The 54,294-nt window shown below is 62.5% G+C and carries 62 protein-coding genes and 1 pseudogene (2 of these 63 only partly in view); 47 read left to right on the plus strand and 16 right to left on the minus strand.

Annotation, left to right across the window (positions count from 1 at the left end):
- The 3 genes and pseudogenes from CR156_RS03460 to CR156_RS03470 all read right to left on the minus strand — a co-directional run.
- Positions 1 to 1,434: pseudogene (locus CR156_RS03460) on the minus strand (UvrD-helicase domain-containing protein); its annotated part reaches 1,317 nt to the left of the window's first position; the annotation flags it as partial.
- 56 nt (positions 1,435 to 1,490) lie between these two features.
- Positions 1,491 to 1,856 (minus strand): HNH endonuclease, encoded by a 366-nt coding sequence (locus CR156_RS03465; RefSeq protein ID WP_100551914.1) that lies wholly within the window; start codon positions 1,854 to 1,856, stop codon positions 1,491 to 1,493.
- Between the two features lie 154 nt (positions 1,857 to 2,010).
- Positions 2,011 to 3,213, minus strand: coding sequence for a COG3904 family protein (locus CR156_RS03470; RefSeq protein WP_133120049.1), 1,203 nt, complete (start codon positions 3,211 to 3,213; stop codon positions 2,011 to 2,013).
- An 85-nt stretch (positions 3,214 to 3,298) separates the two neighbouring features.
- Here CR156_RS03470 and CR156_RS22650 point away from each other — a divergent pair, with 85 nt between their 5' ends.
- The 4 genes from CR156_RS22650 to CR156_RS03485 all read left to right on the plus strand — a co-directional run bounded on the left by CR156_RS22650 (position 3,299) and on the right by CR156_RS03485 (position 5,023).
- Positions 3,299 to 3,535, plus strand: a complete 237-nt coding sequence (locus tag CR156_RS22650; protein ID WP_133120050.1) for a hypothetical protein — start codon at positions 3,299 to 3,301, stop codon at positions 3,533 to 3,535.
- A 373-nt stretch (positions 3,536 to 3,908) separates the two neighbouring features.
- The gene (locus CR156_RS03475; RefSeq protein WP_099596959.1) at positions 3,909 to 4,118 is read left to right on the plus strand and encodes a hypothetical protein; all 210 of its coding nucleotides are present in this window, start codon (positions 3,909 to 3,911) and stop codon (positions 4,116 to 4,118) included.
- 50 nt (positions 4,119 to 4,168) lie between these two features.
- Positions 4,169 to 4,363 (plus strand): hypothetical protein, encoded by a 195-nt coding sequence (locus CR156_RS03480; RefSeq protein WP_099596960.1) that lies wholly within the window; start codon positions 4,169 to 4,171, stop codon positions 4,361 to 4,363.
- A 126-nt stretch (positions 4,364 to 4,489) separates the two neighbouring features.
- The gene (locus CR156_RS03485) at positions 4,490 to 5,023 is read left to right on the plus strand and encodes a hypothetical protein (RefSeq protein ID WP_099596961.1); all 534 of its coding nucleotides are present in this window, start codon (positions 4,490 to 4,492) and stop codon (positions 5,021 to 5,023) included.
- Positions 5,024 to 5,107: 84 nt separating this feature from the next.
- Here the strand turns inward: CR156_RS03485 and CR156_RS03490 are convergent, their stop codons facing one another.
- Positions 5,108 to 5,407, minus strand: a complete 300-nt coding sequence (locus tag CR156_RS03490) for a hypothetical protein (RefSeq protein ID WP_100551916.1) — start codon at positions 5,405 to 5,407, stop codon at positions 5,108 to 5,110.
- Positions 5,408 to 5,469: 62 nt separating this feature from the next.
- Between CR156_RS03490 and CR156_RS03495 the strand changes: the two genes are divergently transcribed.
- The 8 genes from CR156_RS03495 (at position 5,470) to CR156_RS03525 (ending at position 10,322) form a co-directional block, all read left to right on the plus strand.
- Complete coding sequence (locus tag CR156_RS03495) at positions 5,470 to 6,084, plus strand: apurinic/apyrimidinic endonuclease family protein (protein WP_100551917.1); 615 nt, start codon at positions 5,470 to 5,472, stop codon at positions 6,082 to 6,084.
- Positions 6,085 to 6,307: 223 nt separating this feature from the next.
- On the plus strand, positions 6,308 to 6,676 hold the full coding sequence (locus tag CR156_RS03500; protein WP_100551918.1) for a hypothetical protein: 369 nt from the start codon (positions 6,308 to 6,310) through the stop codon (positions 6,674 to 6,676).
- Complete coding sequence (locus tag CR156_RS03505) at positions 6,657 to 6,845, plus strand: hypothetical protein (RefSeq protein ID WP_100551919.1); 189 nt, start codon at positions 6,657 to 6,659, stop codon at positions 6,843 to 6,845. Before CR156_RS03500 ends, CR156_RS03505 begins: the two co-directional genes overlap by 20 nt.
- Entirely contained in the window at positions 6,842 to 7,039 is a 198-nt protein-coding gene (locus tag CR156_RS03510) for a hypothetical protein (protein ID WP_049419577.1), read from the plus strand. The genes CR156_RS03505 and CR156_RS03510 overlap by 4 nt, the downstream gene beginning before the upstream one ends.
- A 20-nt stretch (positions 7,040 to 7,059) precedes the next feature.
- Positions 7,060 to 7,203 carry a ribbon-helix-helix domain-containing protein gene (locus CR156_RS23370; RefSeq protein WP_108724046.1) on the plus strand — a complete coding sequence of 48 codons (144 nt, stop codon included), beginning with the start codon at positions 7,060 to 7,062 and terminating at the stop codon, positions 7,201 to 7,203.
- A gap of 47 nt (positions 7,204 to 7,250) precedes the next feature.
- Positions 7,251 to 7,958 (plus strand): HNH endonuclease, encoded by a 708-nt coding sequence (locus CR156_RS03515; protein WP_100551920.1) that lies wholly within the window; start codon positions 7,251 to 7,253, stop codon positions 7,956 to 7,958.
- 100 nt (positions 7,959 to 8,058) lie between these two features.
- On the plus strand, positions 8,059 to 9,537 hold the full coding sequence (locus tag CR156_RS03520; RefSeq protein WP_100551921.1) for a competence protein CoiA family protein: 1,479 nt from the start codon (positions 8,059 to 8,061) through the stop codon (positions 9,535 to 9,537).
- Positions 9,534 to 10,322 (plus strand): DUF6988 family protein, encoded by a 789-nt coding sequence (locus tag CR156_RS03525; protein ID WP_100551922.1) that lies wholly within the window; start codon positions 9,534 to 9,536, stop codon positions 10,320 to 10,322. Before CR156_RS03520 ends, CR156_RS03525 begins: the two co-directional genes overlap by 4 nt.
- On the opposite strand, the gene CR156_RS22655 is transcribed toward CR156_RS03525, so the two are convergent.
- Complete coding sequence (locus CR156_RS22655; RefSeq protein WP_133120052.1) at positions 10,319 to 10,615, minus strand: hypothetical protein; 297 nt, start codon at positions 10,613 to 10,615, stop codon at positions 10,319 to 10,321. The genes CR156_RS03525 and CR156_RS22655 overlap by 4 nt on opposite strands.
- 96 nt (positions 10,616 to 10,711) lie before the next feature.
- Positions 10,712 to 11,065, minus strand: a complete 354-nt coding sequence (locus tag CR156_RS03530) for a helix-turn-helix domain-containing protein (protein ID WP_409349564.1) — start codon at positions 11,063 to 11,065, stop codon at positions 10,712 to 10,714.
- Positions 11,066 to 11,220: 155 nt separating this feature from the next.
- Here CR156_RS03530 and CR156_RS03535 point away from each other — a divergent pair, with 155 nt between their 5' ends.
- From CR156_RS03535 to CR156_RS03590, 13 genes are all read left to right on the plus strand, one after another.
- Positions 11,221 to 12,093, plus strand: a complete 873-nt coding sequence (locus CR156_RS03535; RefSeq protein WP_099490547.1) for a hypothetical protein — start codon at positions 11,221 to 11,223, stop codon at positions 12,091 to 12,093.
- Positions 12,090 to 12,452, plus strand: a complete 363-nt coding sequence (locus CR156_RS03540; protein ID WP_046272117.1) for a hypothetical protein — start codon at positions 12,090 to 12,092, stop codon at positions 12,450 to 12,452. The genes CR156_RS03535 and CR156_RS03540 overlap by 4 nt, the downstream gene beginning before the upstream one ends.
- A 59-nt stretch (positions 12,453 to 12,511) precedes the next feature.
- The gene (locus CR156_RS03545; protein WP_024956693.1) at positions 12,512 to 12,994 is read left to right on the plus strand and encodes a hypothetical protein; all 483 of its coding nucleotides are present in this window, start codon (positions 12,512 to 12,514) and stop codon (positions 12,992 to 12,994) included.
- Positions 12,995 to 13,284: 290 nt separating this feature from the next.
- Positions 13,285 to 13,683, plus strand: a complete 399-nt coding sequence (locus CR156_RS03550; protein WP_100551923.1) for a hypothetical protein — start codon at positions 13,285 to 13,287, stop codon at positions 13,681 to 13,683.
- 309 nt (positions 13,684 to 13,992) lie between these two features.
- The gene (locus tag CR156_RS03555) at positions 13,993 to 14,496 is read left to right on the plus strand and encodes a hypothetical protein (protein WP_100551924.1); all 504 of its coding nucleotides are present in this window, start codon (positions 13,993 to 13,995) and stop codon (positions 14,494 to 14,496) included.
- Between the two features lie 38 nt (positions 14,497 to 14,534).
- Positions 14,535 to 14,756 carry a hypothetical protein gene (locus CR156_RS03560; protein WP_100551925.1) on the plus strand — a complete coding sequence of 74 codons (222 nt, stop codon included), beginning with the start codon at positions 14,535 to 14,537 and terminating at the stop codon, positions 14,754 to 14,756.
- A gap of 13 nt (positions 14,757 to 14,769) precedes the next feature.
- Entirely contained in the window at positions 14,770 to 15,129 is a 360-nt protein-coding gene (locus CR156_RS03565) for a hypothetical protein (RefSeq protein ID WP_133120053.1), read from the plus strand.
- Positions 15,122 to 15,610, plus strand: coding sequence for a hypothetical protein (locus CR156_RS22660; RefSeq protein ID WP_133120054.1), 489 nt, complete (start codon positions 15,122 to 15,124; stop codon positions 15,608 to 15,610). Before CR156_RS03565 ends, CR156_RS22660 begins: the two co-directional genes overlap by 8 nt.
- 178 nt (positions 15,611 to 15,788) lie before the next feature.
- On the plus strand, positions 15,789 to 15,959 hold the full coding sequence (locus CR156_RS22865) for a hypothetical protein (RefSeq protein WP_158229708.1): 171 nt from the start codon (positions 15,789 to 15,791) through the stop codon (positions 15,957 to 15,959).
- 10 nt (positions 15,960 to 15,969) lie between these two features.
- The gene (locus CR156_RS23115; RefSeq protein ID WP_243381689.1) at positions 15,970 to 16,755 is read left to right on the plus strand and encodes a hypothetical protein; all 786 of its coding nucleotides are present in this window, start codon (positions 15,970 to 15,972) and stop codon (positions 16,753 to 16,755) included.
- Between the two features lie 260 nt (positions 16,756 to 17,015).
- On the plus strand, positions 17,016 to 17,456 hold the full coding sequence (locus CR156_RS03580; RefSeq protein ID WP_100551927.1) for a DUF6573 family protein: 441 nt from the start codon (positions 17,016 to 17,018) through the stop codon (positions 17,454 to 17,456).
- Between the two features lie 87 nt (positions 17,457 to 17,543).
- On the plus strand, positions 17,544 to 18,458 hold the full coding sequence (locus tag CR156_RS03585; protein ID WP_100551928.1) for a hypothetical protein: 915 nt from the start codon (positions 17,544 to 17,546) through the stop codon (positions 18,456 to 18,458).
- Positions 18,455 to 19,216, plus strand: a complete 762-nt coding sequence (locus CR156_RS03590; protein WP_100551929.1) for an AbiU2 domain-containing protein — start codon at positions 18,455 to 18,457, stop codon at positions 19,214 to 19,216. Before CR156_RS03585 ends, CR156_RS03590 begins: the two co-directional genes overlap by 4 nt.
- Positions 19,217 to 19,378: 162 nt before the next feature.
- On the opposite strand, the gene CR156_RS23050 is transcribed toward CR156_RS03590, so the two are convergent.
- The gene (locus CR156_RS23050; protein ID WP_100551930.1) at positions 19,379 to 21,166 is read right to left on the minus strand and encodes a type 4 pilus major pilin; all 1,788 of its coding nucleotides are present in this window, start codon (positions 21,164 to 21,166) and stop codon (positions 19,379 to 19,381) included.
- 165 nt (positions 21,167 to 21,331) lie between these two features.
- Between CR156_RS23050 and CR156_RS22875 the strand changes: the two genes are divergently transcribed.
- The 4 genes from CR156_RS22875 (at position 21,332) to CR156_RS03610 (ending at position 23,276) form a co-directional block, all read left to right on the plus strand.
- Positions 21,332 to 21,505 carry a hypothetical protein gene (locus CR156_RS22875; protein ID WP_158229327.1) on the plus strand — a complete coding sequence of 58 codons (174 nt, stop codon included), beginning with the start codon at positions 21,332 to 21,334 and terminating at the stop codon, positions 21,503 to 21,505.
- Entirely contained in the window at positions 21,496 to 21,960 is a 465-nt protein-coding gene (locus tag CR156_RS03600; protein WP_100551931.1) for a hypothetical protein, read from the plus strand. The genes CR156_RS22875 and CR156_RS03600 overlap by 10 nt, the downstream gene beginning before the upstream one ends.
- 114 nt (positions 21,961 to 22,074) lie before the next feature.
- Positions 22,075 to 22,671 carry a ParA family protein gene (locus CR156_RS03605; RefSeq protein ID WP_049402585.1) on the plus strand — a complete coding sequence of 199 codons (597 nt, stop codon included), beginning with the start codon at positions 22,075 to 22,077 and terminating at the stop codon, positions 22,669 to 22,671.
- A 35-nt stretch (positions 22,672 to 22,706) separates the two neighbouring features.
- Entirely contained in the window at positions 22,707 to 23,276 is a 570-nt protein-coding gene (locus CR156_RS03610; RefSeq protein WP_241876473.1) for a hypothetical protein, read from the plus strand.
- A gap of 224 nt (positions 23,277 to 23,500) precedes the next feature.
- Here the strand turns inward: CR156_RS03610 and CR156_RS03615 are convergent, their stop codons facing one another.
- Complete coding sequence (locus tag CR156_RS03615) at positions 23,501 to 24,382, minus strand: HNH endonuclease (protein ID WP_100551933.1); 882 nt, start codon at positions 24,380 to 24,382, stop codon at positions 23,501 to 23,503.
- A 44-nt stretch (positions 24,383 to 24,426) separates the two neighbouring features.
- Entirely contained in the window at positions 24,427 to 25,482 is a 1,056-nt protein-coding gene (locus tag CR156_RS03620; RefSeq protein ID WP_243381692.1) for an HNH endonuclease, read from the minus strand.
- Between the two features lie 766 nt (positions 25,483 to 26,248).
- On the opposite strand from CR156_RS03620, the gene CR156_RS03625 reads away from it, so the two are divergent.
- The 7 genes from CR156_RS03625 to CR156_RS22670 all read left to right on the plus strand — a co-directional run bounded on the left by CR156_RS03625 (position 26,249) and on the right by CR156_RS22670 (position 32,954).
- Positions 26,249 to 26,650, plus strand: coding sequence for a hypothetical protein (locus tag CR156_RS03625; RefSeq protein WP_049419591.1), 402 nt, complete (start codon positions 26,249 to 26,251; stop codon positions 26,648 to 26,650).
- A 28-nt stretch (positions 26,651 to 26,678) separates the two neighbouring features.
- Positions 26,679 to 27,314: a hypothetical protein gene (locus CR156_RS03630; RefSeq protein ID WP_100551934.1), complete on the plus strand. Its 636-nt coding sequence runs from the start codon at positions 26,679 to 26,681 to the stop codon at positions 27,312 to 27,314.
- Positions 27,315 to 27,375: 61 nt separating this feature from the next.
- A complete protein-coding gene (locus tag CR156_RS03635; RefSeq protein WP_100551935.1) occupies positions 27,376 to 28,563 on the plus strand; it encodes a hypothetical protein in 1,188 nt (395 codons plus the stop codon).
- Positions 28,564 to 28,628: 65 nt separating this feature from the next.
- Positions 28,629 to 28,961: a hypothetical protein gene (locus CR156_RS03640; RefSeq protein ID WP_006375352.1), complete on the plus strand. Its 333-nt coding sequence runs from the start codon at positions 28,629 to 28,631 to the stop codon at positions 28,959 to 28,961.
- Between the two features lie 23 nt (positions 28,962 to 28,984).
- Entirely contained in the window at positions 28,985 to 31,966 is a 2,982-nt protein-coding gene (locus CR156_RS03645; RefSeq protein WP_100551936.1) for a TraM recognition domain-containing protein, read from the plus strand.
- 262 nt (positions 31,967 to 32,228) lie between these two features.
- Positions 32,229 to 32,438, plus strand: coding sequence for a hypothetical protein (locus CR156_RS22665; RefSeq protein WP_049421744.1), 210 nt, complete (start codon positions 32,229 to 32,231; stop codon positions 32,436 to 32,438).
- 3 nt (positions 32,439 to 32,441) lie between these two features.
- Positions 32,442 to 32,954 carry a hypothetical protein gene (locus CR156_RS22670; protein ID WP_133120055.1) on the plus strand — a complete coding sequence of 171 codons (513 nt, stop codon included), beginning with the start codon at positions 32,442 to 32,444 and terminating at the stop codon, positions 32,952 to 32,954.
- On the opposite strand, the gene CR156_RS03650 is transcribed toward CR156_RS22670, so the two are convergent.
- A complete protein-coding gene (locus CR156_RS03650) occupies positions 32,890 to 33,486 on the minus strand; it encodes a hypothetical protein (protein WP_100551937.1) in 597 nt (198 codons plus the stop codon). The two genes, CR156_RS22670 and CR156_RS03650, sit on opposite strands and share 65 nt — an antisense overlap.
- Positions 33,487 to 33,927: 441 nt before the next feature.
- Between CR156_RS03650 and CR156_RS03655 the strand changes: the two genes are divergently transcribed.
- The 5 genes from CR156_RS03655 to mobF all read left to right on the plus strand — a co-directional run bounded on the left by CR156_RS03655 (position 33,928) and on the right by mobF (position 40,657).
- A complete protein-coding gene (locus tag CR156_RS03655; protein ID WP_100551938.1) occupies positions 33,928 to 34,452 on the plus strand; it encodes a hypothetical protein in 525 nt (174 codons plus the stop codon).
- Positions 34,453 to 34,589: 137 nt separating this feature from the next.
- A complete protein-coding gene (locus CR156_RS03660) occupies positions 34,590 to 34,793 on the plus strand; it encodes a hypothetical protein (protein WP_100551939.1) in 204 nt (67 codons plus the stop codon).
- Positions 34,794 to 35,144: 351 nt separating this feature from the next.
- Positions 35,145 to 35,903 (plus strand): ankyrin repeat domain-containing protein, encoded by a 759-nt coding sequence (locus tag CR156_RS03670; protein ID WP_243381694.1) that lies wholly within the window; start codon positions 35,145 to 35,147, stop codon positions 35,901 to 35,903.
- Positions 35,881 to 37,758: a helicase HerA-like domain-containing protein gene (locus CR156_RS03675; protein ID WP_100551941.1), complete on the plus strand. Its 1,878-nt coding sequence runs from the start codon at positions 35,881 to 35,883 to the stop codon at positions 37,756 to 37,758. The genes CR156_RS03670 and CR156_RS03675 overlap by 23 nt, the downstream gene beginning before the upstream one ends.
- Before the next feature lie 64 nt (positions 37,759 to 37,822).
- On the plus strand, positions 37,823 to 40,657 hold the full coding sequence (mobF, locus tag CR156_RS03680) for a MobF family relaxase (RefSeq protein WP_038645720.1): 2,835 nt from the start codon (positions 37,823 to 37,825) through the stop codon (positions 40,655 to 40,657).
- Here mobF and CR156_RS03685 read toward each other — a convergent pair.
- Positions 40,647 to 41,102, minus strand: coding sequence for a GIY-YIG nuclease family protein (locus CR156_RS03685; protein WP_100551942.1), 456 nt, complete (start codon positions 41,100 to 41,102; stop codon positions 40,647 to 40,649). The genes mobF and CR156_RS03685 overlap by 11 nt on opposite strands.
- A gap of 259 nt (positions 41,103 to 41,361) precedes the next feature.
- On the opposite strand from CR156_RS03685, the gene CR156_RS03690 reads away from it, so the two are divergent.
- Positions 41,362 to 42,024 carry a hypothetical protein gene (locus CR156_RS03690; RefSeq protein ID WP_133120056.1) on the plus strand — a complete coding sequence of 221 codons (663 nt, stop codon included), beginning with the start codon at positions 41,362 to 41,364 and terminating at the stop codon, positions 42,022 to 42,024.
- A 589-nt stretch (positions 42,025 to 42,613) separates the two neighbouring features.
- Here CR156_RS03690 and CR156_RS03695 read toward each other — a convergent pair.
- The gene (locus CR156_RS03695) at positions 42,614 to 44,071 is read right to left on the minus strand and encodes an adhesin (RefSeq protein WP_100551944.1); all 1,458 of its coding nucleotides are present in this window, start codon (positions 44,069 to 44,071) and stop codon (positions 42,614 to 42,616) included.
- A gap of 257 nt (positions 44,072 to 44,328) precedes the next feature.
- On the opposite strand from CR156_RS03695, the gene CR156_RS03700 reads away from it, so the two are divergent.
- Both CR156_RS03700 and CR156_RS03705 read left to right on the plus strand, forming a co-directional pair.
- Positions 44,329 to 45,111 (plus strand): M15 family metallopeptidase, encoded by a 783-nt coding sequence (locus CR156_RS03700; RefSeq protein WP_024958507.1) that lies wholly within the window; start codon positions 44,329 to 44,331, stop codon positions 45,109 to 45,111.
- A 559-nt stretch (positions 45,112 to 45,670) separates the two neighbouring features.
- Positions 45,671 to 46,300 carry a hypothetical protein gene (locus tag CR156_RS03705; protein WP_100551945.1) on the plus strand — a complete coding sequence of 210 codons (630 nt, stop codon included), beginning with the start codon at positions 45,671 to 45,673 and terminating at the stop codon, positions 46,298 to 46,300.
- Between the two features lie 27 nt (positions 46,301 to 46,327).
- Here CR156_RS03705 and CR156_RS03710 read toward each other — a convergent pair whose 3' ends face one another.
- On the minus strand, positions 46,328 to 46,720 hold the full coding sequence (locus CR156_RS03710) for a barstar family protein (protein ID WP_100551946.1): 393 nt from the start codon (positions 46,718 to 46,720) through the stop codon (positions 46,328 to 46,330).
- A gap of 213 nt (positions 46,721 to 46,933) precedes the next feature.
- On the opposite strand from CR156_RS03710, the gene CR156_RS03715 reads away from it, so the two are divergent.
- From CR156_RS03715 to CR156_RS03725, 3 genes are all read left to right on the plus strand, one after another.
- Positions 46,934 to 49,156 carry a methyl-accepting chemotaxis protein gene (locus CR156_RS03715; protein ID WP_100551947.1) on the plus strand — a complete coding sequence of 741 codons (2,223 nt, stop codon included), beginning with the start codon at positions 46,934 to 46,936 and terminating at the stop codon, positions 49,154 to 49,156.
- Between the two features lie 154 nt (positions 49,157 to 49,310).
- Positions 49,311 to 49,679: a glycine zipper 2TM domain-containing protein gene (locus CR156_RS03720; RefSeq protein ID WP_025873797.1), complete on the plus strand. Its 369-nt coding sequence runs from the start codon at positions 49,311 to 49,313 to the stop codon at positions 49,677 to 49,679.
- Positions 49,680 to 49,869: 190 nt separating this feature from the next.
- On the plus strand, positions 49,870 to 51,186 hold the full coding sequence (locus tag CR156_RS03725; protein ID WP_191077504.1) for a hypothetical protein: 1,317 nt from the start codon (positions 49,870 to 49,872) through the stop codon (positions 51,184 to 51,186).
- Between the two features lie 45 nt (positions 51,187 to 51,231).
- Here the strand turns inward: CR156_RS03725 and CR156_RS03730 are convergent, their stop codons facing one another.
- The 3 genes in view from CR156_RS03730 to CR156_RS03740 are tightly spaced (each overlapping or abutting the next) and all read right to left on the minus strand, a layout consistent with a single transcriptional unit that may run on beyond the window.
- Positions 51,232 to 52,359, minus strand: a complete 1,128-nt coding sequence (locus CR156_RS03730; RefSeq protein WP_100551948.1) for an ABC transporter permease — start codon at positions 52,357 to 52,359, stop codon at positions 51,232 to 51,234.
- A complete protein-coding gene (locus CR156_RS03735; RefSeq protein WP_100551949.1) occupies positions 52,356 to 53,543 on the minus strand; it encodes an ABC transporter permease in 1,188 nt (395 codons plus the stop codon). Before CR156_RS03735 ends, CR156_RS03730 begins: the two co-directional genes overlap by 4 nt.
- Positions 53,528 to 54,294: the 3' portion of an HlyD family secretion protein gene (locus CR156_RS03740; RefSeq protein ID WP_100551950.1), read on the minus strand. 247 nt of this gene lie beyond the right edge of the window; the window shows 767 of its 1,014 coding nt (coding positions 248–1,014); the start codon falls outside the window, past its right edge; the stop codon is at positions 53,528 to 53,530. Before CR156_RS03740 ends, CR156_RS03735 begins: the two co-directional genes overlap by 16 nt.

Raw genomic sequence — 54,294 nt, forward strand, 5'->3', positions numbered from 1 at the left:
CAACCCGTGGCTGGTGGTTTCAAACAGCTCGGTGCCTTTGTCCGCGTGGAGTTGCCGCTTCCAAATCACTCCTTCCAAGTAACCTTCGAAGTGCGCTGGTGGCACGCCGTTGGCGTCGAGCGCGAAGTGCTCGTGGAACAGGTTCAAGTCGGGGTAGTAGAAATCGGGCTTGTATTGCCGGTGCGTTTCGTCGGCGGTTCGGTGGGGGTAGGGGGCCTCGTAGCGGTAATCGACTCCGTTCAAGAAGAGCAGGTTGGCGATCATCACCTCTTCCACGCTCTTCACCCGCTCGCCGCGGTTGGTGACCAGCGCGCCCTTGCCCTGGGCGTCCCACACGTCCGACGGCTCCGGTGCACCAAACGCCGGAAGGTCCTTGCCAAAGACGAAGCGGAACAGGTCCCACTGGCGGCGGAACGTGGGGGACCGGTCTTTGAGCTGGTCCACGATGTCGGTGAGCTTTCGAACCCCGCCGGCCGCGTCGGTGGCCCAGTCGGGAATGTCGGGCTTTTCCCCGGTGGCCTTGCCGATGAGGCGCAAACCCAGCGCGTGGAAGGTGGACGCCTCTACGGTCACGTCCGCCATGCCCAAACGCTCAAACGCCAAGCCCGCGCGTTCCTTGAGTTCTTCGGCGGCCTGTTTGTTGAACGCCAGCAGGACGATCCGTTTGGGATCCACGAACCCGCGTTGGATGGCGTAGGCCGCCTTGGCCACCATCGTGGAGGTCTTGCCCGAGCCGGCCGAGGCCACCACCTGCACGCGGTTGTCGAAGCACACCACGGCCCTTGCCTGTTCTGGGGTGAGCGGTTTGCTCTCCACCCGATCCAGCAAGTCTTTGCAGGCCACCAGCTCGCGTTCCACGTGGGCAGCGTTGAGCGCGGCCCAAGCAGGGCGGTGGTCGGCTTCCCACGCGGCCAGCGAGCGTTCGATCGCCTGGGCAGCCGGTCCCAACCGAACCGCCACGCCGGGCTTCTTCAGGCGCGATCGGAGGACGGCCGGGTCAACCGTGGGGCGGGCAGCGAGGACATCCTCCTGCTGCTCGTGGGTGAACCAGCGGCGTTGCTCGAAGCAACCCCGCTCTTGTTCTGCCTTGTGGTCCAGCCATGCGTCGATCGTGCCCTGTTGGTCCTTGAGGAACGCCACGTCCTCACGCAGGCGCTTCTCCTTCAACGTCACGTTCAACGCTTGAACCAAATCGGCGCCTTGGGCGTTGGGCAACCCGTCGGCCCTTACTTCCCGGCCCTGTCCAGGATGGAACGTGATGTCGGTCCAGAAGGTGCCGGCGTTAACGCGGTAAGTGGCCTCGTCCTCGACGTTGACCCGATAGGTGCGCCCGTCCAGCGCCAGGGCGAGCTCCAGGCCGTCCAAGCGCAAGCGCCAATCCGATGATCCCGTTACGCGCTGGCCCATCCACGACGGGGTCCATTCCTTCGCCATCCTTTTGCTGTCCATGCCCCGCGATCATCCAACGCTAAAGTGAGAAGCCGATCACGTCATGATAAAGCGTGAATGCCTGTGCGGGCGGCCACCTTGGCTAACCCCGGGTGCCAAGTCCCCTTGGCCATGCGCTGCTGGACGCGGGCGCGATATGCACCGGGTGAGGGAGCTGGGGTGGGGCGCTTGTGGCGCCGCAGGTTGCACAGGTGGCACGCGGCAACGACATTGCCCGCCACGTCCTTCCCGCCGTCCTGACGGGCCAGCAGGTGTTCGGCCGTGCATTGGAAGGGCGCTGCCGAACGGCGGCTCAGGCCCAACTCGTCGGGCGAGCACAGCCACATCGGACCGCTGCAGTAGTAGCAGCGGCCTTGCTGGGCGTGGAAAGAACGGGTGCGCAGGATTTTGAGGGTCTTCGTGCTCAACGGTGGGCTCCGGAATCGAAAAGGATTCCCGCGCCCCCATTGGGTGGACCTCGGGCACCCGGAGCCTATTGGCTATGCGGGCACAACACCGACGCTTTAGCGACCGGCAGGGGTTTTATACGCCGTGCCACGGGCCTGAGCAAGAGGGCGCCACTCACAAGTGGCCGTAGTCTCGGTTAGAACAACCCCGCTGAATCCAGGTGGTGATGTTGGCCCGGCAGAGATCCTCGTCCTGTCCGTCCACGTTGGTCATGCCCGATGGCGGCGCGGACCACATCTTCTGCAGCACGTAACGAGGCTCAACGCCCATGCTGGTCAGGTAGCCAACTATTTGCCGGTAGGGCTGGCTGTCAAAGGGGATGGCATGACCATCGGGTGTGTAGATCTGATGGAATCCGAGCTTGGGATAGGGCGACCAGTTCTGCCGTTCAACCCCAGCCATGAAGACCAATGGGCAGGCGGAGTAGCAGTTGTTGTAGAGGGTGGTGTCCAGCCGCTTGCGTCGAATGTAAGCACCGGCCTTCATGGCTTCATCGACGTAGCCCCCGCCGCTTCCCAGCATCACCACTTCTACCGTGGGGTTGGCCTCGATGGCGTCTTCGATCTTCTGTGCAAAACCGGCCTCAATATCACCCAACACCTTCAGGGCATGGCCCTCGTTCGTCACCACATAGAACGAGGATTGTCCCTCCTGCTTGATGTAGGCCTTGGGCAGGCCAAGCTGGCCGGCACAGTCCAGGTTCCAAGTGATCACACGTTCGTCGTGCGGCATGTCCAGCATGCGCTGAGCAACGCTGGCGAAGTTGCCTAGGGAGTTGCCCATGATTCGGAGGTCTGAAGCATTCTCGGTGGATTGAGTCTCGTAGTCCGGCTCGTATTCGATAGCCAGCGGGGTTACCAAGTCCGCCTTGTCCAGCAGCTGGCCGAGCACAAAGCACGTGTGCTCAGGGATGTGGATTTCGTTGAACGCCGTGCCGGCCGAACTTGCCCCATCGATGGACACGCCAGCCTGGAACACCTTGGTGCCCAATGCGTCCCTTTCTTTGATCAGCTTTCTCAGCCGCGCCACCACTGCCGGATCATCGGCGTGCCCCTTCGGTTCCTCGGCGGCGGGAGCACGCTCTTCCACCGGCACCGGTTTCGTTTCCGGTTCGGGAATCGGCTCGGGTAAGACCGGAGCGGGAGTCGGTGCCGCCACGGGCGGCGAGGGTGGTGTGGGCGCGTTGCATCCCGCGAGCATGGCCACGAGGGCCAGGCCAATGATCCGTTGGCTCATGGTGGTGTCTTCCCCTGTCGGGGGAAAGGATACCGGAAAGAGATCTTCACCACTTTTCAAATGAAAACCCTTGTGCAGCAAGGGTTCTTCGGTTTTTCGGATTGGTGGGCATAAGTATTACGTCAAGCCCGCTCGGCTTCGACGTTAACTGATGAGGATTTCAATTATGAGCAAACAAACTGTAACGCTGTATCGAATGACCGCCGACCACACCGGCGAGCACCTCCATGTCCTGTTCCAGGACGACCATCCAACGCTTCCATCGGTCTTGGGGCCGTTGGAACCGGTTGAGGTGGCAGCCGACCATCCCGTGAGGATGGTTGAAAGAGAACGCTGGCTGCATCGATGCAACCTGATGGACCGAGGATGGACCGTGCTGGGGTCAGAGCATACCTTCGGATGAGAAGGGGCCTTCGGGCCCCTTGTTCGTTCTGGCGCTGGTCTTCGACGGATCGAAGTCCCCGCCGATGGCTGGCAACGATCGAGGTCTAAGGGGGCGGGCCAGCTGCCTGCCCAGTGGCACTTGTCGCCAAGCTCTCCACCAAGCCACGAGGGGAGGGCGTTCTGAAACCGGGCCACTTCTCCATTGGGCGCGGTTGCCGGGTGCGAAACCTTGGGTCCACGCGCCCGAGCGCAAGTGCGTTGCACTCCTCCACGGTGTTTCGGCCTCTCTGGCCTCCTGCGCTGCCGCTCCGTTGCTGCCGAGGTGCTGCACGGCCTTTCGGCTCCCCGGATCGGTTCGCGAGCAATCCGCTCGAGCCCAACGGAGCAACACCATGGCCAAGAAGAATCCCCAGCCCGCCACCGACCGCCTCGACGCCTTTCTGGTAGAGGAATACGAAGTCCAGGGCGAGAAGCGTAGCAACTGGTCGAAGATCGGCGCTGCCTGGCCGCACCAGGATGGCAAAGGTTACCGCCTCGTTCTCAACGCCCTGCCAGTCAACGGGGTGGTCGTGCTCCGCCTCCCGGAGCCCCAAGACGCCTGAACCCCACGGGGCCCTTCGGGGTCCCTTTCATTTCCTAAGGGAGAACGCCCGTGACGACCATCAACGCCCAGTGGTGCACCGCTTTCAACGCCGCTCTGCAAGCGCACTTCGCCCTCACCATCCAGGACGCCGGGCTCACCGACACCGAGCTGCCCCGCTACGCCGACTTGGGGCCCAAAGAGGCCGCCCTCACGTTCGGCGAAGACCACGATCTGGACCGCGTCGATCACGGGTGGTTTGGCTAGCCGCTTTGGCTGCCATGCCATGCCCGACGGATGCCACTGGGACCAACTTGGCTCGGGCAGACTGTGAGGTGTGTCACGCAATCGGTAAACTGTGCCCGCGCCAAGGTAGGCGCTATCAGGGGCACCATGAAAAAGTTCGTTCTTCCTCTCGGCTTCTTGCTGCTGTCAGGCTGCGCCACGTTTGCGCCAGCGCCGCCGCGGCAGGTGGCTTTGACCACCACTTTCGATCCCAGCGAAGTTGCTTGGTTCTCTGAGAAAGGCACTGGCGCCATCACCGGCCAAGCCTTCTTCCAGACCCGGGGTGGTCAGCCCAGAACCTGCGCGGGGTTGGAAGTCTCTTTGCAGCCCAAGTCCGGCTATGGTCGCGAGCGCCTGATCGCGCTTTACGGCAGTGCCGAGAGCGGGTATACCACCGTGGGTTCGGCCAACGTGCAGTTCATCCCTGACAGCGCCGATTACAAGCAGGCGCGCAAGACATCGGTTTGCGACGCCCAAGGCAACTTCAGTTTTACGGGCCTGCCTGCAGGAGAATATTTCCTGACCACCGGCATCATGTGGTCCGTTCCCGGTCAAGAGTTCATGCCTCCGCAGGGTGGACTTCTGATGCAAAGCGTCAAGCTCTCGGATGGGGAATCCACCCGAGTCATCATGACCCGCTGAGGTTGGCCTGCCCAAAAACACCACGCCTTCAGCCGGCGGTTGAGTGAAATGGCCAGAGTGGGGGCCTTGCGTGCCCCCATCCTTTCAACCGAGGAAGTTGGATTCCTGGTCGCGTGTTTGCTCTAGCGCATTGAATTGCTGGGTCAGCGCCTGGAGCCCCTGCTGCAAAGCCGCGTTGTAGGTGAGTGTCTGGTGGCCGGCATGGGCGTCGGCGACTCCCGCAAGAGCCATGCTCCAAGCGACGGGCAGTAGTTGGGGGCTCGGATGGCTGGCAATGATCGTCAGCAGCCCATACTCCAAGGCCTTGATGTATCCGCGATGGGCTTCCAGATCGACTTCGCAGGCGTCCAGTCGTGCCGCCAGCTGTTCTAGGGTTTGGGCCATGGTTGCGCTCGACAGGGGAGAGACGAGGTCCGATAGTGGCAGAAAGCCGCCGGATCATTGCCATGAGCATCCTCAATGTTCTGCTGAGTGCCGATCAACTGGTTGTGACCGTGGACACATGGGCCGAAGACGCGCGCAGCGGACAAACTTCAGCCGGAGCCAAACTGCTCCTCATTCCCCAACACCAGCTGTTGCTGGCGACCCGTGGGTCAGCTCAGTTCTTCCTTAGAATCTACCAACTGTGCCTGGAGGCGAGTTTTCGGGCAGACTTCACGATGGAGCAACTGAGTGCTGAGCTTGGGCTCGTGATGGATCAGTTGTGGCCCAACTACGTGAAGGCCGTGGCCGAGGCTGGGTTGCCGGCGGAACACTGCACCACGGAGTTGGTCTTGGGTGGTTGGTCGCCCAAGAACGGCCGGATGATGGCCACGGCCTATGCCAAACACGACTTGACCGTTCCAGCGGTTGTCCAGCCCATAGGAGGACAGCTGGCGTCGCCCGGCGATCCGCTCAGGGAGTGGCCGCCCAGCATGGCCACCCAGGACCTGCTGGTGGCAGCGCAGCTCCAGGCTCGATACCTCAACGCCAGCATGGGGCGGACCGTCGCCGGCGGACGGTTGCTATTGGGCTTTTTGAAGCCTGGCCAGGCGGTGGTCAAAGACTTGGGCCAGATTTAGCCCTGCCAATTTGGTCACTCGGACCGTTCAAAGCATTGCCCCAGTCGAGCGCCGGCTGACGGGCAAGTGCAGCCGCGCCTGCAGGGTGATCGGGCTTTTCTCCCATTTCTTAGCTTTAGTCAAAATAGCCCCCTTGTGGGTTTCGCGTGTCGGTGTATCCCAGACGTATGACGTTCGTGATGCGTGCGTCTGACACCGACCAACGAAATGCAAAGGGGGAGAGATGTTCATTGGATTCAGACTGACGAAGCGGCTTGTCGTCAACGTCGTGGTTGCCCTGGTGCTGGCGCGATTGCTTTTCATGGGCATGGATGGCTTGGACCGGTTTTCCGATACGTGGAACCGCACCTTTGGGGCGAGCATGCCCAACGCCAGCGGGTTGCGCGGCGCCGTCAACGGCGCACGCCAGGTGTTCCCGTCTGGGCTGGACGAGTATGCGCGCCAAGCCGAACGGGACGCGGCCCAAAGCACCTCGCTCAAGGACGTGTTTGCCAGCGTGTTCGGACGCGTGAAAAACGAGGAGGTCATGTTGCCCTCCGCCATCAATTCCGCTGGAGGGGAGGGCTCGATCTATGATCGCTACGACCATTGACTTTGAGTGGCTGTCCATTCTCTCCGGGTGGTCCTTGCTCAACGACAGTGCGGCGCTGCTGCGCACCCCGGGCCACCGTTGGGCGGGCTTGGAGGGATTGCTTATCGGCTACGGCCTCATCGCTGGACAGTGGTTCGTCCTGGCCGCCATGGCCGGAGCGCTGGCATGACCACCGTCGGCGCGGTGCTGGCCGCCATGCTGGCTGCAGCGTTCCTGGCCGCTGTCCTGGGCTTGGCCGGTATCCATTGGGTCAATGCACGGCACGCAAGCGGGGCGCTTCGTGTGCGTTACCGTTTGCGTGCCCAAATCCTGGCCGGTTTGGCGTTGGCGTGGGTGCTCACCCTGGCGAGGCTGTCCACGTGAGCCGGCCACCTTACGTGCAGATGGCCGTTCGCGTGCCACAGGAGCTGAAAGACCTGTTGGAGCAGGTGGCTGACCGGGAGGGGGTTCACGTCAGCGAGTTGGTGCGGCTGTTGCTGCGAGAAGGTCTGGACCAGCCACGGGCGACCTCTGCTGGCAGCCGGTAGGGAAAGCGAGCACCATTCTCGGGTGTCTGACAAAGGCGGGGTGGGGCATGGTCCGACGTTATCCCTATGAACGCCTGGGAGATCAGGTCTTTTCCGACGGCATGATCGGTTGCCGGTTTCAGCGTGTGGACCTCAACGCACGTTTTGGGATCAGCGACGAGCTGAGGCAGTTTTTTACCCAGCATGGGCGATGCGCACGCTGCAACGGAACGCTGGAGGATTGGAGCATTCACGAGGCGTGCAAAGCAGGTGCTCGCCGTTTCTTCCAGTCCTCCGATCTGGAGGTGCTCTTGCCCTTGGATACCTTTCATGCACATTGGAAAGTCCGCGTCCGAGAGACACGTCGACGAACGTCGTTTCACCGGGCCCTGAAGTCGAAGGCGGCGCCGGGCTCGCGCACCGCTGAGCAGATTAGGACGCTGCTGGCACTCCAGGAGCGTCGCTGCTACTACTGCTACAGATCCCTCGAGGGACCGGGTGGCGCTGTAAACGGCCCAGGCGAGCCCACCAGTTGCCACGAGGATCACTACGTGTCTTTGCATCACGGGGGGAGCCACTTCATCTCCAACATCGTGTTGGCATGTGTGAGTTGCAACTCGCGCAAATCGGATCTGCATGGGGACGATTTCGTTCGGGAGGCGCTCGAGCAAGCAACGCTGGCGAGACGCCGTCAATTGTTGCGTATCCACCAGAACCGAGCAGCGCACGCTTTTCGCTTGGTGGTTGAGGTAGTGGTGGATGCTGGTGACGATTGACCCTTGGTTGCTGTTCCCCTGCCGGCGTTGATGTATTGATGCCAATGCCTTTCGGATCAGCGTCTCATCTGGCGAGACAGGTTCTGACTAAAGTAGTTCCATGGAGAAAACCGTCCTTTACGTGCCAGCTGCGAAGCGATCCCACGATTTGGTCTGGGATCGGGAGGGGGGCGAGTGCTTGACGTTGGAGGCCTTCATGGAAGGCCGGGATTACGGAGAGGTCGTCCGGGATGGGCGGCTGGCGGCCGAACTGGAGGTGCTCGACGGCGCACCTCGGTTCAAGTGCCCCTATTGCAAGGACGCCATGGGCGTGAGGTCCAAAGCCATCCGCGCCCGAACCGAGTTCCGCTTCTACTTCGATCACCTCACGGCTCGCCACCGCGAAACCTGCACAGGGCGCAAGGGACATTCGCCCCAAGCCATCCTGGCGCGTCGGTTTGGGCTGTGTAAGGAGGGCGCGCTCCACAAGGCGTTCAAGGGGTGGGTGAGGGACAGCCTGGACGCTGATCCGTCTTTCCAGGAGACCAAGCTGGAAGAACGGTGGTGGGACATCGAGGGCGTGAAGTGGCGCCAGCCCGACGTGCAGACGCAGCGGAACGGCCAGCGGTGGGCCATCGAGATCCAACTCTCCACTACCTTCGTTCACGTCATCGCCGAACGGATGCGGCATTACCGAAAGAACGGGGGGCGCATGCTGTGGCTCTTCAAGGAGCTGGATCTGGATCAGTTCCGACTGTCCGAAGACGACCTGTTTTTCGCCAACAACCGCAACGCGTTTCGCGTCACCCCCGCCACCGTGGCCCGCTCCCAGCGCGAGGGCCGCTTCTGCTTGGAAGGCGTTTGGCTGGAGCCGCGCCGGGAGGGCGGCACGATCCGCGACGTAGAGGTGCGGCGGGAGGTTTGCTTCGACGATCTCACGTTCGACACGTGTAGCCGGGGCATCCCTCGGGCCTACGCCTTCGACTATGAAGGGCACAAAGCCCAAGCAGAAAAGGACCGAATGGCTTGGCAGGAGGAGCAGGTCTGGAGCCATCGGCGAGAGGCTTTCGAAACCTTCTACGTGGCCCTGCTGCGGGGAGAGATCACCGACTACAAGGAGCGCGATCGCCGTTGGGAAGACTTGCGCCGCTTGTTCTCCCCGGTGGGGATCACGCTGCCGGCCTATGCCAAGGAAGCCCCCGATTTGGACCGACTGCTGGTGATTGGCTATTCGATCAAGCACGGCGAAGGGCGCCCGATGGGCATCGGCTTTGAAACGCTGGCCGAGCTGGGCCACCACGCCCACAAAATCTGGCCCAAGAGCTTGTGGTTCTACCGTTGCATGCTCCGTGCACACCACCAATTGAAGACGGTCGTGTCCCAAGATCGCACCGGAAAGCTCCAGGCAAAGATGAAAGGGGTGCTCACCAGTTTGGCCCGGGGGGAGACCACCTTTGCGCCGCACCGGTCCTGGGATCCCCTCATGCTCCGACTGTTCCCCGAGGTGGCGCCTTTGTGGTTGGCGGATCCCAGGCACGTGGCGACAGATGCCTTGAAGCCGCATCAGCAGGCAAAGAAACCCCAAGAGGTGGTGGCATGAAGGAAGACCGGTTGAGCCACGGGATCCAATCGGCGCTGGACGCTCGTGCTGCAAAGCGCCAGCCCACGGCGTTGGACATCGCACAGGAGGCCAGAGAGGCCAAGGCCAGCCTGGAATCGAACATGTCCTGCATGGCCCGCATCACTGTTCCCGCCAGCAGTGAGCGCCACCGGGTGACCTTCCAGCTGTTGAGGGCATCGATGGACTACGGCCGTGCGTTGCTGTTCCTCCTGGAGACCCATCCCATCGATCTTCCAGCGGTGGCCTTGGCGATGCATCGCTCCCAGATTGAGCAATTCCTGCGGGCGGTGTTTGTCCAGTTCCTTGCCGACGACGAACAGCTGGAGGACTTTCTCCAGGAAGATCGCGGCCCCCGAAAGAAGAACGAGAAAGGAAAGTGGGTGACTATTGCCCTCAAAGACCTGGCCGCGGACGTGGAGCAGGCCATTGCACGCATCGGGCAGGACGATGAGCCTCAGAAGCTGGCTCGGACGGTGACCAATTCGTGGGACCCTCTGTGCGGACTGGTCCATGGCGGGAAGGCCATTCGGGTGATGTATCAAGATCCCAATGGGCAGATCGGGGCGCACGTGCCGGCAGCCATTCTTTTTCAGACCACCGTCAACGCGGTGGCCACCACCAACTTGTGCGTCATTGCAGCACTGACAGCGGTTGGGGTTGGGGCCTTTGAGGAAAACCCCGTTGTTGAGCAGTGCGCCAGCGGGATGCTGCATTACATGCAACGGAGGAGAGCTCGCATGGAAGAGCTGGCCTGGCCGCCTTAAAGGATCGGACGCGCATTGTCGCGCGGCTCTCTATCCCCACCAACGATCGCTGGCGGGGAGAGTTGCAATCGGAGGTCTGCGAATCCTCGGTTTAGGCGGCGTGCCTTCTGACCAAGGGATTCCCAGGTTGAGTCTGCTGCGTCGGACGGAGGCTTTTCGATAAGGACAAGCTGGGCCGATGCCTTGAATCTCTCAAGGAGTGCTGCTTCATGCCCCGGTGGGGCCAGTGCAGCGCGGCTGCTGGCCTCCGCTGCGTTGAGCTCCAGCATGTTCAGTTCGATCAGCGTCGTCATGGCAACAGGGGACCGGGTGGGCTCCGTCCGCTTGCCGCGCCAAAGGTTGGTGATCCATGTCCACATGGGGTCGATTCGTCCTTGTTCGCCGATGTCCTAGTCCTTGGTGGGCGACAACACTTTTTCGATGAGTGCGTTGCGCTTCTTCGCCGACAGCTCACCCAAAGCGCCTAGCAGTTCGGCAAAACGTTCCTGCTGAGCCGCGCTCTGCTCGCCCAAAGCCAAGATCGCATCGGCCATCGCTGGGCTGGTCGCCAAAAGATAGGCTGGGGGCACCTCCAAGGCTTGGGCCAGCTCGAAGAGGGCTTCCAAGCTGATCGACATGCCCTCGGATTCATACCGAGAGATTCGGGCCGACGCCGTGTCCTTGTCCATCCCCATCCGCACTCCGACTTCGCGCTGGCTCAAGCCCCGCAGGACGCGGGCTTGGCGCAGACGCGCGGCCACCACGGCTCGGGGAGCGGGCGGGGCGGCGGTCACGGGCTGAACGGATGCAATGCAGGCATGCGGACAGGATGACCCAGAGGCTACGCCCCGGGTAGACTCTACGTGTCGCGTAAGTTGGCTGCAAGATCCCAAATCCATTGGTGGGAACAGGGGGTTTCATGAAGGGAGTTAGAAGGGCCGTGCTGACCGGGGCGTTTGCCCTGACTGCGGCGGCTGGAGCGCAGGCGCAATCGGGGGCTGGATCGGATCTGCTTCGCCAGATCGGCCGAGCCATCCAAGGCACGCCCAAGGTGGTCAGTGATAGGGCAAGGAGCCCTTACGTCGAGCCGACCGGGACCTACTGGGACCTGGATCAGGACGTCTTGGAAGGGGCTCAGCACCTGCGGGCCGGGGTGACGGCTGTGGGTGGTGGCGGCGTGGACACTTGCGACATGCAGCTGCTCGCCATGGCCCATTCGTCCTATCGCATCGACGCCGACAAGCGCCAATGGTGCCTGAGGCAATGGTGGCTGATGGACACGAAGGCCCAGGGCGCCAACGGCATCTCAGGCGATGATCCGGCTGCCATCGAGCGCCGTTATGGCCCGGCTTTCGACGCGCGCCTGCAGCGCTTCAAGGCCATCCGACGGTTTGCCGTTCGTCCCACGTTCCAAGCCCTGGGCGATGTCGCCTATCGGGCCGACCGTGGCGTGCTGGAAGGATTCATCCCGATGCCTCAGGTGTCCGCGGCGGGACAAAGCGTCACCGGCAAGGGCTTTGTGCCGTGGGTTCACCGCACCTCCACGGGGGTGTCCAGCCCACCCAACGCCGGCCGCTTCCACCTGCTCATCCGAATGGGCGCCCAAGAGGCCGCCAACTTGGCGCGACAAGGTCGCAGCTACCGAGACGATCTGGTGGTGTTCTCCGTCAACCGGGTCTGGGTGGAGGGCACGGTGCCGAAGATGGACGTGACGATAGAGAGGGTTCGGCTCGGATACCGCGACGAAACCATCGACGTTGATTTAACCCATACGCAAGGAGCACCGGCATGAAAGCAACCCACGTTTCCCTCGCCCTGATCACCGCAGGCTTGGCCGCCTGCAGCAGCAAGGCGGATTTGCCCACCATCGAACAAGTCGCCCACGCTTACGAGGCGCATGCCAACGCCAACCTTTCCAGCGAAATGGGCCAACGAATCGAGGTTTGGGGTTGGAAAGACCTCACCGCGGATTGCACCTCCAGTGGTCCCCAGCGGGCCACGTGCGTGACCGGTGGAACGCTGGACGTGGTCGGGTTCCAGGGCGGGCAGCAGTTGAAGCCCGATCCCGTTCCCGTGCCGTCGGCTTACGACTTCATCTTTGAGAAGCAACCCACAGGCTGGGTGCCGGTCGGAGCCCAGAAGAAGGGCTGACCTTGCCAAGGCGCGGAATCGCGCTATGCATTGAGGGAACACCACTTCAAGGAGGTCCCATGTCTTACAACGCTCACCACACCCCCGGCGGTCACATGCAGTGGGGCTTGCTGGCACCGGGCACCGTCATCCTCGGTGGTGCAGGCCTGCTGTTTCTTGCCGGAGCCCAAGAGATCGGCGAGAACATGGGCTACGGCTGGGAGGCCGGCCTGGCGGCCGCTGGTGGGGCAGCCGTGCTGCTCTTGCTGCTCCTGCTCTACGTGTTGAACTGGCGCGCGGCCCGCGTGCGCGCGGCAAGGGCCAGCGGGCTCCCGGTTTCGCCGCGCAAAGGTGGCTTTGGAAAGGGCGCCCTGGTGGGCTTGCTCTTCGTCGTTGCCCTGCAGCTGGTCAGCGTTGCCGTGGGCCTGCTCTACCCGGGCCTGGAAGAGGGCGAGCGAAACTTCTTCACCTCCGTGCCCCCGATGGCTCTGACGGCGCTCATGCCCGTGGCGCTGATCGTGGGTGGCATCGCAGGCAAGCTCTGGCGCTCCACCAGCCTGTAAGATCAGTCCATGTCCTTTGGGGCCCCCGCGAGGGGGCCTTTTTTTGTGCCAGGAAAAGCCCACTGCCACCGCCGTCGCTTCGCGCCGGCTTCTGTAAAAGCGGTGGTGGGAAAAGAGCGGATGACGCCTTCGGCGCGAGAAGTGATGTTAGGAATAACTGCGGCCTTAGTTCCGCAGTTTTTGCTTTTAGTCAAGATTTTGTCCACCGAAACCGTGGACAAATTTTCATGGTGATCTACCTTGGATACATGGGAAGGCAATCGTGCCAACCGACAAACAAGGACCTCGCCATGAACCACACGATGCTCATCACAAACGACACCATCACCGTCAAGGAAGCCCACGAAGCTGCGCATGCCGCTGCCAGCACTTTGTTTGACCAGTTGTCTGGGTATACCTATTCGACCGGCGCGGCGGGCTATCCCGCGTTCCAGTCTTCCGCTGAGGACGCATTGCTGGCTTTCCTGCTGAACCGCAATTCGGCAGAGCTGGGATGCGAAGACGACGAGCTGTTGGCTGACCAAACCGTCTCCGTCAACGTGGAGCGCCAAGAGGACGGGCAGCTCCTTTATGAGGTGGTGTTCGACATGGAAGGGTCGGATTACGGCACCAATTGCAAGGTCAAGGACCTGGCGACGCTGGACGAATGGTTCGATGAAGAATGGATCGGCGTGGAGTGCGCGGAGTAAGGCGTGCTGACAAAAACTGATCGCGTAAGAACAATTCATGTCCTTTGAGGCCCCGCGAGGGGCCTTTTTTGTGCAAAAAACCAACCGCCGGTCGCTTCGCGCAGGTTTCTGGAAAGCGGCGATGGAAGAATGGTATGTGACGCCTTCGGCTCGAGAAGTGATGTTAGGAATAACTGCGGCTTTAGTCCCGCAGTTTTTACTTTTAGCCAAGATTTTGTCCGCTACAGCCGTGGACAAATTTACAGGGCGATCTACCTTGAATTTGTGGATAGGCAATCGCGCCTTCCGAAGACCATCAAGGAAATCGACATGAAAATTCATCACCTCGTCAGCGACGGAAACCAAGCGGTCGCCATCACGCAATCGGCATCGAGTGGCGGTGGCTACGCGCACCCGGTGAAGCTCTCCGCCATTCGCTTCAACGTGAAAGACGCCGAAGCGGTGCTCCAAGAACTCAACAAGTCTGGCCATCGCAGCGAGAAGTCGTTTGAAGTGATCGAGCGCTGGGACGCTGACGCTCGCAACCAGGGACCAAAGTCGAAGTTCGGTCGAACCCTTGCCGCCCTTGTGGACGAAGCGAGGGATCACCTGGAGGGGCAGGTGATCTACGAAGCCAAAGGCATGGAAGAGGGCACCGTGCGTGCGATCAACGCCGCGGCGAAGCAAGCCAGGCTTTCGCAGGTCCTTCCTGCCGCAGGCGGTCCGAGCATGGTCATCGGTGGGCAGGTCTGGAACCCACGGCAAGAGGCGCAGAGCCAAGCTCCAGCTCCGGCGGCTGACCTAGAGGCTCCCCGTCAGCGCGTGCGCCTGTAACCGCCGATCACCCACCAGTCAAAACCAGGAGATTCGACATGAACGTTCAAATTGCGGAAGCCATGAACAATGCCAAAGACGACGCGGACCGCTACGGAATCCTTGCAGGGTTCGCCTCCTGCAACCGGGCCCTGCTTGAGAAGGGGGCCGCGCAAGAACTGGTGGACGCCCTGTATTTCGCTGGCGCTGCGATCAACCGTTGGCGTGCCATCGCGGTGGTCCGAGAGGCGGCCGCCAAGCCGTTGGACGCGGCGTCCTAAGCCGGAGCGCGACGTGCTTCAACCTGTCCCTTCCCCAAAACTTGTCACCCTTCCGTCCTCCCGGGGCTACTCCCGTGATTTGGAGCGCTTGCAGGCGGCCGCCGCGCGCGCGCAGGTCACCCGAAACGAAGCCGTGCGCCAAGTGCTCGCCATGTATGCCGCCCACCCTTACGCACTGAGCAAGCGTCGGCTGGGTGGGGAGAGGGACGTGCGCCTGGCCTACCTTCCGCTGCAGCGCAGCGTCTTGGAGGCGGTGGAGCAGGGCGCGGTGAACGCGGGGATTTCCACCGCAGAAGCGGTGCGCCAGATCATCCGGGACTACGTCCAAGGACATCTGCTTCGGAACCAGGTTCGGGGCAGCCGCCATGGGTGACCGCCGCCCACCACCGCCAGGAAGTCCGAGCGCTGAGCTGATTCACGCGTGCGTCGATGGAAGTCTTTTCCGCGCTCTACAGGCCCTGCGGCAGGGCGCCAACCCCAACGCGTGGCGCCTCAACGAAGGTCCTGCGCTCCATTCCGCACTTGCCTGGCCCCGCATCGTCGAAGCCCTCCTGCAAGCTGGTGCGCACCCTCAAGAGAGGAACCACTGGTGCGAGCGCCCGCTGGAAAAGCTGGCGGCGGACTACCAGTTGAGCGACGACGCCGACGAGCGCAGCCGACTTGAGCAGACGGCGTTGCTGCTGTTGCGGCTGGGCGGCAACCCTCACCGGGGCAGTCCGTTCTGGAACACGCCATCGCTGAAGACGGCGATGCCGCACGTGGTGGCCACGGTGGAAGCCGAACAACGCGCGGTCCACCTGGAGCAGGCATGGGCAGCCCGGGGAAGTGTCAGTGCAAAGCGGGCAAGGCTGTAGAGCCAACCGCTCAACGCCGCCACCGGTCGCTTCGCGCCGGTTTCTGTAGAAGCGGCGGTGGAAAAGAGTAGGTGACGCCTTCGGCGCGATAAGTGATGTTAGGAAAGACTGCGGCCTTGACACCGCAGTTTTTACTTTTAGTCAATATTTTGTCCACTACAACCGTGGACAAATTTCCATGGTGATCTACCTTGGGATCAGGAAGAACGCAACGCTCTTCCCACCGACTGGAACCGCCGACATGACCCTTTCTCTTCTCGCCATCGCTGCCCCCATCGCCCTTCCTTTCAGCCTTTGGTTGGCCCAGCGCCTTGAACGCTGCATCGATCGTGCCCTTTGGGCGCACTGAGGGAAACGCCATGACCACGCGTGCCGCCCGCCACCGCTATTACGCATACGAGCGCCGCGATGGTTCTGTGTGTTACCTGCCAAAACTGTTGCACGAGGGGATTCAGCGCTACCCGCGAACGATCGCGCACTACCACCTGGTGCAGTGGTTGGGGGTGTCCAAGTTGCTCAGCAAAGACGAATACAAGCAAATGGCGTGGCTGGGTTCACAGCGGGGCACGCTCTGGCGTGGCTGGGTTCACAGCGAAGTACGCTCCGAAACACCCATGATTCAACGCGTGCTGGTCTCACCGGCTGACACCCTGGCAGGGCAAAATGGTTTCATGACCCACGCTGCCGCTCCATCCACCCTTCAAGCCCCGGCCTACGGCCTGCTGCTCGGCCACACCGAGTGCCATTTCTGCCACGCGCCGACGCCCACCGCCGCGATCTGGGTGCCTTCGTTCGAGGAGCACGACGACGAAGGTATGGCAGATCAGGGGGAGGGCGCTGTGTTGCGCTACATCGAGCGCTTGAACGAGGAGGCCGCTGCGTTCGTTGCCGGCCACGCCCCTTGGCTTCGCTTCGACGCCACCCGGACGTCAGGGCAAACCTACTTGGCCCACCATTGCACCACCTGCGGGGCCCTTCAAGGGGACCACTTCGTGTTTTCGCCGGATGGCCCGTATTGGCCCCAAGACGATGTCCAACTTGCGTCTCTTCGCTTCATCCGAGGTTTGGGCCCGCTCACCGCTCAAGCATCGGCAGGACAGAGCGCGTGGATGGACCGGGTCCCTGTGACCTGCACCCAGGCGTGACGGCATTCCCAAGTTCAACCCTGAATCGGTGTGCCGAACGCGGCACGCTCTCAAAGCTTTGTGCGCTGCGCGCCGCCCCATCGCCCAGCTTCTCCGGTCAAGGGACATTCCAGGGCCCGTGTCCTCGCTGCGCTGCGGGCCGCGCCAGCCCTTCCATTTCCTCCCTTGACCGCGCCTGTCGGTGGGGCAGTGGGTTCCCCATTCCAGGACATCCCGACCGGATGCCCTGGGCGGGCCATCACTGACAAGAGGAACTGCGCATGTTCGAACCTTCTGATCTCATCCATTCCTACACCCGGGCCCAGGCGATCGACGACGGCGTCCTGGTGGACGTGTCCGACGTGGCCAAAGAAGCCGGTTTCAAGTTGCCCGTGGCCATCACCCGCGCTGCGTGGGCACGCTACGTCGAAGTGCCCAGAGGGTTGGAACTGCGCGGCCAGTCGGTGGACGGCCGGCTTTGGGACGTGCTTTTCATGCTCCATGTGGCCATCAAGCGGCAGCAAGGCAACGGCTCGGAGCTCCAGTTCCAACTCCACGTGGCCTTGCCGGATGCCGGCGACTGGTTGTCGAACGAAGCCCACCCGGAGGTCGGGTCTGGCCTGACGCGGTCGACCCATCGCCTTGTCACCTTGAAAGCACTGTGTGAGCCCGGGGACGCCCTAGAGCCGGTGGTCACCGTCATGCTGCCCAACGAGGATTGAGAAAGGGGGGCCGGGAAACCGGCCCTCATCGTTTTCCCGTGCTGGTCCCGCCGCTACCATGGCGGGACGACAAGGGAGGGGTAGGGGATGGAGAAGTTCAGCTGGAAATTGATTCCGTTGGCGCAGAGCGAGAAGCTGGGGCCGCTTGTGCCTGACGCACTTCCTATCCTGCTGCGATGGGCCAAGGAAGGCGATGACCACACCTACACCGATCTGGCGCGTGAGCTCCACGACCGCAACGGCCATTCCATCAAGCACGTCCTGAACTACGGGCGGGTGGCAGGTGGGGTGGCGCAAGCCATCGAATGGTTGAGCAAGCAATGGGGGGAACCCATTCCTCCCTTGCATGCCATCGTGATCAACAAGAACAAGGGAGTTCCGGGCGATGGGGCGGTGACCATCGTTCCGGCGTATTTCGATGGCAAGCCCATGGCGACCGAAGAAGATCGCAAGGCGCAGTTTGAAGAAGCCAAGCAGGATGTCTTCACTTACCCACACTGGGACAGGGTTGCCCGCGCCTTGGGCGCCCCCGTTGTGGAGCCTGATGCTGGAGAGAAGCCTCAGAACGAGGCGCAGCGCGTCATTCCGCTCCCCAAGGTCCAGCAGGGAGGCGGCCCAGAGAGCGCCGAACATCAAGCCCTCAAGCGCTGGGTGGCCAACCATCCGGAAGAGTTCATGGACTACGGCGACTTCACCGCTGGCACGAACGAGAAGCTCTTGAGCTCCGGCGATCGGTTGGATGCCCACTTCGACAACGGCAAGCACCGTCTAGCCGTTGAGGTGAAGACCAGCCGGTGCAGCGAAGACGAGCTCCAGCGAGGCGTCTATCAAGCGGTGAAATACCGCGCCGTTCTCCGGGCCGAGCAGAAGGCGATCCGCCACGTGCCCAACGGGGAGGCGGTGCTGGTGTGCACGCGCGCTCCGAACGCGGAAACCCGAGCGCTCATCAGGCGGCTGCAGGTGCGGTTCCAGCAGGTGCCGCTGGAGGCGGAGCAAAAATGAAGCCTGAGGAACTGGAACAACGTATTCGCCAAATCGATGGATTCGTTCGGGTGCTCACGCAGGAGTGCCACATCCTCGACGAGCGCCGGCACATTCTGTCCCCACTCATTCAAGACCCCGAGATTCAGGCAGGGCTGAAAGCCAAGCTGGACAAGACGCCGGGGGCCAATGCCTGGAACCACCTGGCGCCGCTTCTTGGACAAGACCTGGTGCGCGATCAGTCACGGCTATTTCTGGACAACGATTCGCGGTCCGGTAGCCTGACCAACCTCTGGCGAAAGCTTCAAGCAGATCCCGCGATCAAGGAGCACTACCGGGAGCGCTACGGTCGCATCTTCGATCACTTCCACGACGAACCGATCAGTGACCTGCCGCCCGAAAGCTCGGCTGTTTTCCAGGAGAAGTTCAGACAGAGCGATCGGGACGAGAACTACTCGCGCTTCGATAGTGGCTGGGAAAAGGTCTCCAATGAAATGGCGATCCTTTCGGTTGATCCCGTGGCAGCGAAAATCAAGACCCTACGGGACAAGCACCATGCCCACCTGGAAATGCGGAAGTTGGACGAGGAGCCCGGCGCCTTTGACATCAACACGCTTGGGTTGACCTTCAATGAGGTCTTGGCTTTTGGTGATCGTTGCCAAGCCACAGTGGCCGAGCTTGGGCTGCTCTTGACCGGAACCAGTTGGGATCCACAGCAATACGCGTCGGTTCACGAAGCCCAAGGCAAGGCGATGTGGAAAACCTTGGCTGGGGTTTGACTTCGAGGCACAGCAGCGAAGAGCCCAGAAGCCGCCGCAGGTGGCCAAGCCACCTGCCTTCTGAAAAGCACGCTTGGTGCGAGGGCATTGCCTCCGGTCGGTTTTGGAAATCCGAAGCTTTGCCACTTCGAACGTGAGGGATGCCCTCCGCCTTCTTTGCCGTCAGGGGCACTTGAATTCAAAGCCCACCCAGTCGCTCGCTCCCAGGTCTTGCCAGTAGAACCGCGCGCCTGGACCCACGACGCTGCACGAGCAAGCCGCAGGCCAAACCGCGGTGCCAGGGTGGTTGACGAAGCCGTAACCTGGCATCGGAGTTAAGTTGGCGCGCAGCGCGTAGACACAGGCTTCCAAAGCCGGTGTTGGGCGGGTCACGCCAGGTGGCTCTGGCGTAAACGTGGGGGTGTCGTTCGTTTCGTATTGCCAAGTGCATGCCAACGAGGTGGCTTGAAGCTCGGCCAGGGTCCGGGGAGCGTTGCAGAAGATCGCCCAGCCGTAGTGCCCTCCGTCTCCCCACGAATGCCAAGATCGCCCGGTGTATTCGGGAAACGTCGGAGGTGGTGCGTTGGGGGTGCATGTATTGGCCTCGTTGCGACGAACCCCAGTCTCCGCCCAATTTGTCCAAGTGGTGAACGTCGGGCTGGGCAGCGACCACGTGGTGGCTGGGCAGCTGTATGTCCCAGTCCTCGTCCGCCGCTGCTCGGCCTGCCACGTGTGCGATCCACTCTGGCCCGCCGGGCAAGCGGCACTCGCGGCGACCCACTGGGTTTCGGCTTGTGGGAAAGGCGCTGGGCAAGCCGTGCAGGTGGTATTGGTCTGCGTCCAGGCGTTCCACGAACCGGTGCCCGTGCAGGTGAAGGTGCGCTGCTGCCCAATCGCGCCAAACTGACCTGCAGGGCATCCCACGTTGCGGGTCTCGGGAGCAGGGCACGGCGTGCAGGTGCTGTTGGTCGTGGTCCAACTGCCGGCCGTCGTGGAGCCAGCCCACGCCTCGTAAACGCTCGGATCGGTTCCGCAGTGGTGACGGCGGTTCTGGAACACCTGGCCCACTTGGCCCAATGGGCAGTTGATGGTTCGGTTCTCGCTCCACTCCTGACACGGCGGCACCGTGTTCGTCGGCGGTGGCGTGGCCGGGGATGAAGTGGGCGGGGCAGGGGGCGTCACGCTCACCGGGGGAGCGGGCGGAGTGACTGGTGGGGGCGTCATGGGAGGAACGCTTGGTGGCGGGGCGGTTGGGGGCGACACCGGCGTGGAAGGCGCGACCGGCCCCACGGGCCCTACTGGGGTTCCCACGGGTGGAGAAACGGGAGGCGTGACCGAGGGGGTGACGGGGGGCAACACCAGCGGCGATCCGGTCCATTCGCCCGCCAACAACCCGCTGTGGTAGACGAAGACCACGCGCGATTTGTCAGCGCAGGTGCGGCCCAGCAATCCGACGTCGAGCTGGCCGCCGGTGTTTCGAATCACCGACACGTCCGACACCTGCGCGTCCCACACCCCGCCCGCGTTGGCCGCGACCAGGTCCACGCACGCTTGGCGAGGAAGGCCGGCGTAGCTGACGGAGAACGAATCCCCGAAGCGTTCGACGGTGTAGGACTGGACGTTCACTGCGCCGCCCCACGCGTTGGTCAAGACGCTTTCCCCGACGCCGAGTTGGGATTCGGGGGCCAGGCCATCGACCACCACGGCGGTGGTGCTCACCCCGCGGAACGTTCCCACCACCCCAAAGCTGCTCTCGATACGACGGGACAGCTCGCGCAGGTTGCGCGTCTCGCTGGCCACCTTGGCCTTTGCATCGACCTGGCCAAAGAACAGGAACATCGCGCCCGTGGCGGCGGTCACGGTCCCTAGTGCAAGCAAGGCCTCGGTGAGGGTGAAGCCCAGCGCGCAGCGCACGCCTTTGGAAAGGCGGGTGAGGGTGGGCGAACAGCGGGGGCGGGTCGTGTGCGTCATGCATTCAGCATGCGATGCACCTTGGATTCCGCAAGCCCCTGTTTTTAGTCAAAAAAAGTTGGATTTTTCATCTTGACATTGCGTGGTGGTCTGGTTGCATGGGGTTAAGGGAGTGGGGCGACCTACTCACGAAGACCGCTTTAAATAACCCAAGAGACCGTCGCCATGATTGAAAGCCCCACCCGCTCGGCCCGCCCCATCGCTGGCCTTCCTTTCGCGCACATCCCTCCCACGGTTCCCGCGTTCCTGCCCGAAGGCAAGCTTCGCCGGCAAGCCCGCCTGGCGCGCGAGCAACGCCACTTCGAGCGCCAGCTGCGCAAGGAGCTGAAATGGAAATGACCACCGACCGGCGCGCTCAACGGCTTCTGGAGGCCATCGAACACCGCAACCCACAGGCTTTGAAAAGAACCATTGCGGCCATCCACGAGGCACGTCTGAAGGCTTGGAGGGGCCTGACGGCTTTCCCGTCCTTGGACCACCCGGTGGGGCCCAACGGAATTACCGCTTTCCACGTCGCTTGCATGGCGTGGCACGTGAACCAGCATGACCCGGCCAAGCGGCAGTGCTACGACAAGATGGCCGGAATGCTGGCCGAAGCAGGGGCGGACGTGTTTGCGGAGTTCGGCCCGGCAAAGCAACGCTGGACGATCATTGAAGCGCTGCATGGCGCTACGCCACCGTCTGTCAAAGCATGGATGGCCTCTCAGCCGTTCGATCTGCATTGCTCTGCGTCAAACACCGCCCACACGATTCGGTGGGACAGCCGTCGTCCAGTCGCCTCGCTGGAAGAATAGAAAAGAATCCAAGGGCTGAACGGCCCGAAAGGGTTGCAAAAACATGCACTTGCGCAATGGCGGCGTCGGGGTAAGTTCGGAGGGAACCCCTATCTACTCACGAAAGGATGCCCTATGCGACTGTGCAACTTCTCACTCAAGGGTGGCGTCGGCCGCACGACGCTGGCCCTGAATCTTGCCGGGTGCTATGCCCGTGACCCCAGCCTGCGTGTGTTGGTCAACGACCGGGACCCCCAAGGCGGAGCCTGTGCGTTTGCCTCACTGTCGGACGAAACACCGTTCAGTGTCGGGCGCTCGCGCTCCCCTGGCTTCGACGTGGAGATCACTGACACTCCACCACGCCTGCCGGACAACGAAGTGATCCCCGAGGCTGATCTCTACCTGGTGCCCACGTTGCTCGATGGGGCCAGCTTTCTCATCTTTCTGCGAACCGTGGATGTGCTTGAAAAGAAGGGGAAGCGTTACCTGCCCATCGCCAACCGGGCCAACGAGAAGCGGGCAGCCCATCGACGCCGCCTGGAGCACCCCAAGATGTCGGGCGCTATCCTGGTGCGGGATCGTGCGTTGTTTGCGGACTGCTACGAGGAGGGAAAGACCGTGTTCGACGCCAACGGCCGCTGGGCCCGGGTGGCCCAGGAGGAGATCCACGCCCTGGCTGTCCGGGTGCGCGATACCTTGGCCGCTGGTGCAGGCCGGAGGGCTGCGGCATGATGGAGCTTCCCTTGGTTTCCCTCCCAGACCTACCCATGGCCACTCGCAAAGCTCCTGCCAAGAAGGCTGCCACGAAGAAGGCCGTCAAGCGCACCTTGGATGACATCAAGGACGTGACCCATGCCAAGGCTCGCCGGACCAGCAAAGCGGCAGGCCTTCCGATCGCCCGCATCCCGGAGCATCTGTTGCTGGGGCCGGGCGACTACCCGGAGCGCAAGTCCTACTTCGACTACGACGACAGCCAAAAGGCTGGCAACGTGGGAGGCAAGCGGGTTCACATGGTCATGCCCCGATCGGTCACGCTGCACGACTACCGCCGTCGGGAGGACGGGCTGCGCCACCACCGGGCCATGGTGACGATCCCGCCAAAGCTCCGCGAGAACATCGCCAAGCTGTTTGGCTTTGACGATTCGGAAGACGCCGGCAGTGAAGTTGCGTTGACCACCGCTATGGTGGCGTTGGCCGACTACGCGGCGGCCTCGCTCATCAAGGACAAGACGCTGTTGATCGTGAGCTCGCCGGTGGACGAGCACGCGGAGGACCGCAAGGCCGCCAGGGTGGCGGTGCGGAATCTGGGGATGAGCAAGAACGGAAAGATCTACTGACCCTCACAAACAGGGGAACGAAGAAAGCGGCCATAGCCGCTTTCTTGTAGCTGTGGATCATCCCGTGGGCAGAGCAAAAGCAGCTAAAAAAGCGTCCCCTGGCGGGAGCAGGCATACGCCTACGGCGCGGAGAACCGTTGATTGCACTTCCGGATCCACGCGGAGGGCGTTTCTATCATGAGCAATGGTTCGATTTGTCCGATCAGCCGGAGCTTTGGGTCGGCTCATTGAGAAAGGCTGGCACCGTCCAGCTCGGACGATTCATTGCCCGCCAGTCGCCGCCGCAGGGCCTCTTTGGACATCTTGGGCGGAGCGTCCAGCGAGAGCTCCTTTCCGTCCAACGAACGGTAGAACGGATCGTCCACCCCCGCGCTGACGTAAACGACCAGGTCCGGTCCGATGGTTAACAGGCCTGTATCGAACAACGCGTGGATGTCCTTCCGTAGCAGTAAGCCATTGCTCAAAGCATTGGTGGCTGCCCCGTTGTAGGGGACGATGTGAGCGGCGTCGATGACGCTTGCCAAGGCGGTCCCGGTGACCATGCACACGGCTCCGTAGTGAGCGACTAGGCGTTTACGAAACTCGGCTTGGCCCTCTCGGATCACCCGAAGGACTTGTTCCACCCGCTTGCCCTCGGCCACGATGGCTTCCGCCGCCGGGGGCAGTGCCTGTTCCACTGCCAACCGCCCGCTCTCTTCCAGCACACCTTGGAGTGCTTGGATGGCGTCGTATCCAAGCAGCTCTGCCGCCGGGCGCAGCTGTGGGTCAATGCCGGATCGGTGTCGGATGTGGGCCAACAGGAGGGCGGCGTCTTCGAGGTAAGTGAGCTTCTCTCGGCGCATGCTCCAAAGCTGGTTCAGTTCGTCCAAGCCCCAGGTGTTCAGCGCCAACTGGACCTCACCGCTGCTCATCCGGCGGGCGAGGTTGCCCTTGGCTAGGTTCTGCCGGACCAAGTATTCCTTAAGCTCGGGCGGATCGGTCAGCTCATCGTCATCGATGGCAAACAGGCTTCTGTAGGTCCGCGTGGCGGCTTGGCTCTTCTCTTCGTGGCGTCGTCGTTGTTTCTCCGCCCGCCACTTGGCGATGCGTTCCTTTTCGCTTTCCATGCCGGATGGTGTTCGAAGTTGGGTGCGAAGCTAATGGTAGTGGATCACGGCCGCTGAGAGCGGCCTTGCACTTTCCGCTGGCGGGCCTCCAACCACGACGACGCTAGATCGTCCACATCGGCCTGCATGGCTGCCCGCTCCCCGGGCAACCATGCCCTCAGCGTCCCACTTGCCACGCCCGCGTCTCGCTTCGCCAAACGCCGCCTTGCTTCCAACCACTGGGCCTTCGTTTCCCCCTCACGTGTGGCTTGACGCTGGGTCCGCATGCGAACGGCGTTGGGCCTGTCGCTGTAAGCCGGGATGTGGTCTTTGGCCTGGCTAGGCCACGGTGCTTCGTGCGTGCCCTGTCGCCGCAGTCGGATCTGGCGCAGGCTTGGATACCGGGCCATCCACCGGTTCTCAAAGGAGCGGTCGGGAGGGAGAGCAGTCCCCAAAGGCAGGGGAATGACCAACGCGTGGAGGGCGATCAGCTGCCACACCGCCGCTTGAAAAACATCCTCGGTCAACCGGAAGGCCGCCACGTCGGGGTGTTCCAGCCATTGGCCTTGGTGCATATTGCGCAAGAGCGCGGCCAAGTCGTTTCGCGTCAGATGGGCACGGTGGGCCAGTGGCCACCCCACTATCCAGCCGTCCGAATGCCTCTGGGCGTGAACGACGAACCGGGGGTGTATCCAGCGCTCTTGGAGCTGGGCAAGGACGGTGGCTGGCTTGGCAAAGCGCCCCACCTCGACCAGGTGGTTGTCGGAGCGCTGGAGGACAAGCAGCCGGTCGGCCAGCAGGGCGTCCAAGGGTTCTGGTGGCAGCCGCTGGCTCAACTCGGGCCAGGCCAACAGGTCTCGGCTGCCGCGTTCAGCGATGCAGCGTTTGCAGGCCATGAGCAGATTTTCGGTGTCCGCCGGGCCGCCCTGGTTCAACGGAACGAGGGGTGAAAGCCCCCACGAATGGCGATGATCCACGTTCAAAGGGGCGGTGCAGAAAGCGCACGCGGGGTTCTCAGAGCGGCGGGCCACGTCCAGCGCCCAGCGTGGGGTGGCAGGCGCACGGACGGCATGGAAGGCCAGCACGCGACGGGCAAACGCGTCCAGGTCAGCGGTGTTCATGAGAGCACTCCTGAAACGACAGCAGGTGGATCATTCATGGGCCAATGGCGGTGAATGGAGGCCATGGCGCGCACCCTCGTTTGACTAAAACGAATTGGTGCGAGGGATTTGCGGGTTCCTTCCAGTGGTTCTTTGGCTGCCCACGGAAGATTCGGAAAGCACGGTGTCGGTGCATCCAATGGCACTGCACACGTTTGACTAAAACCAACGTGGCTTGGGTGTCGTGGGGCGGTGCAGCGGGTGGGCGAGGGCAACCTGTCCTGGGGATCCGGGGCAATGCGAAACGGTGGGCTGAAAAACTTTGCACGGATTCCCGGGGTGGGGCATCGGTGGGCGTGAGGGGTGGAAGAGCGGGAGCGTTGCGTGGGCATGGCGTGGGCGGCGGTCCTGTGGGGCGAGGGGGCGTAGACCAGCAATAGCGCAGCTGGGGCAACACGCAAGGGGCCGCCGAAAAGCAACTGCAAGAGCCCAACATGGGTGGAAGCATTGTCGGCAGTGGCAGAGAAGCAGGAGCCCGGAAGGTTCCCCAGAGTCGTCATACACATGACGCACTGAAGTGGGAGTGCGTTTTTCGCCCAAGAATCGCTGTAACGCCAGCCGAAACCTCAATGCAATCAAGGCCTGACCATGTCACCACCGAATGGAGACAGTGTCAGTGCTTGTTAGCTCGTTTGGCCCATGTTTTTCAGGCTCCTGACGTGGGGCCTTGCCAACTCCGAGATTCGCGGTATCGGTGGAGTAATCCCGAAACGGAGTTACTCGACCGATGGCGTTCGTTCGTCAAAACGTAAACCTCGACCCTCGGCAACTGAAACTTGCTCAGCGGCTCGCCCGTGAATCGGGCAGCGCGTTCAGCGCCTACGTGCGAGAGGCGCTGGAGCGACACAACACCGCCACGTCAGTGGTGAGCGTGTTGGAGAACGCCAACGCTCAGCTGGAGCGCCTCATCGACGATCTGCGGGAAGAGAACGCGCTGTTCCGGAGTGCGCTCCAGGAAGATCTGCGGCGGCTGCGAGACGAAACGAAGGCGGAGCAGGACAGCGCCATCCAGCGCTACGAAGAAGCGCTTCGCAAGGTGGTGACGGCGGCCCTCTCGCAACCCTCTCCCAAAGGTTCTGGTGCGGCCAAGGTGCCCGCAGCCGGACCCATGACTGCTCCACGCACCTAACTTTCCCCCACAGCAGGAGATCCATCCCATGAAACGTTTTTCCCTTCCTCTCACTCTCTGCCTGGTGGCTTGCATGCCGCTTCAGGTTTCCGCCCAGGCCACCCCTGATGCGGTGCATGCCGCGGCGGACGATGGCAAGCCCAAGGCCGATAAGAAGCGCCTGTTCAAAGCCGGTGGCATCGGTTGCGTGGCCGGCGGAGCCATCGCCTTGCTCACGGGCAAGAAAGACAAGGCCTGGGGCGCTTGCGCCGCGGGTGCTGCAGTGGGTGCTTCGGCGTCTTACGTGACGCAGCAGCGGGAGCACGCCGAGCAGGCCGCCGAGGCCGCCCGTGCGGCTGGCATGAGGGCCGAAGTGGTGACCAAGACCGAAACCGTGGAGGGCAGGCAGGAAGCCGTCCTGGATTCGTTGCGCTTGAACTACAGCCCCGCCGACATGAAGAGGTTGGACGGCGACACACGGGCCTTCCTCGACAAGTTCGCGGGTCTTTTGAACAAGTCCAGCAACGGTTTGACGGTGGTGTTCCAGGGAGCTGACAAGGCCGCCTGCCAAGTGCCCATCGTGGAGCTGGCCAAGCGTGGCGCGCTGTCCAAGGTCACGGTGGACGACCGCTGCGGCAGCGGTGAGCCCGTGATCGTCGTTACCCCGGTGCCTGACGTCCGCTGACGCCAATTGCCCGGGTGTCTTGCGATGCCCGGGCTTCCTTCCCCCATTCCCAGGAGCCCACATGACCCCAGAAGAAAGAATCCAGCAACGCAAGCGCGAAGAATTGCTGAAGCGTGCCAACGCAACCCCGACCGCTTCGCCCACGCAGGAAGAGCGGTTGGTTTCCGACGGCATGAAAGAAAACCTGAAAGCGGCCAGTCACTGGGCCGGGGTGATCAGCAGGCGCACTGCCGAGTTGACCCAGAAGGGCGTTGCTGCCGCTGCAGAGAAGGCGAAGGAGGTCAAGGCGACCGTAGACGCCAAGCGGGCAAGAAGCGCAGAGGAAAGAGTTCAGGCAACAGAAGCCGAGTCTGGCCCCACCGTCCAGCCGACCGAAGCCGAGGTGGCGACAAAGTCTTTGAAGGGAGAGGACGCGGGTTCTCTCGTGGTTGACGGAATGGCTCAGGACCTTGTGCTTGTTGATGGGGAGGTGGGGGAGGGCAAAGCACCCTTCGCCGAAATGGCAGCCGAGGACCTGGTCGATGCGTTGTCCGCCCGGGAGCCAGCGGCAATTGCCGTCGAAGCCGAAGCGGTTGGCGTGAGCGAAACGAATCTTGAGCCAGGAGTGACGGAACAGCGGCCTGTCGTGGAAGCCGCCAGATTTGCACCGGAGGCGGACGCCCCTTCGTATCAGCCAGCAGATGCTGTCAAAGAGCCGCAGGTGACCGATGACGTTTCGACAGGGCAGGGAAAGTTGGCCGCCACTGCCGCAGAGGAGCTTGGCCCCTCACCCGACGCCCAGGCTCCAGAGGCAGCGCAAGCGTCACTGCATTCCACGCCCCGCTCTCGTTGGCCCTGGGTCTTGGCCGGCGTAGTGGCGGTGGCATTGGTCGTGGGGGCGATCTACTTCTTACTTGGGAAGAGCGATCAGGTGCCGCCGAGCACACCGCAGCCCGTGGCACCGGTTGCCACTCCAGCCGCTCCCGAGCAGTTGCCCGAGGTAGTGGAAGCCCCCGTGGTTGTGCCTGCTCCAGCAGTGCTTCCAGAGCAGGCCGAGCCAGAACCTGCGATAGAGAAGCCAGAGCCGGTCGCCACTCCCGATGTGACAGCGTCAGCTCCGATTGCGACCCAGCCCAAGCCTTCGCCGAAACGTGCAACCGCCCCATTGCCGAGGAAGGCCCCCGCACCAGCCGCCGAGCCAAGGAACGACTGGCAGCAAAAAGCCAACGCAGACCTGGACGCCTGGGCGAAGAAGTCGGGGATCGATTGATCCCCCTTGCGCATCCGCGGATTCGATCTAGAAAGAAGTGACCTACTCACGAATAAGGGGGAGACATGTTCAAGTGGCTGTTCACGCAATACCGGGAACCCGGAAAACTTCACTTCGGCTCAAAGTGGCTGAACCTGCACGGGCGCTTGTTCCTGGGTAGCCCTGAATCGTTTGGCATGGGCCACCTGAGCGAAGGCGTCCGCCGCACTTTCTACTACTTGCGCGCCGATCGCAGGCCTCCGGTCAGAGACGACGCCGCGTATGAGGCATGGACCAAGGATCGGCTCTACGCGAGCAAGGTTGAGCAGGTCGCAGAGCGCTGGGTGGCCAAGGCGGGCTTTCTGGCGTGCGCGCCGCTTTGCTTGGTGCTTGCCGTCTTGGCGCATTGGCTTCGTTGATTTGACAGGGGAGGGAGGCAGAGATGACTGCAATCAGTTTGTTCAACGTTCTGGACTGGACGAGCGGCTTGGGCCGCAAGTTCCGACGGAAGAGCGGCGAGCCTTCGGGCGTGAAAGAAGAAATCATCGTCAAATCCCACGAGGAGTATGAAAACCTCGTGGGTCGCTTTGACGTGACCGATCGCGTTCGCAGCCGAGAGCTCGATGTGCCGGAGGCTGACCGGGATTTCGCGAAGGAATGCGGCGCGGTCTGGGACGAGAACGCCCAGGTGTTCAAGGTCCCTGATGGACGCAGCGAGGACGAGTTCCAGGAGTGGTGGCCGAAGGTTCCAGAGGATTTGCGCGACACCCAATCGCGGATCATCACGACGAAGCGTGGGCGGCGTGCCGAGGGCTTCTTGCAGGGCAACGACATGGGGCAGGGCGGCGACAGCCTGGCCACACCCTTGATGTATCTCGCCTTCCCCGTGATCGGCGTTCTGGCAACCTTCCTGGTGAGCCTCATCGGCTGGGCCGGCTGGGCCGCTCTGGTGTTGACCATTCCCTATTTCATTGCCCTCAAGCAAGGCGAGGGCATGAAGGAGGCGCTGAAAGCCCTGGTGCTGTTGCAGTGGGTTCCGATGGCGCTTCAGTTCATGGTCGGCGACAGCAAGGGCGGCACCGAGGTGGCAATGCAAGCCGGTGGCATGGCTGTGTATGCCCAGATGGCCAAGACCTACCTGTGGTGGGCCTTTGGCTTGGTCGGCATCCTGTTTGTGGTTTGCTTTGTGGCGGCAGCCTCGCGCCCGCACCGGGGCGTCATTGGCGGGACGGCCGCGCGCTTCATTCAAGCGATGAAGTGGGTGGGGCTCATCTTTGCCACCTTGGTTGTCGCCAAGGTCCTGCCGTTTGGCTTGGGCGAGGCGGCACCTTACGTGTTGGCCTGCATGTATGCGATGCAATACGCCGAAGGCAACTTTGTCCAAAACGCCGCCCGGCTTTACCTGCAGAACAACGACAACAACCTGGCCACCCAGGGGGCGCTGATCAACGCGCACGTCAAGGCGCGTGAACAGCAAGCTGAGGCGGCACTGCGGGACAAGACCCCGCTGATCACCATTGGGCGCGCCACGGGACACCTTTCCGACAAGGGCTATGGCTACTCGCCCGACCTGGGCACCGTGATGATGTTCTCGTGGAGGGATTGTCAGCAGGGCCTGCTCGTGTTCGGAGCCATCGGATCTGGCAAATCCTTCGCCGCGCTCAGACCCATCGCTCGTCGGTTCCGTAGAGCCGCTTTGGCGATGGCATGTGCGGCGCCAGGCCACGCAGATGCAAGGGAGCGCTTGAAGCAGCAGAAGCTTGCCGGCGGTGGCGCGCTCATCGCCGACGGCAAAGACGGGGCGATCATCTCGGACTTGGAAGGATTGTTCGATATCGTCGTCAAACCCGGGATGCGGGTGGCGCCATACGAAGGGTTGGCGCCCGATCAGATCGTCCGGGCATTGCGCGGTGCAGCCGGTGGGCGAGTGGACGAGAAATCCAAGCTTTGGACGGACGGCGGTGACGCGTTTCTCTACCACACCGGCATCATCCTTCGTGCGCTCGTGGATCACGAGATGGCTTACAGGTCTTGGTGCTCGGCCAAGCTGGAAGGGCTGGAGCGTGCACAGTTGGATGCGGAGCTTGAGCTGGTCAAACAGCGCAAGCTGGGCGAGGACGTGGCCGAGACTGAGGCGTTGATCGAGCGGATCGCCGAGCAGATCGCCATCCATCGAATCCCGGTGAGCGATGACAGGCAATGGCATTACACGCCATTCCACCACATCAAGTTGTTGTCCATTGTGGAACACGTGATTCCCGCCAGCCCAGCGCCTCGTGCCAATCCGAGGCTGATGGAGGTGGTGAAATATTTGGGCCTGGAAGAGGCGGACACGAGCCATGACGAAGAGGGGCGGCTGGCCTATGCGGCTTACCTGCAGCAGCACCGCCTTCGTCAGGACAACGCTCCCGAAACCATCCACCCAGACCTCTTCCGTCCCATGTCTCAGCTGCAGAGCTCGCTGAACTGGGCGCTGAAGGAGGTTCCCGATATGCATCCGGAACAGAGGCAGTCGTTCACGCTCAACTCACGAGGGCTGCTGGAGAAGCTCTTGCGAGGCGAAAAGCTGCGTGACAGCAAAACGGACATGCCTTGGCATTCGATCGAGAAGGGCGAGGTGGACGTGTCCGATGCGCTCTACGGAGCAATGGTAGGCCTCTTCTTGCCGCCGACGCAGTTCGGTGAGGCAGGTGAAATGATGATGCGCCTGCTCAAGCAGCGGGTCATGAACGGAATCAAGGCGCGTGGTGCATTCGGCGACAAGTGGCGCGAAGCGTTGCCTGGGCAAACTGAAGTGATGTTGATGATGGACGAGGCCCACCTGCTGTTGACGGCCGATGACATCAACCTGTTCTCCGTTTCGCGCTCGCTGGGGTTGATGCCCGTGCTTGCAACGCAAGGGTTTGAAAGCTTGGTCAACGCCTTTGGTTCGGTCAACGAGGCGGATCTCATGGCCAATACGATGCAGTCGGTGATCGCGCTGAAGTGCTCGCACAACACCCACGAATACCTGGAAAAGCGGTTCGGACAGGCAACGTTGACCACGTTCAAACAGCGCACCCGGGGCATCGACTACCAAGGCGGCATGAACAATTGGCGCCACTCCGTGCTCAACGACCCGGATCATGCCTACGCGTCCGCCTACGACAAGATGCGAATGGAAGGGGCCGGGCGGTTGACGGCCTCGCGCATCGACGCCGTGACGGGCCGCCGCTGGCGGATTGGGTCGGAGGACACGCTGGGCCAAGACGAGATCGCGCGCGACATTGACATGCCCACCGGGGGCAAGCGCGAGGTGCAGCCGCTCTTCCTGCAGGAAGAATACTCCGCCCTTCTTGAGCCCCGTGGTCACGCCATCGTGGCGCTGAACCGTGCCGGCATCAAGCGAATCGACTTGGCGGAGCTGCTGCCCGATGCGGATTGATGCGGATAGGCAAGGGGGCTCGCCCCTAGCTGCCCTTGTTTAGTGCGCACACAGCTACCCAATCCGGAGACAAACGATGCCCCAAATATTTCGAAAGATCTGGCATTGCCTAACAAGCAAATGCCGAAACTGTGGCCTCACGGCCTCAGATCCTGAATTGCGCGCGATTTCCCCACTTGACTCGACTGACCACGCAGGCAACCTGAAATCGTGGACCCCACACAGAAGCCAGACCGACAGCTGGCATATCAGGGGAACTGAAATGAAAAATTTTGCCACTGCTAACGCGAATGAGCGTATCCATCGAGACATTTGCCAAGATTTTTCTTTGAAGATGTGGAAGCAAGACGTTCCAGACATGACTGAAAAGTCGGTGGTTGATGAGTTGCTGGATGCGGCTTTGAAGTCTGCCAAGAGGCTGGGCATCAAGCCCAAAATTGACCAGAACGGGCCCATCCATCACGGGGACTGATGGATGGGTCGTATCAAGCAGGGACGAAGGACAAAGCTTTCCTCTGAAACAGAGGATCTTCTGCGCTGGGCAATTAAAGAACAGTATGCTGATAAGCTGATGTCTGATTTGCTTGATGCCGGATACACTGCGGATGACGCACTCAAAATTGCTGCCGACCTTTCGATTGACAAAAGAATCGAAAAACATATCGAAACGCGAATCGAAGACCTGTGTATTAAGGATTTTGCGAGCGCAGTTAGGGAGGTGATCGCTGAGGCGCAGGATGAGAACAATGGTCACTTCTCCGCATTGCGAAAAAGGCTCTCTTTTCGTGGGGCCTTCTGGGGGCAGGCTTTGAGCTCTTTCTTAATCGCATGCCTTGGATTTGTTCTCATATTTTTTTGCGCAATTATGTGGAAGGCAAACAAAGACACGAAGTTTGGGCGATGGGTAGAAAGAGTTGCCCTTATCAGCGAAGTTGATAATCATTCGTCCAAGCCACCCACAACCACAAGTGATTCTCCAGCCCCTTAAGGGTCTTGGTGGTCGTCCAGGTCTTCCGCCCCAATCGGGCCAGGTCATTGCGCATTTTCGCGAACGCCAAGTTGATGGCGAACAAGGGGTCGTAGTCGGGCACGGTCGGAGACCGGAGCTTGGCGTGGGTGATCCCTGGCAGCGTTTGCGCTACCCACTTTCCATAATTGGCATCCCCATCGCTGGCCAGCGTCGCGCCAGCCTTCATTCCAATGGCCGCTTCGGAGAGCACTCGGGGAATCACCTGGGGGCGGTCATTGATGACCCAGCGATTGCCTTCAATGCCTTGCCGCATGCTGGAAGGCTTACGAGCCACCCCGAACGCCAGCACCTCTCCCGTCTTGACGCGAACCACCACCGACACGGAAACCTGCTTCCAGCGGGCATGAATGAAGGTCTCCAGCTCATCGAACATGGCGTAACGAGTGCTTAGAGTGGTCAGGTGCTTTGTGTGATGGGCTTTGGCCTGGGCGGCCAAATGGGCCACCTTGCGTTCCACCGTGCTTTGGCTGCACCCCAGCACCTCAGCCATCCGACGCATGGTTACGCCTGACACGGCCAGCTCCAGGACCTTTCGATTCAACTCCGGCCGGTGCTGGCCCCGCGTGGGCTTGGCCTGCGAAGAAGAAAACCACGCCCCACATCCTCGGCACTCGTAACGAGGCACGGGTTGGCGGTTGTGCCGCGGCCTGTAGTAACCACGCTTCCGGTAAAACCCCGCCGGCGGCACCTGGTGGTAGGCGCACTCGGCATTTGGGCAGCAGGGTCGTGGGCTTCTCATGATCCCAGAACGTAGCGCGGATCTAGGTAAAAGTTAACAAACGTTGGAATGCTATCCCAATCCAGCCCTTTAGATTGGGCATCCAGGACGGCCCCGGTGAGCATCCAACGAGGGCAGCTAGGGCTCGCCCCCCTTGCCAAACCCACGGATTGATCAACGATGAACCCATTCACCCCAGCGGAGGAAACAAACATGAGCGACACCCCTTCCCAACCCATCGAAGAAATGACCGAGCTGCGAGCACTCCAGGCGCAGCGCAACGAGCGGCTTCTGGGCGATCGCCCACCGCCCCAGAAGGACAGCGCGGCACGGGCGGACTTCGAGCAGAACGTGGCCCAAGACCAAGACGCCATCGAGCAACGCCGACAGCGCGTTCTGGATTGGGCAGAGAAGGCCTCGCCCGATCAGATCGCCGCGCTCCAGGCAAAGATCCAGGAGGCCGACAAAGCCGTTCGTGATGCAAAGCCGGACGACAAGCACGAGCAGGTGGTTCATGCGACCGTTGCGCAGTGGCGGCAGCAACGCGGGGCCCAGCGGGAGGAGACCCCTCCCATGTTGACCCGTGAGCAGCGGATGGAGAACGGACCTGGGCGCCTGGGATACGCCGATTACGCCCGCAGTTCGTTGAAGGAGGCGGCTTTCATGAAGGACTACGCTGCCAATTACGATTGGGAGAAGCACCAGAAGCAGGCCCAACCGAACGTCTTCCGACAGTAATTTTTCACCGATGTTCAAATCTGCCCGGTTCTTCGCAGAATCGGGCATTTTTGCGTCTTGACGTCCAGTTTGATGGTGCTTTACTGGTTGTGTAACGAGTAGGTAGACCTACTCATAAAACCAAAAGGAAAGCCACCATGTCCACGTTGTTCAATGCCCTCAAAGACTTCGCTTTCGAAAACGCGGTTCCACTGCTGACCGGCTTGTTCCTGCTGATCGCGGCCTTCGCAGCGGCTGTTCTCGTCTACCCCCCGGCCGTTCCGGTTCTGCTCAAAGTGGTGGCCATGGCGGTGGCGGGCTTTGTGACCATCGGGGTGGTGGTCCAGAGTTCCTTCCGGTGAGCAGCCGGCGCTGGCTCAAGCTGCGTGCAAGGTGCAGGAAGCGTTGGCGCCGGTTTGACTGGGAGGGGTTTGATTTCTGGTTCTATCCCGCACTGATTTTCTACATGTTGGGTTGGATCGTCTTTGGCCCACCCGACAGCGTTTAGCGTTCGGGTCAGTAGTCCGGTAACGAAGCCGGGGCAGTCTGTAAAACCGCTGGTTCACTCCCCTGCAGGTTCAAGTCCTGCCTGACCCACCATTTCTGCGTGTTGGCTTGACGGCCAGCGATTCAACGCTACAACCATGGGGATGGACACTCAAGAATCCCTGTTGCGCCTTTTGCGTCCCCTGGACCTCCAACGAGCGGAGGCCTTGGCGGCCGCGCTCGCTCGCGAAGCCGGTGCATCCAAAGGCCTTCACGATTCGCAAGTGTTGGCGCGCGCCCACGCCCTGAGCGTTTCCCCTGTCGAGGGTCGGTTGGGCGATCTGGTTTGGCAGGTGCGCCAGCGGGAGCACGATGATGCGCCCCAAGTGGACCTGCGCTGGGGCTTGCATCGCCTGGGGTTCGACGCGCCCACGCGGGCCTCCACCCGGGACCTGGTGCGTGCTTACGAGAGGCGCTTGGCAGACCGTGACGAGCCGATGGTTTACAGCACCTTGGCAGAGAGGGTGGTTGGGTTGTCCATGGCAGAGCACGCCTCGCTCTTCCAAGGCATGGCGATGGCGGTGGAGGAAGCGCGGGCACGGAAGTCCGATGCAAACCGGTTGCGGGAGAACGCACCGTGGCAGGGCTGGCTCGTGGGGGCGTCCCGGGCGGGCCACGAAGCAGCACTGCTGGCCTGCATCAGCATGGGCGCGGACGCCCGGTTGCCCGATGTGAGCGGCAACACGCCCCTGCACCACGCGGCCCGGTTTGGTCACGCCTCGCTGGTCACGCCTCTGGTTGAAGCGGGCTCCGACGTGGCGGCCCTCAACGCCCACGGGTGGGCACCGCTCCACCTTGCCGCCCTTCACAAGCACGCCCGGGCCTGCCTCCACCTGATGGCCCACGGCGCCAATCCAGAGCAGCCAGGGTGGCGAGGGCGGACCCCGACGCGCATGCACCGACATGAGCAAACCCAAGCCCTTTGACGCGCTGGGTGACGTGCCCGGCAGCGTTGCGCCTTCCCAGCCGGTCCGATACTGGCACCGCGCCGTTCTTGCCGGTGCATTCGTTTTTGGCTTGGCCTACGTGGGGAGCATGGGCGTTGCCTGGCTCTTGCCGAATCCCGATGGCTCGCTCATCCGTTTTGCCGATGCCTTAAAAGGCGGACTGGTGACCGCCTACCACTTCCTGACCGTCGGCATCTCGGCTCGGGCTCCGGCACGGGAGTTCATCGAACTGGTGTCCTACCACCACCCAGTGGCGACGTGGTCCCGGATCGGGGTGTCGCTTCTGCTGGCGGTGGGCCTTGGCCTTCGCATGTTCCTCAAGGCAGCTGAGCCGGTGAGCAACACTTGGCACCTGTCCGGACCGCGGCTATTGGAAGGAAAGGAGGCCGTGGACGAAGCCCGGCACCGCTCGATAGCCCCTAAAGACGCCGAGGCGGATCCCTTCGCCCTGTCCCTCCACCCCGATCTGTTGCTGTCAAAAAAGCACTGGGCGCGCCACGTCTTGATCACCGGTTCGGTGGGGTCGGGCAAGAGTGTCATCCTCAAGCACATCCTGGAACAGCTAACGCGACTGAAGAGCGCAAAGTTGTTCCTTTACGACATCAAAGGCGACTTCACGTCGATCTTTAAAAGGCCCATCATCGTGTCGCCCTTCGATGCGCGCTCCCACGTGTGGGACGTCGCCGCCGACGTGCGGACCCCGACCCAGGCGGCGGCGTTTGCTGCCTCGATCATCCCGGAGGGCGACGGGAACGCCAAGTTCTGGACGATGGCCGCGCAAGACCTGTTGATCGGGTGCGTGCGCGAACTCCAGAACACCCGGCCTGGCCAGTGGGGGTGGCCCGATCTGGCGGCCTTGGTGCGCCGCCCGGCTGCAGAGATGGCCGCAGGCATGCGCCCGCATTACCCCCGCGGCGCCGCACTGGTGCGTGACCCGGAAAGCCAGACCACGTCCAGCGTGCTGTCTTCCTTGGGGGGCTTCACCCGCCTCATCGACGATCTGGCCACCGCATGGCCCAAGGTTGGCAAGCGCCGTTTCTCGATGACCGAGTGGATACGGGACGACTACAACGGGCGCAAGCAGGTCATCGTGCAGTCCGGACCCGATCCGACCCTGACGAAGGCCTACATCGCCGCCATGATCAACGTGGCCGTGCCGGATCTCATTGGGCCGGGCTTGCCGGACAACGAGGGCGGGCGTGGGCTCTACTTCGTGTTCGACGAGCTGACCAGCGCTGGGCGCTTGAACGTCGATCCCTTGTTGGCGTTGGGGCGCAGCAAAGGCGTGGTGGCCATCATGGCGGTCCAGGATCACTCCCAGATTGAACTGGTCTACGGGGACAAGGCCGCCCAGGCCTTTTCATCGCTGGTGGGAACCCACGTGGTGTGCCAAGTGCAGATGGGGGCGACCCGGGACAAGCTGGCCAGCCAGCTCGGCAAGCGAAAAATCGCCTGGCGTGGGCACGAGGACAAAGCCCAAGTCCACGAAGAAGGCCGCGCCTTGGTATCCAGCGGTGAGCTCACCGACCGGCTGGGCTTCCGAAAGGGCAAGCGCTACGGTCCCGAGAGGTGGGGCATCGAGGCGATCGTGCAGATGGGCGGGGACGTCCTGTTGCTGACATGGCCCGGGAAGAGCCATCCAGCGGTTCGCGAGGGGCAGGTGGCCGCTGCGTGGACGACCAAGCCAGCCGGCCCGGTGGCCGAGGGTGAAGCTGAATTGCCCCCTTTGACCGGTGACGCGTTGGCCTTCCCAACCACCGCAGAAGGCATCGACACGGTCCAGCGGGTGCTGACCATGACACCCGAGGAAATCGACGCGCTTTTCAAGCGGTGATCGGCCTTGCCAACTCTCCGTTTTCTGGGACCTTGGAACAGTCAACGTTCTTTAAGGGAGCCCCATGATCAATTGCACCCGCATCGATGCCCGCGGCCACAACAAGAACAACGGAAACATGTTTGACTACATGCTGGCCACCGAGCGCCTGGCCATCGACAGCGCCGTGGCCTATTACGCCGGCAGCGGTCCCGATCCGCGGCAGACGCTCAATTGGGGCGGCAAGCTCGCCGCCGAACTCGACCTGGAAGATCAACCGGTCACCCGAAGGGTGATGGAGTTGCTGGGCAAGGGCTTTTCACCCACCGGAAGGCCGTTGTGCAAAAACGCGGGAGAGGAGCCCCAATTGGTCATCAAGACGGATCGCATGGGCAACGTGCGACTGGACGACGATGGCAAGCCAATGGAGAAGTGGGAGGGCGGCCATCGGGTCGGGTTTGATCTGACCATCTCCGCCCCGGGGGACGTGAGCGTGGCGTTTGCGCTGGCGGATGATCGCGAGAAGCTGGCCATCCTGGAGGCCCACCGCCAGGCCTGCGCCGTGGCCATGCGCTACATCGAAAGCAAAGTGGAGACCCGGCGCGGACAAGGAGGCGTAGACGTTATAGGCACGGCGGGATTGGTATGGACAGCCGCCGATCATGTCAGCAACCGGAACGTGGAACCCGACCTGCACACCCATCACCTGGTCTACGGGATCTCGATGGGCGAGGACGGTCAGTGGGGCACCTTCGACGCCATCGAAATCTACCGTCACCGGCACGCCGCGGATCACCTTTACAAAGTCGAGCTCTACGCCGCGATGAAAGCGCTGGGCTATGGGATTCAGCGGGAACGCGAGGTGGACGTGATGGGGCACGAAACGGGCCAGACTCTCACCACGATTGCCGGCATCGACCGGGAGCTGGTGCTTCAGACGAAGACCCGCCGCCAAGAAATCCTGGACTACGTCAAGGAACACCCCAACGCCAGCCACGACGAGGCCTGCAAGGCCACCCGCAAAAAAAAGGAAGAACCGCCCTTCGAGCAGGTGGTCAAGGACTGGCAGCAAACCTTCGCCAACATCGCTAAAGAGCACCCGGAGCTGGTTCCCACCACCCAGTCGCTCAAGCAGACGAAAGGCCAACACCTGGACCCGCATACGTTTGACGAGGTTTTGCAGCGCATGCACGAAAACGAGGCGATGTTCTGCGAGCATGACCTGGTCCGGGAGTTGGGGATGGAGTTCGCAGGACAAAAAAATTCAGAAGAAATCCTCAGGATGGTGAATGAGTTCACCGAGCAGGACGATCTGGTGCGCGTGAAAGCCGAATACCTCCACGAAGACGACCGGGGCGTTCGGTTGGCGCGCAAGCACCGGGAGGATCGCTTCTGCGCCACCTGGATGGTCGAATGGGAGGCCGAGATCATCCGCCGCTCGAAAGAGCGGGAGAACGAGACGGACCTCAAGCTGTTCCGCTCCACCGTGGATCGGGAGATCGCCGCTTACGAGAAGCGCAAGGGCTTTACCCTCACAGAGGAGCAGAAAGCCGCCATCGGTCACCTCACCTACGGCACGGCCGGTGTGGGGGTCATGTCGGGGTTGGCCGGCACCGGCAAGACCACCGTGGCCGAGGTCTACAAACAGTGCTTCGAAGCCGAAGGAAAGCAGTTGATGGGCTTGGCCGTGTCGGGTAAAGCCGCGGCCAAGCTAGAAGAAGAGTCCGGAATGCCCTGCATGTCGGTTGCAAAGTTCTTTTCCCAGCTCCGGCAGGGCAAGGTTGCTCTGACGAAGAACGTTGTGGTGGTGCTCGATGAAGCCGGCATGGTGGCCACCGATGACACCTTGAAGCTCATGACCTACTGCCAGGGGGTGGGCGCCAAGCTTGTCATGCAGGGAGACAGTGACCAGCTTCAGCCCATCGCTGCGGGCAACGGCTTTGAGCTGGCGAAGATGGCCTTGGGGGACAAGAAACTGACCGAAATCCGCCGGCAGAGGAACGCTGATGACCTGGTCACCGCCAACAGCTTCTACGAGCGGGATGACGAGGGAGAGGTCAAGGACATGCGCCGCGGACACCGCAGCCGCAAAGGCACATTCGATATGGGCGAAGATATCCTGAACAACCTCAAGCAACGCAACTGCATCGACGACTTTGGCACGGAAAGCCAGGCCATCAAAGCGTTGGTGGAGGATTACTTGAAAGACAGGACGCCCATGGACGAGAAGCTGGTCTTGGCCCACACGCGCTCTGAAGTCAAAGCGCTTACCACGGGCATCCGAACGGGGCTCCAGGAGCAAGGCGTGCTGGACAAAGAGGAGTTCACCTTCCGATCGATCGTGAAAGGCCAATGGGAAGACCTGACGCTCTCCCGCCGCGACCGTGTGATGTTCACGGCGACCAACAACGACTTGGGTGTCATCAACGGCACCGAGGGCACGGTGGAGAGTATTCGGAAGGACAAATCCGGTGGCTACGACCTGGTGGTGCGCATCGACTCTTCGAACCCGAATGAAGAAGGACGCATCCTGGAGTTCAACACCAGCGAGCACAACGCCTTGGCCCACCGGTATGCCATGACCGTTCACAAGGCGCAGGGGCAGGGGAAATCCGAGGTTTACCACTTGGCCACGAACATGGGAATGCTCGACCAGCAGTCGGCGTTGGTGGCGTTCACTCGCCTCACCAAAGGCAGCTACCGCATGTTTACGACCGACGAGATGATGGATCGCATGGCCGAGCGGCTGGGCACCGAACGGCACAAGGAAATGGCGCTGAGCGTGGGACTGTCCAGCAAGCAGGCGGACCCGGTGCGCAACCTGGTCCAAGAAGTGGAAGCGCTGCTGGCCGGGTTGAAATCCGAAACCGAGGTGCCAATCTCGAACGCGGAACGGCGCGAGATGAGGCTTACCCGGTGACGCATCGGGCCAGCGCCAACACGCTGATCACCACCACTACCCATGGCCACCACCCCACGCGTTCGGAGGGGGCTTTCACCGGTGTTCCCAGCTGCCACCGCCGTTGGTGGGCCAACCCGCGCACGTGGGCCGTGGCCCGCCGGTGCGGGTTGACCACGATCCCCGGTGGCTTGGCGTAGATGCGCCATCCCTCCCGGGAGGCCTTCACCCGCCACGCCTGCTCATACGCCTCGGTTTCCGCCCGGGTGGCTGTCACCACCTCCAGCGCATGGAACCGGAAGGGACGGTGCCAGCCGCCTTTGGGGGAGCGGTGCTGCTTCTCCCGCTGCTGCGGGTTCGTGCTTTGGCCGACGTAGCATCCCCCGTCGTCGAACAATAGGGCGTAAAGGGTGCGGGGCAGGGCGTGATACTTCTCGCTGCGTCCCAGGTTGTGGCGATGGGTCATGGTCTCTCCGTGAGTAAAACGACCCACTCACGAATAGATCAGAATCTGGAGTTGGCAAGCCTGCTGCGAAGGACGTGAGAGGCCACACGTCGCTTGCGTGTAATCTCTTCGCAGTTCATGGCGAGCATGGGGCGGGCGAGTGACCTTTAAGTTCCCGGTTGGACCTTCCAAAGGGCGTTGCAACATATGCGGGCAGGAAACCGACCTGACCGAAAATCACGTGCCACCCAAGGCGTGGGCTCAAGGCATCGCTCTGAGGGTGTCCAGCGTCGCCGATGCAATCAGTGGAGAGAAGAAGCCGCGGTCGCACAAGATGCCCAATGGCGTTTGCTTCAGGAGCATCTGCCGGACCTGCAACGGCTCGGTGCTTTCTCGATACGACAAGGCGCTTGTATCGATGAGCCGACAGGTGATGGAGATCTTGCGTGATCGAACCAAAGTCACCTACTACCAGAGCATTCGCATCCAGCCGCAGCTTGTGGCAAGGGGAGTTCTGGGCCACATGTCATCGGTGGGCTTGAATCGCTACGACGAACGCCACAGCCAGCACCTGTTCGATGACCGGTCAGATCTTCTACGCCAGGTTCGGCTTCACTACTGGGTGTATCCCTACAGCGGTCGAACGGTTCTTCGCGACTTCGGGCTGGGCATCTTGGGCGGGAAAGCCAGTTCGGCGATCTATGTCCTGAAGGCCTATCCGCTGGCCTTTGCAATGGTCTGGAACAGGGACTTTCAGTTCGAGGACTGGCAGCCGCAGAGCTTTGACCCGTTCGCTGGGTTCGAACCAGACCAAGAGGCGAACCTCCCGCTGGAGTTCGTGGGCCTGCCGGGACAGGTTTGGCCAGAGCACGTCCAGGGGAACACGTTCGCGGTCCTTCATTCCGATGGTGCGTTCGTGGCAACGGAGAAAAGACGGGGCTAGGTTTGGGCGGTTTCGGCTCTGCCGGATCGGAGGCGCTGCGGATAGCAGCAGCGTTCCAAAGAAAAAGCCCGGGCTGGGCCCGGGCTTTTCATATCGGTCAACGGGGAGCATGGCTCACCGCGCGTTGACCTGTGTAATGTAAGGAGCGCGCTTGCTCCTACAGCAATTGTCGTGTCGTAAAGCACCTTGAGGCCCACGCCAAGGGCTCTGCAAAGCGGGTGTTTCTTGGTGCGTGTTGCAATCGTGTTGCTGTTACTTGTTTCTTTATTCATTGAGGTATACCTGTAATTGTTAGTGCTGCATGTGTCATCTTCCTTTGCGTCGTGGTTGGTCAACCATTCCCTAACGGCTTCTAGGGCAATGGCAAGCATTGGCGTGAGTAGTGCTACGGCAACGGTCATTACTGCAGGCGGGATTGTCAGTCCGGCTCCTACACTGCTGAGCGGTGGAGATGTTACCAGCTTCCAACGCCTTGGTCAATCGTAAGTTATTGTATATAAATACAATTTTAATGAATTGACGCCACGAACAAGGGCCCCGAAGGGCCCTTGCCGAGATACGATCACCTCCTTTTCGCCGCTGAGATTCGTTACCAACCGATGGCCCAGGCTGCGCCCACGGCCGTGTCCTGTCCGCTGCGGGAAACCCCGATCGAGAAAGCCGATGGGGATCCGCGTGGGGTGGTCACGTCGCGGGTGTAGCCGATGGAAATGGCGGCTTGGCCGCTGCAGCCACCGACGCCCACGGCCAGGCGGTTGCGGTTCTCCCCATGGATGGCCGACGTTGAGGTGGCCATCTGGGCGTTGGCTTGGGCCATGGCGCAGACACCGCTCACCCGCTTGTCGAGCTGGCGGAAACGGCGGTCCGTCAGGTTCCAGCGGTCGTCTTGCTGCCGCTGGTAGTCCCACAATTGGCCACCGTTGATCGCGTCCGTGGACCCAGGAGCGATCGCCCCTGCAGCCACCCCAGTTACCCGCTGGTTGCCGGCGTTGATCCCGGATCGGGTGACCGATGGGCCGCCTTGGACAGTGAAGCCGTCGCTGTTGTGGATGGCCTTGGCCACTTGGACCGAGCCCTGCTCGGAAAGCTCAATGGTGTCTTTCAAGGCAACGGTTTGGGTGCCGTCCCCGTTGTCCGTGACCTCGATGTTGGCCCCGGCCACCGCGGTGCTGCTTCCGCCATCCTTGCCGTCTTTACCGTCCTGGCCTGCGGGACCTTGCGGACCGGTCGGACCTTGCGGGCCCTGCGGGCCGGTGGCGCCACCACCGCCGCCAGGGTTCTGCTCCAGCTGGTGAACGCGCCCGTCGAGATCGTAGATAGCGCCGGCAACGGTGCTGTAATGTTTCCCGCTGATCAGCTGGTAGTTCGGTGCCACGATCACACCGTTCACTACGGTGGCGCCTGCGCCCAAGTTTTCTGTCATGTGGCGCAATTGCCCCACAGTTGCTGCGTCGAATTCATCACGTCCGTCTCGGACGTTGGTCAGGCGGCGACGTTGGATCGTGTTGCCGATAGAAAACTCGTCGGCCTCAACGCATTCCGCGCGGCCTCCGATAGCAACACAACCGTCAGCAGTTCCTCTCGCTGCTGTTCCGAAAAGCACCATGTTGCTGCCGGTTCCTTCGACGCTGGACCCTGCAACGATGTTGTTGGTGCCCCTGATTTGATTGTTAAGGCCGTGAACGTTGTTGTTAGCGCCCTCCACGTTGTTGAGCCGGCCAACAATATTGTTGCCGGCTCCCGAGGCGGGGTTCACGTCGTTGGAGCGGTTGCCATGACCAACTATGACATCCGACGTGTCGAATTCGTTACCGTTTCCTACGATGACCGCGTCGGCGGCAGGAACAAGTCCAGGATCTCGCTCACCGACGCAGCGGTTTCCAACACCTACTGAAACATGATTCAAGAAGTCGATGGGTGACTCAGACGTGCAGTTAAGCGGGGTATCGCCAACGATGGTCGAGTCGACATGGGATTGGGCATGTGCGGTTGCCATCCCAGTGATGACGCTAGCGAACAGCGCGATGTGTGCGAGGGATCGATTCACGGGATGGCCTCCTGGGTCTGAATTGAGTGAGTGTGTGCACTCACGAATAGATCAGATCCTGGAATGCGCAAGCCCCCCCCCCCAACGAAACCTCCCGGCGCAACGGCAGGAGGACCGTTGAGCCGGGAAGCGGTGGGGCCGACTTTTCCCCACCCCTGTTCTTCTACGTCAGGGAAAAGATTCCGCAAGCCCCCTTGCGCGTTTTCGATTCTCCGCTTGCATGGATGTATCGCTCATGTGAGTAAGGAGGCCTACTCATGTTTCAACGCTTGTTGCTCGCGCTCGCATTGGTCAGCGCCCCCATCTTGGTCCACGCTCACGTGCCAGCCACCGATTCCGTTGAGGTCCACGGGAAGAAGCCAGGGTTTTTCAAACGCCTGTTCCACCGCCACAAGGACGCCCCGCAGTGGGACGGTGTCCAGCCCGAGCTTCGCTCAACACTGGAACGGATCGCTTTGCAAATGAAGGGCGAGGGCTACGACCTGCGCCTGATGGAGGGTTACCGCTCTGAACAGCGCCAGGCTGCGTTGCTCGCTAGCCAAAAGGGCGTGACCCAGGTGGGGCCTGGTAGCAGCTGCCACAACCACGGCTGGGCGGCGGATATGGTCATCTACAAGCGCGGGCGCCCTTCTTGGGACCTGAGGGACGAGCAGGTGCGGCAGGGCTACCAGCGCTTCGGTGAGCTGGCCCAGCAGGCGGGTTTGAGGTGGGGTGGCGCTTGGAAGAGATTCCAGGACATGCCCCACGTCGAGATGCGCAGCGAGTGCCTGGTGGCGATCCGGTCCTACCGCGCCGGCCAGCCCATGTTGGTGGCCGAGGTGGTGCCCGAACCGGTGGTCCCCTTGGCGCCGATGTGGCCCGGGCTGATGCCGCTGGCGATCACGCCGGCCACGCCCTGCGAGGGCTGGATGTGCGCCCGGCGGTGGGACTGGAGCCTGTCCGTGGCGAGCGCCCCGATGGGGGGATTGGTGGGCGTGCAAAGCACGCGGTCGGAAGCGTCGTTTCAGTGCCCGGCAAGCGACGTTTTTTGGCCGTCATAGCGCATGAGTGGCTTCCTCCGCTCATGGCTCCGAGGCTGCCGCAGTCGGCATTAGGGGCTGCGCAAAAAGTCTTTCAATAGGGGGTTGCGTAGGTCGCCAAAGGGTAGCCAAATCCGCGAACGATCCGATGAGGCTCTGGCAATCTGTTGTAAATCAATAAATTGATTCTGCCGAAGAGTCGCACGCCGCTACTGCTTCATCAGCGGGGTGTGTTCGGCGGACTTGTCTTTGGACATGGGGCTCGTGGATCAGGGGCGTCCGCTCGCGCCGGAGGGCAGCGGGTGCGGAACGGGTACAGGGCTGTCCATGGTAACTGGTCGGGGGGAAAAGGCGCTTTCGTTGGTGGCGTGTGAGATGTCGCAGACAAGCAGCGGCGGTGGCGGCCGTGGTGGTCAGTGGCTGCGTGGATGCCGCAGGATAGCGGCGATCACGTATGAAATGGTCGCTGTGGGCGCGCCGTCGGGGGAGCTTGATGAATGTGTTGTGTGGGTCACAACTTGCGTTTGGATCGCCGGTGGAGAGTTGACGGCCGCAATCGGGCGGTCAACGGAGTTCCTGCATGTTCCTTCGTACGTTGTTTGGTATGTTGCTTGCGATGTTCCTGGTCAGTATTGCGGCTCCGTCCCTGGCTGCAGAAGTATCCGGATCAAAGGACCTGCACCACCTCACTCTGCGGGTGCTGCACGACGCGAACCCCGTATTCTCGCCCCGTGTAAGCGTGCAGGAAGGACGCACGGCGATCCTCACGCTGGGGGAGAAGCACGGGCGCCGCTACACGTTGGTGCTCGATGTTGCCCAGGCATCGGCCTTTGTCGGTGAAGCGGCCGCAGACCTGCAGTGGAGTCTGTGGCAGGGAGAACAGTTCAGCGGTACGTTGTTGCAGGAGGGTGCACTGACGATTTCTCCGATAACGGTGCAGGCCGCAGCGCGAAGCGGGCGACCGCTGGGGCTTTACAAGCAGGGACTGGATGCGGGTCCGGCCGACGTTCAGGTACTTGACTATTCAAGAGAGACGCCGCTTCTGGAGGCGGATGACGCGTTGAAGGCGTGTGGGATCGCCACGACGGTGGCATCTGTGCGCAACAGCGGATGCTGTGGCGCGAAGTGTCAGGATGGCAGCGGACAGTCGCTCAAATGCTGTGGGGCAAGTTCCTGCTGTGCTTGTGGCACCTGTTGCCATGTTCCCTGATGTGGAGTGGCAACAGGCCTGACTGCCTCAGGCACGTTGCAGATTGATATTCGGGTGGCTGGCGAAGATATCCATCACGATGTCAAAGTAGGTCTGCCCATCGCCGCGCTGCAGGGCGTCCAGCTGGCGGCCGATGGCTTCGGCATTGAACGTACCCGGTTGCCGCAGCTTGTCTTGCAGCCACGCACGCGTGGCCTCCACTCCCAGTGCATCGCGGCTGCAGTCGATATCGCGCCAGACCACCGTGGCCGTTTTGTGCCCGGCCAGTGCGCCATAACCGCCGTACAGCAGATCGTCCAATGCATCGAGGCTGGGCCCGAGCTGCCAGTCTTCGCCAGCCATGAATACACGGTTGATTTCTGCGTAGAAACTTGGGATATCAACGATGACGGTGCCGTTGATCTGCAGGAATACGTTCATCTGCCGACTATAGCGTTGCGCGGCCAAAGAGCGCGCGGCTTATTCATCTGCGTTATGCATTCCCGCCCTGCCTTCAGTGGAAAATGGGGAGGAATAAGGAAAGGGCTCTACTTGAATGCATTTATGTTAATGAGGCGTTGTTTCAGTAAATGTATTTAAAGTTTCCCCGGATCGTGCCGTCACCGATATAGGGCCACGATCAAGGGAATTGAGATGCTCGCCTTACGCAACCTCCGTGTGGGATCCCGGCTTTCTGCCGGCTTCGGTCTGCTGTTGCTGTTCATCATGGCCATCGTCGGCCTGGTGTTGTACGGAAACCATCTGAAGTCCGCCCAGTTCGAGAAAGTGGTGGGCGTGAACATGGTCAAGATGCGGTTGTTGAACGACATGCTTGATACCAACAACGCGGTGCTGATGCATCGTCGCCTGATGGTGATCAAGCGCGGCGAGGAGTTCGACAGGGATTACCAGCGGGCGCAGGAACTGAGCCGCACCTACGACGGCATCTGGGACAAGTACATCACGATTCCCCGCGATGCCACCGGCGATACGCTGGTGGCGCAGATCGCGGCGGCACGCAAGGCCACCGACGCCTCCACCCGGCAGCTGCACGAACGGATGAAGGCGGGCGACTACGACGGTGCGGCCACCGAACTGCTGGCCGAACACGGTCTGGCCACCGCCTGGAATGGAGCGATCTCCAGCCTGCTGCGGCACCAGGAAGCCCTGACCGAACGCAGCCGTGAGGAGTACCGCGCCACGGAAGCGTGGACGGGAACACTGTCCATCGCCTTCGGTGTGCTCAGCCTGATCCTCGGTGCACTGGCTGCGTGGGCGATCACCCGCAGTCTGACCCGGCCCTTGGCGGGCGCGGTGAAGCTGGCCGATGGCATTGCCAACGGTCGCTTGGACAACGTCATCGATGCCTCGGGCAACGACGAGGTGACCCAGTTGCTGAAATCCATGCAGCGCATGCAGGGGCAGCTGCAGGCGGTGATGACGGCGCAGGGCGAGATGGCGCGGCAGCATGATGACGGCAGCCTGAGCTACCGCATGGACGAGAGTACCTTCCCCGGCGATTACGGGCGGATGGTGCATGACACCAACGCGCTGGTGGGTTCGCACGTGCAGGTGCAGAACCGCCTGATCGAAGTGATGAAGCACTACGCACGTGGCGACCTGTCGGTGGACATGGATCGCCTGCCGGGCGAGAAGGCGGCGATCACCCAGGCCATGGATGAGACCAAGTCCAGCCTGTCGGCCATCAACGGCGAGATCCGCCGGCTGGCCACAGCCGCGGCCGCCGGCGACTTCAGCCTGCGTGGCGACGAAACTCGCTTCGAGCACGATTTCGGCGAGATGGTGACCGGGTTGAACCGGTTGATGCAGACCACCGATGAGAATCTGGTGCAGGTGTCGAGCCTGCTGCAGGCGATCTCGCGCGGCGATTTGACCGTACGCATGCAGGGCGATTTCCACGGTGTCTTCGCGCGCATGCGCGACGACTGCAATGCCACCGTCGAACAGCTGATCCAGATCGTCGGCCGCATCCAGACCAGTGCATCCAGCATCAATCTGGCAGCGGGGGAAATCGCCTCGGGCAATACCGATCTGTCGCGGCGTACCGAGCAGCAGGCGGCCAACCTGGAAGAGACGGCAGCGTCGATGGAGGAACTGACCTCCACGGTGAAGCAGAACGCCGAACACGCGCGCCAGGCCAATCAGCTGGCGATCGGTGCACATGGGGTGGCCTCGCAGGGCGGCGAGGTGGTCGGTCAGGTGGTGACCACCATGAGCGCCATCGAAGCGTCGTCGAAGAAGATCGCCGAGATCATCAGTGTGATTGATGGCATCGCCTTCCAGACCAACATCCTGGCGCTCAACGCCGCGGTGGAAGCGGCGCGCGCGGGCGAGCAGGGCAGGGGCTTCGCCGTGGTGGCCAGTGAGGTGCGCACGCTGGCGCAGCGCTCGGCTGGCGCCGCCAAGGAGATCAAGGGCCTGATCGAAGAGTCGGTGGGCAAGGTATCCGACGGCTCGGCGCTGGTGCGTCAGGCCGGCACCACGATGGGCGAGATCGTCGCCTCGGTGCAGCGGGTGACCGACATCATGGCCGAGATCTCGGCGGCTTCGCAGGAGCAGAGCTCGGGTATCGAGCAGGTCAACCAGACCGTGATGCAGATGGACGAAACCACCCAGCAGAATGCTGCGCTGGTGGAAGAGGCCAGCGCTGCAGCACGTTCGATGGAGGAACAGGCCAACCTGCTGGCCGAAGCGGTATCGGTGTTCCGCACCGGGGCTTCGGTGGCGGCGGCGGCAGTCCGTCCGATGTTGGCAGCGGTCGCTGCAAGTGTGCCGCCGGTGCGTCGCGTGACCGGCGTGCCGCCGCGCATCGCGCCCTCGCTCGCCGCCAACACGGGTGGGTGGGAAGAGTTCTAAGCCGGGTGGGAGACGGCGCCCATCGCGATGCTGGTCGCGATGGGCGCATTTTTGTTTCCTGAACCGATGATGGCCGCTCAGCCTACGGACACCTGGATTTCACCTGCAGTTGCCACCCGCAGGCAGACACTTGCGCCATACCGGAGCACAGGAGATGGCCATGAAGACCTCGACCCGATTGATGGTGCTGGGCACCCTGCTGGCAGCCTCGTCCGTTGCTGGCGCACAGAATTACGGCCCGCGTGATGAAGGCCGCAAGTTCAACGATGGCAGCCGCGTGGTCTGCAAGAACGTGGAAGTGCAGCGCAATACCCGCGATCCCAACCGCATCACCGGTACCGCCACCGGCGCCGTGGTTGGTGGTTTGCTGGGCAACCAGGTAGGCGGCGGCAACGGCAAGAAGCTGGCAACGGTTGCCGGCGCTGTAGCGGGCGGCGCAGCCGGCCGGCAGATTCAGGGCAACCATCAGCAGAAGACTGGTGATCGCGTGGTCGAGCGTCGTTGTGAGCGCGTCTACCGCTGATCCATCCCTGCGATAACCCCTTCCACACTGCTGTACCCCGAACGCCGGCCCTGTGCCGGCGTTCTTCGTTTCCGGTCCCGTTCCGCGGAGCAGGGCGCATGCCTATACTGCGCCGACCTCCAGGGATGAATCGCCAGTGAACGAGTCGAGTGCTGTAGACGGTCGGGAACCGTCGGTTGTTGCTGATGCAATGCCTCGCACGACAGCCAGCTACTCCCGCGTGCGCGACCGCACCGACGAGCTGGAGCTGTTCATTTCCGGCCTGCTCGCCTTCGCACTGCTGGCCGTGCCGGGCTACCTGTTCGACGCGTGGGCGCGCAGCAGCCTGCATACCGAAGGGGTCTATTTCCAGGCGTTGTGGTTCGCCTTCAGCATCGGCGTCGGCATGTGCTACGTGCTGGCGGTGGCCTTGATCATCCACTTGGCGGTGCGTGGCTACTGGATCGGCCTGATCGGCCTGAAATCGCACTTCCCCAACGGCATCGACTGGGATCGGCTGACGATGCTGGGGCCGTTCTCACGAGCATTCCTGCAGCAACGCGACGGTGGGCTCGACGGCACCATCGAACGTGCAGACCGGCTTGCCACGATGCTGTTCTCGACCACGCTGCTGTGCGTGCAGACCCTGGCCGGCACCCTGGTGGTGGCGATTGTCTCGCTCGGTGTGGCGATGGCCATCGGTGCCGCCTTCGGCGATGTTGATCGCATCACGCTGGGAATCGTCGCGGTGCTGATGGTCGGCCTGCTCGGTCTGGCGATGGTGCCGATGCTGCTGGAGAAGTCGATCGCGCGGCGTCGCACGCGGGGGCTGGACACCGCACGGCAGGAGAAGCGGCTGCAGTCGGTGCTGGCTGGCCTGCAGCGGGTGCCGATGCTGCGCCTGCTGCAGACCATGCAGTGGACCCTGCAGAGCAACCTGCGCGGTCGCTCGTTCACCGTGATCTACCTGTCGGCGGTGATGCTGGCGATGGTGCTCGCCGCCCTGCAGGTGTACGGCTCGATGAAGTTCTCGCCGTTCAACCGCTACAGCGTGCTGACTGAGGAAGCCGTGGACCACGGCATGCTGGGCGCGCACTACGAATCGCTGCGCTCGGCGCATGACCAGCTGCTGCCCTATCCGATGATTCCGGCCGATACCATCAGTGCATCGCGGTTGCGGCTGTTCATTCCGCACCGTCCGCAGCGTGACAATCCGGTGGCACGGCAGCGCTGTGCGGGCGGTGCCCGCAACGAAGCGCAGGGTGCACAGGCGGCGACGGCAGCGGTGAACTGCATGGCGCTGCTGTGGACGGTGCAGCTCGATGGCGGCAAGGTCGACCTGCATGATTTCGTGCCGATGGAGCGCCGCGACCTCGACATGCGCGGGCTGGTGGGCTACCTGCCGATGGCGGATCTGAAGCCGGGCCGGCATGACCTGCGACTGGTCTGGAACGCCGACGGCGGCGAACGTGGCCCCAGCCGCCGTCGCGAGTACAGCATCCCGTTCTGGTACGCACCAGAGCCGTAAAAGGGGACGCAGGGGATCAAGTCGCTTTCTTCCCCTTCGTGCCGATTACGACTTAATCCCCTCCGTCCCCTTTTTGCTGTGGAGGCGCCAGAGGGCGAGGGCGCTGTACAGCACCAGCAGGGCGGTCAGGGTGATCAGCTCGTGGCTGACCTCGGCCAGGCTGGCGTCCATCTGGTTCAGGCGCACCATCAGGTTGATGCCGGAGGTGGTCGGCAGCAGCTGCGCCAGCCACACCAGCGGGCGCGGGGTCATCACCGCCGGCCAGGAAAGGCTGGCCAGGAAGAACAGCGGGATGGAGGTGGCGATGATGTACTGGAAGGCGCGTTCGCGGGTGCGGAAGAAGCTGCCGACGAACAGGCCGAACGCTACCGTGGCAGCGATGAACAGCGTACCGCCCAGCAGTTGCCCGAGCGGGTTGCCACCACGCGGATAGTCCTGCACCCAGGCGGTGAAGCCGGCGTACCAGAACAGCCCGAACAGCCCGATCAGGCCGAAGCCGAGCGCCATGCCGGTCAGGGTGGGCAGGTCGAACTGCAGGCGCCGGCCCAGCACCAGACGGCGACCGCCTAGCAGCACGCCGATGCCCATCAGCAGCGTCTGGTGCACGATCAGTTCGGCCACGCCGGGCACGATCGCGCTGCCGTAGCCTTCCTGCGTGTTGTACAGCGGCCGTTGCACGAGGGTGACCGGTGGTGCCTGTGGCGCGCCCATGAACGCGGCCTGGGTGACTGCCGCTTCGCGGCCGAACGCGCCCAGTGCATCAGCCACGCTGCCCAGCACCCAGCTGGCGCGACCGAGATAGGCGCCGTTGCCGAGCAGCACTATCTTGGCCGGATGACCACGCAGGATGTCGCGCTCCAGGTTGGCCGGAATCAGCACGATGCCTTCGGCATGACCTGCCTCCAGCTGTGCACGCGCGTCCTGCAGGTCGGCCGGTTGTCCGACCACATGGGCCACGCGCAGCGAATCGAGCTTGCGCAGCAGTTCGCGGCTGGTCGCGCTGTGGTCTTCATCGACCACCAGCACGGGCAGGTTGCCGGCTACCTGGTGGCGATAGGCGGCGGGGTAGAAGAACGAGTACAGGATCACCGCGCCGACCATCACCACGATCGCATAGCGGTCGCAGAGCACGGCCAGGAGGGTTTGCCGCAGGCTGTGCCAGATCCTGCTCATGCGCCAGCCCCGGCGGGCTGCGCTGCCTGCGGGGTGCGCGCGAACGCCAGCAGGCGCCAGCCGCCGATGCCGCCGGCAACCGCGATCATCAGCAGCAGCGTGGCCAGCGGCCACAGCGACACCACCAGTGGCGAGCCGATGAACTGCTGCTGGGTCTGCAGCTTGATGTAGGCGCTGAGCGGCAGCAGCAGATGCCAGACGCGGGTGAACAACGGCGCGTCGATCACCGGGAACGTAGCGCTGGAAAAGGCCAGCGCGGTGCCGATGCTCAGGCCCACGGCGGACAGGGCCGTGCCCATGTCGCGGGTAACGCCGACGAAGAACAGTGCATAGGCCGCGGTGGCCAGGTAGAACAGCGGCTGTGCGAGCAGTAGCAGAACCACACTGCCGGCGATGCCGTCGCCGCGCAGCCAGGCCAGGTAGGCCGCGCCCAGCGCGCCGTACAACGAGAACAGCAGGACGTAGGGCAGCACCTTGCCGGCAATGGTCGACCACGGCGCGTGGCCCAGCCAGGCGGGCAGGGTGCCGTCGCGGATTTCGCGGCCGAGGCTGCCGGCCACCGCCAGCGCCAGTACCAGCGACAGTACCGCCGGGAAGATCAGCGGCAGCAGGAACAGCTCGTAGCTGCGCGCCGGATTGAACAGGATGTCCGACTGCACCGCGATGGGCGCGGCACGCAGCTTGCCCGGCCCGACCTGCAGGCCGATGCGTTCGCGCAGCAGGCGCGCGTTCCACGCCGATACCGCGTCGCCGATATCCCGCGCGGCGGACTGGCCGGTGGTCATGTAGGTGGCGTTGTAATAGGAAAACACCGTGCCTTGCTGGCCGCGCAACGCCTGGCGGGTCACATCGCGCGGTACCAGCACCACCGCGAACACTTCCAGCCGGCGCAGCTGCCCACGTGCCTCCTCCATGCCTGCCGGTTGGCTGGCGACGCGCACACCGGGGCTGGCATCCAGCATGCGCAGCAGCAGGCGGCTGTCGCTGCTGTGGTCCAGGTCGACCACGGCAATCGGCACATCGCGCATCACCGATGCGGAGAACATCCAGGCCATCACCACCAGCATCAACAGTGGCAGCACGGTGACCAGCGCCAGGTCTGCACGGCTGCTGCGCAACCGGCGCAGTTCGCGCTGCCATGAGCCGCCGAAGCCACCGCGGTCGGTATTCAGTGCTGCGGCCATGCGAACAGCACGCTCATGCCGGGGCGGAAGCCCTCGATGCGGCGTACCGGGCGCACCCGCACTTCGAAGCTGCGCACGTCATAGCCCGATGACTGACGGGTCGTACGCCAGGTAGCGTAGTCGCCCGCGGGATTGATGAAATAGACCTCGAACTCGTCGTCCTTGCCGAGCGCCGGCACGCTGCCACGCAGCTTGCTGCCGACCTTCAGGCCCTGCATCTGCGATTCGCGCAGGTTCATCGACACCCACATGCGGTCGATATCGACCAGGGTGAACACCGGGTAGCCGGCCGGTACCAGTTCGCCCGGGTCGGCCATGCGCTTGTTGATTTCACCGGCCAGCGGTGCGCGACCTTCCACTTCAACGCGCGCGGCGTTGACTTCCGCCACCGCGCCCTGCGCCTGCTGCACCTGGCCCTGTGCGGCACGCTTGTCCTGCTCGCGCGCACCGGCCAACGCCATGTCGTACTGGGCGCGGGCGGCACGGGCCAGTTCGCGTGAGCTGGTGGCCTGGGCAGCGGCTTCGTCGCGCTTCTGCCGGGTCATCACCCCTTCGTTGAACAGGTTCTGCACGCGCCGGTAGGTGGCTTCGGCGAGGGTGGCACCGGCTTCGGCGCGCTTCCAGTTGGCTTCGGCCGCGCGGATGTCTTCGCTGCGTGCGCCGTCGTTGGCTTTGTCGGCCACCGCCTGCGCCGCGGCCAGCGCGCCGTGCGCCTGCTGTTCCTTGGCCGCGACTTCGGGGCTGTCGAGCA

The sequence above is a fragment of the Stenotrophomonas lactitubi genome, from assembly GCF_002803515.1.
In the GTDB taxonomy this organism is placed as follows: domain Bacteria; phylum Pseudomonadota; class Gammaproteobacteria; order Xanthomonadales; family Xanthomonadaceae; genus Stenotrophomonas; species Stenotrophomonas lactitubi.

Bases quoted from the DNA above. Each gene is read 5' to 3' on its own strand.
- CR156_RS03685 (WP_100551942.1), bottom strand. From the start codon at position 41,102: ATGACCCATCGCCACAACCTGGGACGCAGCGAGAAGTATCACGCCCTG.
- CR156_RS03650 (WP_100551937.1), bottom strand. From the start codon at position 33,486: ATGGCTGAGGTGCTGGGGTGCAGCCAAAGCACGGTGGAACGCAAGGTG.
- CR156_RS03620 (WP_243381692.1), bottom strand. From the start codon at position 25,482: ATGAACACCGCTGACCTGGACGCGTTTGCCCGTCGCGTGCTGGCCTTC.
- CR156_RS22655 (WP_133120052.1), bottom strand. From the start codon at position 10,615: ATGACGACGCTGATCGAACTGAACATGCTGGAGCTCAACGCAGCGGAG.
- CR156_RS03675 (WP_100551941.1), top strand. From the start codon at position 35,881: ATGAGCAAACCCAAGCCCTTTGACGCGCTGGGTGACGTGCCCGGCAGC.
- CR156_RS03660 (WP_100551939.1), top strand. From the start codon at position 34,590: ATGTCCACGTTGTTCAATGCCCTCAAAGACTTCGCTTTCGAAAACGCG.
- CR156_RS03645 (WP_100551936.1), top strand. From the start codon at position 28,985: ATGACTGCAATCAGTTTGTTCAACGTTCTGGACTGGACGAGCGGCTTG.
- CR156_RS22875 (WP_158229327.1), top strand. From the start codon at position 21,332: ATGATTGAAAGCCCCACCCGCTCGGCCCGCCCCATCGCTGGCCTTCCT.
- CR156_RS23115 (WP_243381689.1), top strand. From the start codon at position 15,970: ATGACCACGCGTGCCGCCCGCCACCGCTATTACGCATACGAGCGCCGC.
- CR156_RS03600 (WP_100551931.1), top strand. From the start codon at position 21,496: ATGGAAATGACCACCGACCGGCGCGCTCAACGGCTTCTGGAGGCCATC.
- CR156_RS03500 (WP_100551918.1), top strand. From the start codon at position 6,308: ATGTTCATTGGATTCAGACTGACGAAGCGGCTTGTCGTCAACGTCGTG.
- CR156_RS03635 (WP_100551935.1), top strand. From the start codon at position 27,376: ATGACCCCAGAAGAAAGAATCCAGCAACGCAAGCGCGAAGAATTGCTG.
- CR156_RS03735 (WP_100551949.1), bottom strand. From the start codon at position 53,543: ATGGCCGCAGCACTGAATACCGACCGCGGTGGCTTCGGCGGCTCATGG.
- CR156_RS22650 (WP_133120050.1), top strand. From the start codon at position 3,299: ATGAGCAAACAAACTGTAACGCTGTATCGAATGACCGCCGACCACACC.
- CR156_RS03590 (WP_100551929.1), top strand. From the start codon at position 18,455: ATGAAGCCTGAGGAACTGGAACAACGTATTCGCCAAATCGATGGATTC.
- CR156_RS03485 (WP_099596961.1), top strand. From the start codon at position 4,490: ATGAAAAAGTTCGTTCTTCCTCTCGGCTTCTTGCTGCTGTCAGGCTGC.
- CR156_RS03525 (WP_100551922.1), top strand. From the start codon at position 9,534: ATGAAGGAAGACCGGTTGAGCCACGGGATCCAATCGGCGCTGGACGCT.
- CR156_RS03730 (WP_100551948.1), bottom strand. From the start codon at position 52,359: ATGAGCAGGATCTGGCACAGCCTGCGGCAAACCCTCCTGGCCGTGCTC.
- mobF (WP_038645720.1), top strand. From the start codon at position 37,823: ATGATCAATTGCACCCGCATCGATGCCCGCGGCCACAACAAGAACAAC.
- CR156_RS03515 (WP_100551920.1), top strand. From the start codon at position 7,251: ATGGTCCGACGTTATCCCTATGAACGCCTGGGAGATCAGGTCTTTTCC.
- CR156_RS03615 (WP_100551933.1), bottom strand. From the start codon at position 24,382: ATGGAAAGCGAAAAGGAACGCATCGCCAAGTGGCGGGCGGAGAAACAA.
- CR156_RS03495 (WP_100551917.1), top strand. From the start codon at position 5,470: ATGAGCATCCTCAATGTTCTGCTGAGTGCCGATCAACTGGTTGTGACC.
- CR156_RS03725 (WP_191077504.1), top strand. From the start codon at position 49,870: ATGCCTCGCACGACAGCCAGCTACTCCCGCGTGCGCGACCGCACCGAC.
- CR156_RS03720 (WP_025873797.1), top strand. From the start codon at position 49,311: ATGGCCATGAAGACCTCGACCCGATTGATGGTGCTGGGCACCCTGCTG.
- CR156_RS03640 (WP_006375352.1), top strand. From the start codon at position 28,629: ATGTTCAAGTGGCTGTTCACGCAATACCGGGAACCCGGAAAACTTCAC.
- CR156_RS03710 (WP_100551946.1), bottom strand. From the start codon at position 46,720: ATGAACGTATTCCTGCAGATCAACGGCACCGTCATCGTTGATATCCCA.
- CR156_RS03510 (WP_049419577.1), top strand. From the start codon at position 6,842: ATGACCACCGTCGGCGCGGTGCTGGCCGCCATGCTGGCTGCAGCGTTC.
- CR156_RS03535 (WP_099490547.1), top strand. From the start codon at position 11,221: ATGAAGGGAGTTAGAAGGGCCGTGCTGACCGGGGCGTTTGCCCTGACT.
- CR156_RS22660 (WP_133120054.1), top strand. From the start codon at position 15,122: ATGGGTGACCGCCGCCCACCACCGCCAGGAAGTCCGAGCGCTGAGCTG.
- CR156_RS03605 (WP_049402585.1), top strand. From the start codon at position 22,075: ATGCGACTGTGCAACTTCTCACTCAAGGGTGGCGTCGGCCGCACGACG.
- CR156_RS03540 (WP_046272117.1), top strand. From the start codon at position 12,090: ATGAAAGCAACCCACGTTTCCCTCGCCCTGATCACCGCAGGCTTGGCC.
- CR156_RS03475 (WP_099596959.1), top strand. From the start codon at position 3,909: ATGGCCAAGAAGAATCCCCAGCCCGCCACCGACCGCCTCGACGCCTTT.
- CR156_RS03520 (WP_100551921.1), top strand. From the start codon at position 8,059: ATGGAGAAAACCGTCCTTTACGTGCCAGCTGCGAAGCGATCCCACGAT.
- CR156_RS22670 (WP_133120055.1), top strand. From the start codon at position 32,442: ATGGGTCGTATCAAGCAGGGACGAAGGACAAAGCTTTCCTCTGAAACA.
- CR156_RS03655 (WP_100551938.1), top strand. From the start codon at position 33,928: ATGAGCGACACCCCTTCCCAACCCATCGAAGAAATGACCGAGCTGCGA.
- CR156_RS03555 (WP_100551924.1), top strand. From the start codon at position 13,993: ATGAAAATTCATCACCTCGTCAGCGACGGAAACCAAGCGGTCGCCATC.
- CR156_RS03550 (WP_100551923.1), top strand. From the start codon at position 13,285: ATGAACCACACGATGCTCATCACAAACGACACCATCACCGTCAAGGAA.
- CR156_RS22865 (WP_158229708.1), top strand. From the start codon at position 15,789: ATGGTGATCTACCTTGGGATCAGGAAGAACGCAACGCTCTTCCCACCG.
- CR156_RS03715 (WP_100551947.1), top strand. From the start codon at position 46,934: ATGCTCGCCTTACGCAACCTCCGTGTGGGATCCCGGCTTTCTGCCGGC.
- CR156_RS03545 (WP_024956693.1), top strand. From the start codon at position 12,512: ATGTCTTACAACGCTCACCACACCCCCGGCGGTCACATGCAGTGGGGC.
- CR156_RS03705 (WP_100551945.1), top strand. From the start codon at position 45,671: ATGTTCCTTCGTACGTTGTTTGGTATGTTGCTTGCGATGTTCCTGGTC.
- CR156_RS03580 (WP_100551927.1), top strand. From the start codon at position 17,016: ATGTTCGAACCTTCTGATCTCATCCATTCCTACACCCGGGCCCAGGCG.
- CR156_RS23370 (WP_108724046.1), top strand. From the start codon at position 7,060: ATGGCCGTTCGCGTGCCACAGGAGCTGAAAGACCTGTTGGAGCAGGTG.
- CR156_RS03700 (WP_024958507.1), top strand. From the start codon at position 44,329: ATGTTTCAACGCTTGTTGCTCGCGCTCGCATTGGTCAGCGCCCCCATC.
- CR156_RS03610 (WP_241876473.1), top strand. From the start codon at position 22,707: ATGGCCACTCGCAAAGCTCCTGCCAAGAAGGCTGCCACGAAGAAGGCC.
- CR156_RS03630 (WP_100551934.1), top strand. From the start codon at position 26,679: ATGAAACGTTTTTCCCTTCCTCTCACTCTCTGCCTGGTGGCTTGCATG.
- CR156_RS22665 (WP_049421744.1), top strand. From the start codon at position 32,229: ATGAAAAATTTTGCCACTGCTAACGCGAATGAGCGTATCCATCGAGAC.
- CR156_RS23050 (WP_100551930.1), bottom strand. From the start codon at position 21,166: ATGACGCACACGACCCGCCCCCGCTGTTCGCCCACCCTCACCCGCCTT.
- CR156_RS03585 (WP_100551928.1), top strand. From the start codon at position 17,544: ATGGAGAAGTTCAGCTGGAAATTGATTCCGTTGGCGCAGAGCGAGAAG.
- CR156_RS03490 (WP_100551916.1), bottom strand. From the start codon at position 5,407: ATGGCCCAAACCCTAGAACAGCTGGCGGCACGACTGGACGCCTGCGAA.
- CR156_RS03505 (WP_100551919.1), top strand. From the start codon at position 6,657: ATGATCGCTACGACCATTGACTTTGAGTGGCTGTCCATTCTCTCCGGG.
- CR156_RS03625 (WP_049419591.1), top strand. From the start codon at position 26,249: ATGGCGTTCGTTCGTCAAAACGTAAACCTCGACCCTCGGCAACTGAAA.
- CR156_RS03560 (WP_100551925.1), top strand. From the start codon at position 14,535: ATGAACGTTCAAATTGCGGAAGCCATGAACAATGCCAAAGACGACGCG.